Consider the following 57,671-nt stretch of genomic DNA (forward strand, 5'->3'; position numbering starts at 1 on the left):
ACGTATTGACATCTACATCTCCAAAGTAAGCGGTCATCTTGATCTAAAGGGATCAAATCTTTTATATGTTAATCAAGGAAACGACTCCTCTGGAATCCCTCAATTTAAAGAACAAGCCAAAGACTACGGACTAGCATTGGAAGGGTTAGCCTCACAAGCTACCTTTTTTGATTACGATCTTGATGGAGATCTTGATGTTTTTATGTTGAATCACTCCTTATACCCTAACAGCAATTACGGCAAAGGAGCCTTACGAAAACAAAAAGACACCCTTTACGGAGATAAACTATTAGAAAACCAAAATGGACAATTTGTAGATGCTACAGATACTTCCAGAATTTTTCAGAGCAGAATAGGATACGGACTTGGTATCTCTGTTGCAGATGTGAATGATGATGGCTACCCAGATATCTACATAGGCAATGATTTCTTTGAAAACGATTACCTCTACATCAATCAAAAAAACAAAACATTTATTGAAGTAAATTCTACGGAATCTACCTTAGGTCATAGTTCGCATTTTTCTATGGGAAATGCGATTTCAGACATCAATAATGATGGGCTTCCAGATATTATGTCCCTTGACATGTTACCAGAGGATTTACACACCTTAAAAGTCTCTGGAGCCGAATACAACTACCCCATCTTTCAAAACCAACTTCGTAATGGGTATGAACCCCAGTTCATGCAAAATACATTACATCTTAATCTAGGAAATGACACCTATACAGAAACAGCCTTCTTAAGTGGTATCTCTGCTACTGAGTGGTCTTGGTCTCCCCTCGTTGCAGATTTTGATAATGACGGATACAAAGACATCTATATCACCAATGGGATCCAAGGCGCTACCAATGACATGGATTTTGTGAATTTTATTTCTAACGAAAAAATTCAGAAAAAACTCGGAAAAGGAATGAGCTCAGAAGAACTTCTTTTTATTGATGAACTCCCTGAGAAAAAAACAATCAATTACTTTTTTAAAAACACAGGAAACGCTCAATTTAAAGACGTAAGTGACCAATGGCAGGTACCACAAACCTCTTTTAGTAATGGCGCTAGCTATGCAGATCTTGACAATGATGGAGATCTAGACCTTGTCGTTAATAATGTAAATCAAAACGCATTTATTTTAGAGAATACAACCCGTAAAGACTCCTCTGCAACGCATTATTTAAAAATCGACTTTAAAGGAAGTGATCAAAACACACAAGGGATTGGTGCCAAGGTTGCTGTATACACCAAAGAACAACAACAGTTTTTCCAAAATTATACTACGCAAGGATACTTATCAGCAAGTCCTGCAAGTGTATTAGCAGGAATAGGCACGTATCAGCAAGTAGATTCTTTACGTGTGATTTGGCCAGATGGAAAGTATCAAATCCTTAAAAACATAAAAGCAGATCAACAACTAGTGTTAGACTATCAAAATGCTTCAGAGGCCCCCTATGACTTTAAAAAAAACACAGCTACTTCGCTACTATCAGTCGCGCCTACTCCCATTAATTTTGTGCATAAAGACGCTACGTCTATAGAGTTCAGTCGATCACCGCTTATTCCGTATGCAACAACCAATTTAGGACCCTATATCACCACAGGTGATTTGAATAACGACCAAAAGGAAGACATTGTCACCTTAGGAGCCAAAGGACAACCCTCTCAAATTTGGTTGCAAGACGAAGCAGGTGGTTTTCAGGAACGCTCCTTACCAGATGCCAAAGACACAAAAATCAATGAAGATACGCATGCCCTTATTTTTGATGCCAATGGCGATCAACAAAATGATTTACTCATTGTAAGTGGCGGCAACGAATTCAAAAGAGGAAAACCACTAACCCCTAGATTATACATCACCTCACAAGACTCCCTCCAAAGAGACCAAGAGCAGTTTAAAGACCTTTTTATCAATGCCTCAAAAGTAACTGCGGTAGATCTAGACAAGGATGGAGATTTAGATCTGTGTATTACTGCCAATGTCGTTCCGCATCAATTTGGGCTAACACCCACACAATACCTATTCAAAAATGACGGAAAAGGGCATTTTGAAGACATCACAGCAAGTTATGCAAAAGACTTTCAGCAGATCGGAAATGTCTATGATATCAGCTGGCAGGACCTAAATCAAGACGGCTATCCTGATGCGATTGTCGTAGGACACTGGATGCCTATCTCTATTTTTATAAACGATGGCATTTCCCTTAGGCTACAAAAAAACAAAGGCTTACAGAACACCCACGGATGGTGGAACACCCTAAAAGTAGCCGATTTTGATAACGATGGCGACCTAGACATTATCGCAGGGAACTGGGGGCTCAACACTCGATTGCAACCCACACTTGAAGAACCCGTCACTTTATATCGTAACGATTTTGACGACAATAATCAAATCGATCCTATCGTTACCTATTATTACCAAGGCACAGAAACCACCATTGCGACGAAAGATGAACTCGTCAAACAGATCCCTTTGATTAATAAAAGGTTTCTATCCTATAACGCTTTCGCGAAAGCGGAATTAGAAGAACTCCTTGGCAAAAAGAAACTCCAATCATCAGATAAGAAACAAGCCTATCTCTTTGCCTCGACCTATTTTGAAAACAAAGGAAACAACATCTTTGAAGCGCATGAACTGCCCTTTTTAGCACAAGTATCAACAGTTCAGGATATGTTGGTGGAAGATGTGGATGAAGATGGGTTTTTAGATGTCATTTTGGTAGGGAATACCTATGAAATAAGTACCCAATTAGGTAGGCTAGATGGGTCACATGGCGTATTTTTGAAAAACGATACAAAAGGAGGTTTTACAGCACTTTCAAATCAGAATTATGATATTAACGGGGCTTCCCGAAGTATCCGAAAAATTAAAATAAAAGATCAAATTTTTTATGTAGTAGGTCGTAATAACAACACGCCACTATTCTTAAAAAAAGAGAAGTAATCGTATATGCAAATTAAATTCACATACCAAACCATTCTCGGAGCTATCCTCGCTCTATGTATTACAGCGTGTACTTCGACCACCGAAGAGTCCAAGGAAGAGACAACAGCAAAAGAAAACACCCTATTTACCCTCCTTTCTAAGGAAGAGACAGGTATTGACTTTGTCAATTCCATAGAAAATCAAAAAGATTTTAATATTTTCAAGTACCGCAATTTCTACAATGGTGGTGGCGTGGCGATAGGTGATATTAATAATGATGGATTGGCTGATATTTTCCTAACCGCCAACATGGAAAAAAACAAACTCTATCTGAATAAAGGTGACTTTACTTTTGAAGACATTTCTGAAAAAGCAGGGATTGAAGGAAATAAACCCTGGTCTACAGGCGTCACCATGGCAGATGTCAATGCTGATGGTTTATTAGACATCTATGTAAGTAATGCAGGGAATTTTGAAGCCGATAATCACGACAACAATTTATACATCAATAATGGAGACTTAACCTTTACAGAAAAAGCAAAGGAATACAATCTTGCCACCTCTGGATTTTCGACCCATGCTTCTTTCTTTGATTATGATAAGGACGGCGACCTCGATGTATATATTTTGAATAATAGCAATGTACCCGTAAGCAGCTTAGGAAATAAAGGACAACGAGATAAGCGCGCACAAGATTGGGAAAATGTAGATAGTGATTTTAGAGGCGTCGGTGATTTATTAATGCGCAATGACAATGGTGTTTTTACTGATGTCAGTGACGAGGCAGGTATTTATGGCTCTCTGATTGGCTTTGGACTCGGCGTAATGGTGACAGATATCAATCAGGATTTGTATCCAGATATTTACATCTCCAATGACTTTTTTGAACGTGATTACTTATACATTAACAATCAAGATGGAACCTTTACCGAAGAAATAAAAAAATGGACCTCTCACCTATCACTTTCGGCGATGGGGGTTGATATTTCAGATATTAATAATGACGGTCTTCAAGATATTTTTATCACAGATATGCTTCCTGATGGGGAAGAACGGGTGAAATCTGTGATGGAATTTGATGGCTACAATGTCTACAAAAGAAAACAACGCAACGATTTCTATCAGCAGTTTATCCAAAACACTCTACAAATCAATAACGGAAATGGCACCTTCTCTGAAGTCGCATACCACAGTGGTGTAGAAGCCACCGATTGGAGTTGGTCAGGACTCGTATTTGACATGGATAATGATGGCTTCCGTGATATTTATGTCACTAATGGAATCAACCATGACCTTACGGATTTAGATTTTGTTGATTTCTTTGCCAATGAAATTATTCAAAGTAAAGCCACTGGAGAAACGAGAGTATTAGACACGATTATTAACAAAATGCCTGTCAAACCTCTCTCTAATTATGCCTACCAAAATCAAGGCGATATTACCTTTCAAAACAAAGCCAAAGATTGGGGACTCGAAATCTTAAGCATGTCCAATGGTGCTGCTTATGGAGATTTAGATAATGACGGAGATCTAGATCTTGTTGTGAATAATGTGAATATGGGCTCCTTTATTTTCAGAAATAATGCAGAAAAAGAAACGGATCACAACTATATCAAATTAAAATTTAAAGGCGCTGAGAAAAACCCGTTTGCAGTAGGCACGACGGTACGTTTGTATCACTCAGGGCAAACGTATATTCAAGAACTTATTCCTTCGAGAGGATTCCAGTCTTCTATGGAACACCCGATGACGATTGGTTTGGGAGCATCTCAAAAAATAGATTCGTTGCGTGTCATTTGGTCTAATGATAAAACACAGCTTTTTGAAAACGTAACAGTTAATCAAACGCTTTCATTACAAATTACTGATGCAACAGCTACATATAAAGCTCCTGCACCAAAAAAAATAAAAACACTCTTCAACGAAGTCGAAAATAATAACCTCACGGCTCACAAAGAAAATGAGTATAGCGATTTTGATTACGAAGGATTGATCGCTAAAAAGATCTCACAAGAGGGACCATCACTAGCGATTGGAGATGTAAATGGCGATGGTAATGAAGATATCTACATCGGTGGTGCCAAAGGACAAGCGGGCACCCTATACTTCCACAAAGGAAATGGTATTTTATCGCAGGCTCCCAATACAAAAGCTTTTAAAGCTGATGCTAAATATGAAGACTCCGCAGCGGCATTTTTTGATGCCGATGGTGATGGAGACTTAGATCTGATGGTCGGCTCTGGTGGTAATGAAGCGACGGTCAAAGAAGACTATAGCCTTCGGTTGTATTTGAATGATGGCAAGGGCGCTTTCGCGAAAGCAACACAAACCATACCTTCCGCCTACCAAAACATGTCAGTAGTAGCTCCCTATGATTTTGACCAAGATGGCGATATGGACGTATTTGTCGGCTCTCGAAGTGTGATTGCCGTGTACGGAATTGATCCAGAACAGCTATTCCTTGAAAACAGAGGAAACGGCGAATTTACCAATGCCACAGAACGCATTGCCTACCCGCTTAAAGATGCAGGTATGGTTACCGATGCAGTTTGGGCAGACATGGACCAAGATGGTAAAAAAGATCTAGTAGTGACTTCAGAATGGGGCACTACCAAAATCTATAAAAATAATGGCAGACGCCTCACTGCTATGAAAAATAGCCTTGATGACCTGCATGGGTGGTGGAATACCGTAGAAGCTTCCGATCTTGACAATGATGGAGATATTGATCTTGTCCTAGGAAACGAAGGCACCAATATTCATTACAAACCCGAAGAAGGTGCGCCGATGAAAATGTATATCAATGATTTTGATAGTAACGGAACCATAGAACAAATCACCACCTTCCACAAAGACGGAAAAGACTATCCATTGCATCAAAAGAAAGAATTAACAGGACAATTGGTATCGCTTAAAAAGCAAAATATCAAAGCCTCCGACTATGCAAAACGATCGATTGATGAATTATTTCCAAAAGAGGTGATTGACATTTCTATAGTAAAGCAGGTCCAAACATCGGCTTCTGTGATTGCGATTAATGAAGGAAACGGGGTTTTTAAAATACAAGAACTTCCTACACGTGTACAATTATCCTGTGTATGTGGGATCGCATGTACCGACATCAACAACGACGGAAATATTGACCTTGTGATGGGCGGTAATAATTTTGAATTCAAACCTCAATACTCCCAATTAGATGCCAGCAGCGGAAATGTATTACTAGGAGATGGGAAATTAGGATTTACCTGGCAAGACTATAACACCAGCGGTTTTGAAGTACGTGAAGAGATCAAACACCTCTCGACCTTTAAAGACCGTAACGGAAATACCTTCTTGATTGCGGCGATCAATAATGAAAAACCCAAAGTGTATCATGCCGGTAAATAGACCTATCGTATTTCTTGGTGTGCTCTTTCTCCTTTTGGGTTGTTCAGAGAAAGATACCTTATTTAAAAACCCATCGGCAGAAGAGACGGGGCTTACTTTTGAAAATACGCTGACTGAAAGTGATGATTTTAACATCATAGACTACCTCTATTTTTACAATGGTGGCGGACTTGCCATCGGCGACATTAATGGCGATACGCTTTCGGATATTTTCATTTCTGGAAATCAGGTAAAAAACAAACTCTACCTCAACAAAGGGAATCTTACTTTTGAAGATATTAGTGATACCGCAGGGGTTGGCGGGAATAGTACATGGAATACAGGTGCGGTCATGGGGGACGTGAATGGTGACGGACTCCTAGATATTTACGTCTGTGCGGTGGTGGGAATTAATGGTTTTGATGGCCACAACGAATTATACATCAATAATGGCAATGCTACGTTTACAGAAAGTGCTGCTGCCTACGGACTCGATCTCGATACCTACAGCTCTAATGCGGCATTTTTAGATTATGATTTGGATGGTGATTTGGATATCTATATCCTCAATCATGCCGTACACACTCAAGAATCCTATGGGAAGTCTTCCTTACGCTTTAAGCGAAATTATGAAACCGGAGACCGGCTCATGCGAAATGAAGGAGGTACATTTACCGATGTCAGCGAAGAAGCAGGTATTCTAGGGGGCATCAATAGCTACGGATTAGGAATTGCTGTTGCCGATTTTAACCAAGATGGCTGGCCCGATATTTACATCGGCAATGATTTTCACGAAGACGATTATTACTATTTGAATACAGGAGAAGGCAGCTTTCGCGAAAGCTTAAAAGACTACTTTGGACACACCTCACGCTTTTCTATGGGAAGTGATGTTGCTGATATTAATAGCGACGGTTGGCCTGATATGATTTCGTTAGACATGCTTCCCGAAGATGAAAAGGTGTTGAAATCCTCTGAAGGAGATGATAATATCCAAACCCAAAAATTACGTATTGACCGTTTTGGATACCACTACCAGTTTACACGAAATATGCTGTATGTCAACCAAAAAGGATATGATTATCAAGAAACTGCCCTGTTGAGTGGTATCGCCGCAACGGACTGGAGTTGGAGTGCCCTCTTTGCCGATTTTGACCAGGATAGTTCGCAAGATTTATTTATCTCTAACGGGATTCCAAAGCGTCCCAATGACCTCGATTACATCCGGTTTATCTCGAGTGATCAGATTCAAAATACCATAAACAACACCAAACTGATCGACCAAAAAGCATTGGAGCTGATGCCGAAAGGCAATGCGCATAATTACATTTTTAAAGGAAAAGGACAGCTTGCTTTTGAAGATCTTTCTGGTACGTGGATTACAAAAGATACGCTCGTTTCTGGCGCTACAGCCCTCGCCGATTTGGATAATGATGGCGATTTGGATATTGTGACAAACAATATCAATACGACCCCGCAGGTCTATCAAAATACCACCGATGCAACTGCCAACTATCTAAAGATTCAATTTGACTATAAAGACGCTAATAAACTAGGTATAGGCACCAAAGTATTTGCGTATAGTAATGGACACTTACAATACAAAGAACTGTATACGGTACGTGGGTTTCAGGCATCTTCAGAGCCGATCCTTCATTTTGGATTTGGCAACACCCCTACGATTGATTCACTGAAAGTGATTTGGCCTGATCGGACGTCACAAACGCTTACCAATGTTGCGGTAAACCAAACGCTTGTGATTTCGCCGAAAGGCAATACCCCTTTTAACTACGACACGTTACAACCTGTTCGCAAAAAGCTGTTTGAAAAGGTAGATGACAATCTTGGGATTGATTTTACACATACAGAAGACCGTTACATTGATTTTAACCGTCAGAAATTGATTCCGTATCAGGTCTCAGATCGTGGGCCTGCGGTGGCTATTGGAGACATTAATGGTGATCAAAAAGACGATATTTATTTTGGGAGCTCTAAGTATATGCCATCTAAAATTTATCTAGCCGATAGCGCTGGATTTACAGAAGCTCCTTATCTAGACATCACCAAAAAAACAATCACAGAAGATGTGGTTGCCACCCTACAAGATTTTAATCAAGATGGTCGTGCCGATCTTTTTATAGGCACAGGCGGCGCCGATTTTGATAACGAGGCACTCCCACTCAAAGATCTGTATTTTACCGCAAAAGACACTACATTTGTGCAACAGCAACTTCCAGAAAGCTTTCAAAATGCGTCTGTACTTGCCGTGCATGACTATGATACGGATGGAGATTTGGATGTTTTTGTAGGCAATCAAGCCGTGACCAATGACTTTGGACGTCCTTCAGAATCCGTTCTTTTACGCAATGACAACGGGAATTTTACCATAGACACCGCGACGTCTTTTGATAATATTGGCATGATTACCGATGCTGTTTGGAGTGATTTTAATGCAGACGGCGTGAAAGACCTTATTCTTGTGGGGGAATGGATGGCCCCTCAGTTTTATGCCACTATCAATGGAAAACTTAAAAAAGTCACTGTAACCAACGATGATCTCAACGGACTTTGGCAAGCCATACAACCCTATGATATCGATGATGATGGTGATCTGGATTATATCCTTGGCAATTGGGGTGAAAACAGCAAATTTAAAGCGACGCCTAATGCGCCTATGCTAGCCTACTTGGATGATTTTGATGCGAATGGCCAATCGGAAACCATTGTAGCTACTCAAAAGAATGGAGATTATTATCCGCTAATGGGATTGAATGAGTTAGGAAGTCAGATGACGTATCTATTTAAAAAATACACGAGTTATAAAGATTTTAGTGGACAAACGGTAGAAGACATTTTTGGCAAGAAAGCCCTCTCCAAGAGCACCGTATTGAGCGTACATACCTTGAAATCTGGGTATCTTAAAAATGAAGGAGATCGTTTTGTTTTTATGCCTTTCGGCGAAAGCTTACAAACAGCGCCCATCATGGCTTTTACAGCCTACGATTTTGATGGAGATGGCCAAGAAGAGGTACTAGCCGGCGGAAATTACTTTGGCGTAAAGCCTTTTCACGGAAGACTAGATTCTTTCTCTGGGGCATTGCTTAAAAGTGATGGAAGTGTTACATTGGGTCATCTTTTAGGGTTAGATCTCTCACAGAAATCTGTACGACATCTTTCCATCGTATCTCTAGGTACAACTAATTACCTATTGGTTACTTTTAATAATGATAAAGCACAGATATACAAACTACAAAAATAGACGCATGATGACACATACACTGATATCCCGATGTTTTGGAGCGTTACTACTGGTGATTTCCTTTACAGCCTGTGAAGAAAAACCCATGGAGCCTATTGTGATTACCGCTGAAGATTTTCACACCTCGGTCAATAATGTGACCCAAGTGATGATTCATGATATCTTCTCTCCGCCACAAGCAAGCCGAATTTATGCCTACCCAAATGTGGCTGCTTATGAGATTCTGTCAAGTACTAACAACGAATACAACTCGCTAGCGAATCAGCTTACCGACTTTACAGCCATTCCAACACCTACTACCACTGAAAACCTCAACTATGAGCTTGCTGCGCTCGTAGCGCACATAGATTTAAGTAGACGTTTGGTCTTTTCGGAAGATAAAATTACACCTTATAGAGATAGCTTGTACCAACTTTGGAATACAAAAAATCCTACTGAATACACCGTATCTAAAACCTACGGTCTTGCAGTAGCCGATCATGTGGCAGCGTGGATGGATGGCGACATGTACAAAGAAACGCGTACCATGCCTAAGTTTTCTGTGATCACAGACGACCCTTCCAGATGGCAACCTACCCCGCCTTCCTACGGCGATGGTATCGAACCCCATTGGAATAAAATTCGTCCTTTTGTGATTGACTCGGCATCCCAGTTTAAACCCGTGCCACCGCCTGCCTATTCGATGGATGAGAATTCAGATTTTTACAAAGAACTCAAAGAAGTGTATGACATCAGCGAAAGCATCACTGCCAAAGGAGATGACGCCGAAGAAATTGCCATTGCACAGTTTTGGGATTGTAACCCCTATGTTTCTGTGACGCGCGGACATCTCATGTTTGCGACCAAAAAAATCACCCCTGGTGCACACTGGATTGGGATTGCTAAAATTGCGTCTAGAAATGCAGGGCATGACGTAATGCAAACCATGTACACGTACACAAAAACATCCCTTGCGATTGCCGATGCCTTTATAAGCTGTTGGGATGAAAAATACCGTAGTAATTTGGTACGCCCAGAAACGCTGATTAATGAGCATTTTAATGATAACTGGCAGCCTATTTTACAAACCCCTCCTTTTCCAGAATACGTGAGCGGACACTCGGTAGTTTCTGGAGCTGCGGCAGAAGCACTGACGAGTATTTTTGGCGATGGTTTCTCTTTTATAGATGATACCGAATTACCTTTTGGACTTCCTGTACGAAGCTTCTCATCCTTTAGAGATGCCGCGAGTGAAGCAGCGGTGAGTAGACTGTATGGAGGAATTCATTACCGCGCTGCGGTAGATAACGGATTGGTCCAAGGAAAAAATATTGGTCGATTTGTCAATGCTACCCTCAAAATGAAAGTGAATAAAGATCAAGTTTCAAACTAAGACTTCTATGAAAAAGATCGGACGTATTCTTTTCTTGCTTTTTATGGTAGCTGTTCTTTGGTATCTGTTTATAAAGCCTTATGACTATGTGGTCCGTTTTCCCGCAAAAACAACGGTAGGAACGATTAATCAATCCATTAAATCCTGGTATGCGGGTATTGAAGGTACACAACTCATCGATCAATCTAAGTTTGATGAGCTTACCCAGCAGTTTAACTTTGGCGATTCCATTCATACATACACTTGGAAAATAGAAGCAACTACCGACTCGACTTCTCGGGTAAAAGTCTATATAAAAGATGAAGCTCATAGCCTTGCCAATAAGCTGACGATTCCGTTTTCAACTACTGCCATTGAGAAACGCTCTGAAGCAACAGTGAAAGAATTTTATGATGTGCTTAATTTGCATTTAAAGCGGACGAGAGTAACGGTTAACGGGCAAGATAGCACTAGGGCTACCTATGTGGCGTACGTGCCGTTAAAAGGACAACAAGCCGAAAAAGCAAAAGGGATGATGTATAATTATTCCTTATTAACACAAATCATGCTTCAAGGGGATGTAACGCTTAATGGAACGCCCTTTGTAGAAGTCACTAATTGGAATACAAAAACGGATAGTATCTCGTATAATTTCTGTTTTCCTATTATCAAAAGCGATAGTTTACCTGAGCATCCAGAGATTCGATACAAGCAATACCATAGCCAGAAAGCCCTCAAAGCTACCTATAACGGTAATTATATTACTTCAGATCGCGCTTGGTATGCCTTAGAAACCTACGCCAAAAGCCACAATATTCCCATTGACCTCACCCCTGTCGAAGTTTTTTATAACAACCCAAATATGGGGGGTGACGAACTCCAATGGAAGGCGGAAGTTTTTATGCCGATCAAAGAGTAATGAATTACCTCGATACCCCATACGAGGTATCAAATCCCAAAAAAAGAAAAATACGATGCAGGAATTTGGGAGGTTATATCTTTAGAGATAAAAAGAACGCAAAGCAATGTCCCAACTATTTTTAGATCAACAGTATAAAGAGATTGACTATACAGTGAAAGGATTTACTGCGGGAGAATATGACAACTGTACGTTTACGGATTGCTTATTTCCGGCACTTCATCTTTCCAATACCTCTTTTTTAGAATGTACATTTACTGACTGTAATTTTACCAATACCAAGTTTGGTGGGACAACGCTCAATGATGTCGTTTTTAAAGGATGTAAAATGGTCGGTGCAGATCTCAGTGTTTGCAATGATTTTATGTGGTCTATACACCTAGAGGATTGTGTGATGGATCTTGCCAATTGCTACAAACTCAACCTCACCAAAACTCATTTTAAGGACTGTTCGCTCAAAGAAACCGATTTTACAGAAGCCAATTTATCAGAAGCTGTGTTTTCAAATTGTGATCTTACAAATGCCATTTTTGATCAAACCGATCTTCAAAAAGCAGATTTTAGAACCGCTCAAAATTACACCATAGATCTTGATCGCACTAAGGTAAAAGGTGCCCAGTTTTCTAAAGATGAAGTATACGGATTACTGACTAAGTATGGGGTGAAGATTTCTTAAGAATTTTTTTCTTTATACGCTTTCGCGAAAGCGTACGCATCATCTTTACAACTTTTCGTATTCTATTCATATGCTATATGTAACTATACTAATACATGTTTATTAAGTATAAGTAGTAGTATCAAATAAGAATTTTAATGAAAAAGAAAACTACTGGGCAACATTGCAGGATCATAATTACGAGCAGAAATATCATACCAATCCAATCCAAGTTCTTCTCCGTATTCTTTTCCGCCAAAGGCAAACTTCTCCGCCATGGAGTTAGCATTACTCGTAACTACGTCGTTGTACCCTTTTTGTTGCAATCCAAAGGGATAGTAACTAAGGGTGTTTTTTAAGAGCTTTTGACCTTTTTTGAGTAGGCCTTAGATTCTTAAAACATTTATTGCAATGAACATCCTATTTTAAAGGCAATACAATAGCCTATTGTTTCTGAAATCCATATTTTTTATTCAAACAACATACCGAAAAATTATTTCTTTCTTTTAAAAAATATTCTATACAAATCTTTCCAGGAAGAAATATTATCATCTGCACTTATTTTAAGTAGGTCAGCTTCATATTTTAGAATTGCAGGTATAATAGGTATTGATAATTTGAGTTTTGCACTAGTATTCAATTTAAAAAAATCCTCTTCTTTAATTATCTCCTCTTTAATATCAAGCTTATATTCTTTAACTTTTTCAATAACATAACCTACTAGTTGCTCAGCATCTTTTTTAGTTTTTTCATCTTTATTAACCTCATCAACATCTAATGTATCACGAATTTTAAGAATATTCTCATTAACTTCATTATTACTACTTTTTAAATCACTCAACTTTATACTAATATCTGTAAACTTATTTTCTATAGATTCAGAAATATATTTAAGTTGTTGTTCAATTTTCTGTTTGTTAAGAATTCCAGATTCAACTATAAGAATTAAAAAATCTTCCTTAATCTCCGTTATATTCTTTTTAGTGTTTTCTATTTCCTTTTGAAATTTCTCCTTTAATTTATCATCTAATTGATCACTCTTCTTTCTCCTATATCGAGCTAACTCTTTATACTGCTCATTTAGTTGCTGTTCAATTTCAATTCGAAATCTGTTAGGGATGTTGTCGTCACTTGAAGCTACTAAATTCTTATTTCTATAATTATTGCTTTCTTCAATTATTTTATTTAATTGATTTACTTCATTTTTACTTAAATAAAAATCAAATATTTTTTCAATGTCATTAAAATAACTTTTATCGTCTAGTATTAGATCAAGATCTATTTCTTCGAATTCACTAAATAATTCAATATTTTTAAAATAAAAGCAAATTACATGATTTGTAGCATTGTAAGAATTATGCTCATCAAATTGTTCTAATGTCCATAAAGGTTTAGATTCTGTATGAGAAATTCTATCAAATAAATGCTCACCATAAGTATTATGATTAACTTGACTTTTATTACTAAGTTTTTCTAAAGATATATAATCAGGTTCATCTATAGATTCTATTTTACCCCATACTTTAAGAGTGTTTTTATTAGAATGAGTAGGGTAATAGGCCAAATATAATGGCATATCTGGTGTAACGTATTTCCCCACACTTCCTAATTTGATATAAACAGATGTCGTATTAGATTTAAAGTTTTCTCTTAATTTATTGAAAGGGAATTTCTCTTTGTTTGAAATTAACACAAACCCTCCAACATTTTTATATGGGAACCTATTCTGATAATCTCTTTCTTTATTTATCCCAGAAAGTGTATCTATTTCTGATTTTTCAAATACTATATATTTAGAAATAATGTCTTTTGATAAGGGAATATCACAAAAATTAAACAGAAAACAATTTTGATCATTTTGATACCCTAGGCTAATTTCGTCTATTTTGGTAAATGAATTATTTTTTGCATAATATTCTTCTAGCAAAATAGCTTTTCTCTTAAAATTAAATTTTGACTCTATATCTTTTAAATAGTTTTTCCCTGTATAAAATTCTAAGTATTTCTTCTTTTTTAATTTTTTTTTTGGCTCACCAATATCATCTAATTCGTCTAAATATTCTACAATTTCAGCTGATTTTCTTTCTGACCCATTTATGTGATCACATTTTAAATACTTGTTAAGTAACCATTTAGTTAGGCTTTCATTGTCATAGGGATCGAAACCATAAATTGGATTAATAGAACAAATTAAATATACGATATCATCATTTTCTTTATATCTACTGTACTGTTTCCCTGATATTATAAAATTATTATCTAAGAATAATTTTATCAGTTCTCGATCTTTGGTATCCTTATTCACTAATTCAGTTACAAGCTTTGGGAATCCTCTTTGTTGAGCATATCCTTTTATATGTTTGATAATTAAATCTTTAATCTTGTATTCAAAATCGGGATATATTTCATTGTCTGGTTGGTCAAAAACAACCAAGTTTTTAATTTCAAGATATGGTGTAAAGGGATTCTTTTTGACAATTGCAGAAGCGCATAAAACATCTGTTCGATAACGGTGTTCAATATAAAAACCTCCAAAAGCAATTCTTCTAAAATTATTTTCTTTAAGGTCAAAAATTGCCTTTTTGATCCAATCTCTGTGATTAGGATAAAATTTTTCCCAATTCTCTATGTCATTTTGATTATGCTCAAGGATTTTATCAAAATGTTTCTTATCGTAAAGCCTTTTTATATGAGTCATTCGATTAAACTACTATACTAAACGAGTTTTAATTCTTTGAATACTAAAATGGTCATTATTAGAAATTCTGTTTCTAAATTCTAGTTCACATTCAGGAGTATTCTTCATCCTGATAGAACTATGCCATTTATGAAAATAACCTAATTTTGGAGTTTTAACAATTACTGGTTTTTCAATTATTTCAATACAATCAGATTCTCCTTTAATACACTCTTCTAGTTTTTCAAAAGAACTTTCTAGTGTGTCATTTTGTCTGATTTTTAATCTGTATTCTTTATGATCCATTTTTGTGTGTTATTGTTGATTAAAAAAGTTGATCTCAAATTTAACTAAAATTTAATAATTGATAAAGCTTTTACTACTGTTATTTAATTGGATAATAGAATGTTAATTATAAATTAAGAGTTTTTCAAAAAACGTGCCCCCGCTAGCGCTCGTTTGCAACGAGTGCCCACAAACATTTAAGCTAGAAATCCTATAGGATCAATCTCAAGTGCTACATCAGGATCATCTGCTATATTTCTAGCGCTTGAGTATTTCCAGTCCACAGGGTTAATTACAAAACCAGAAACAACAGGATTGTTATGAATATAATCTAATTTTTGTTTGATTACTTTTGGGCTCCATAATTCAATAGGTTTATTATGATGTTGCCAAAATTGATATTTAGCAATATTTCCTTTTTTCTTAGCAGCTTGTTCCATCATCCATAACAACCACTCTTTTCTGCTCTCTTGAGGGTTTTCTTGTATACTGGCAATCATTTTCTTGGCAGTAAACTTCTTAAAATCTCTGAGTAATGCACTAGGATTCTCTTGATCATCTCTAAAGATTAAATGTACATGGCTTGGCATAAAACAATAAGCAAATACTTCCATTCCTTTATGTTCTCTGCAATAATCTATACTATCGGCTAATACTTTAAAATATAATTCCCTCGTAAATACATCTATCCAATATACCGTTGCAAAACTTACAAAGTACGCGCCACTCGTATTATAAAACTTGTATTTCCTACTCATTTCCTAAAAATACAAAAAGCCATACGTATGTCACGTATGGCTTTTTATTCTATTATATGATTTCTTACTCTTGACGGCACCCGTCACAGACGAGCGCTAGCGGGGGAATGAGTCTCTAAATTGAGACTCATTCTTCATTTATAATGCTGATAATCAAATATCAAAATATTCAATATCTCAAAAACACCAGTTTACTACCTCACCTATTTTAAACATCACTACCACTAGGATCATACCTTTTAAACTCAATAATGTGTAGACTTATCATTGTTCGATAGATAGTTATGTAGAGCTTAATTAAAGCTCTTATTTTTTTTGATTTAGAATCTCTTAAATGTGCAATTGTTTTTTTATACTCTTCTAAATAATCAATATAACTTAAATAATCATCTAAGAAAAAATCTTGATGGTCAAAACTTGAGATAAGTAAGATTTTAATTTCAGAAAGAATTAACTTTTGTTCACATACAGAATCAATATTAAAAGAATATAGATTCTGAAAATGTGAAAATTTATTAAAACTAATTTTTTCAAAAATTCTTTCTAATGATAAATAGGCTTCAGACTCTTTAGAAAAAAAGTATATATTTTCCTTATCATTTCCAATACAATACATATAATTCATTATTCATTCGGTTTTGTAAATATAACATTCACTTCATCAATTTCATTAGATAATATATTAACATTTGTAAAACCATTCTCCTTAGCCCATTTTCCAGTAATTGTATTAAATGCAGCTTGTTCTGGTGTCATACTTCCTCCCATCCAATCTACATTATCAATAAAAGATTTTAGATTATCAGACATATTACCATTACTATCATATGTCCATAACCCTTCTACTCCAGTAATATCATCTCCAAAAGTCTTTATCGCATCATCAAACATTTCTGTTCCAATACCTTGTCTTTTTAAGTTGCTCGGAACATTAAAGTCTAGTTGTAAAATACCCTTCTCAGATAATACAGCAGAACCTGTAGTAATATCTTTTGATCCACCTTTTACAGTATAGTTGAGTAAATTACCACTTTTCGTACCTGACCTAAAAAGCTTTAAGCTTGATGATGAACTTTTAGTCCCTGCTCTACTTTCTGGAAGTGCAGCAAGCATTACACTAGTGATAACTCTAAATTGAGCTGTTGGATCCCCATTTCTTGCTTGTTTAAAATCTTGATAGCCCATTAAGTTTACAACCATATCACCAAAATAATTACCTGTGATATTTTTTGTTGGCCGAGAACTTGTTCTACTTGAATAATCTCTAGGACTTCCAACAGGAACATCAGGAGACACCCCGCCATTTAATACCCTACTAAGACCTGCAGCAGCATCTTTAAACCATTGTACTAATCCCTCGCAACATCCTTGAGGGCTCATACCATCAGGATCGGTAAAATAAATAGGGTTATCAAACGCATAATTATACGGAGAATGTCTTCTCATTGCTTCTGCAAGTGGGTCAATATTCATCCATCTTCCTAGTGCAGGATCATAGTTACGCGCAGAAATATCATACCAATCCAGTCCAAGTTCTTGTCCGTATTCCTTTCCACCAAACATAAATCGTTCCGCAACATCATTTTTATTCGATGTAACTACGTCATTGTAACCAGAGTGTTCCAATCCAAAGGGATAGTAATGCTTTTCTGAGATGATTTCACTTGAGGGCTGGATAGTACCATCATCATTACTGTCAGCATAGGTAAGTCGTACATTTCCTAAGTGGTCTGTATAGTTAAACGCATATTGAAAGGCTGCACCACCTAGCGTCGTTGAGGGTTCTACATAACCTTCTGGATGCGAAAACAGCTGCAAACTCTCCACTGTCCCATTATCCTCATAGATATAGCCACCTGCATAGGAGGTGGTTTTAGTGATTCCTTGTGAGTTGTCTACGAGCACTTTTGCGAGTTTGATTCCTGTGGCATCATAAATATACGTAATTGTTCCGTTTTGACCTCCTACTTCATTTATAATGATAGTTGTAGGTAAATTTAAATGATTATATACAATACTTGTAATCTTTTTATTTTGATCTGCTGTCAGATTCCCATTCACATCATAGGTATAATCATCTCCAAATCCTACTCCCTCTTTAAATCCTTGGGGATTACTTGATAGATCATCTACGTTTTGTAGTTGATTGCCTACATAAGTGTACGTTAAGTCATCCATGAGTGAAATCGTAGTGGCTCCTGCTTGGTGATCTCTTTTGAGGGTCATTATGTTCCCGTTTTGATCATAGCTTACACCATAGAGTGAAAACGCATCTTTAGTATTAAAATCGATTCCTTTTCCGCTAGATGCCATAGTAATTCTGTTTAACGCATCATAGGTGTACGCATAACTTCTTTCTTGTGAATCTGTGTTGGCTGTACTCCAAACAGTCTGAGCAATATTTCCATTATACAGAGGCGTTGGAGTCATACCTTGTGTAGTATCAAAACCTTCTGTAGTGTCATAATAGAGTTTAAATGTGAATAAATCAACACTACCTCCAAAGCCAACAGGATTGATATCCGTAAGCCATCCTCTTACATTATAGGCATAATCTACTTTTTGAAGACTTGTCGCTGCAGTAGGAGCATATACGCCAAAATTCCGTATTGTTGCACCTTGATCTCGCATTGAGATGTCTCCTACTAAAGAAGGAAAGGATTGTGTCATCGTATGTGTCGCTACCACCGTCCCATTTTGAATAAAAGAAAGTACATTTCCTTGTCTTTGAATGGCAAAATGATCTTCTGCTCCAAAATTAATATACCCTGTAATATAGGTCGTTACGCCTCCTTCACGTATTCGTACGCGATACCTTCCAGGATTATTCCACGCAAATAAGAAACCATAATCAATTTCGTCAGAAGAAGCTGAATTACTAGAATCGTTAAACCCCACCATATAGCGTTTATTGGCAACCACATTTGTAAAAGATAGTATGCCATCACCATCTATTTTTTTTGTAGTAGATAATCCTGCATTATATAAATCTTTAGGACTTATTTTTGTAATCAGTGTCCCATCATTTGACACACTTACATCCACAATATCTTTGTAAGCATTATCAAATAGTTTTCCGCCTACTCGTTTGGACTCTAATTGCCCTAATTCGTCATAAGTATTACTGGCAATCAGTTGTAATGGTTCTGTATTTATTTGTTGTGCTTGAGTAAGTAATCTATCTTGATGATCATACGTATAATAATCTTTAGTAACCATTGTTTGATGTCCTGTTTTTTGGTGTGTGGTTTTGCTTTCCACCACTTTTCCTGTAAAATCTAATCGTGATTCAGAAGTGTCTTCGGTATCCAAATAGGTATTAACACTTACCCCGTAGATAGGTCGTGCCTTCTCATCATATCCTGTGACGGTCGTAATCCAATCGTCAGTACCTAATACGCGAACTTTAGCTACGGTAGGAAGTCCTTTCGTGTTACTCGTTAATGACTTTCCAAATACTATAGTAGGTAGGGTAATACCAGTATGATCTGCATAACTATCGTAATAATTTACCGTGTGTACTGTAATAGTACTTGTTGGAAATACACCATTTGAGTAATAGATCGTATCATTTCCTATACTTGTGGCGGCTGTTCGTGTTTCATTAAAACTACTTTGATTATTGATGGTTGTTTGTATAGAAGTACTAGAACCCCCTCCCGTTGCTTGATACATGCCTGTATATACCACACGGTTGAGTGCGTCGTATTTTGTAAACAGGTATTGGTTGTTTTCGCGTAAGCGGGCATCTTGTGTTAATACAGGACGGTCTAACACATCATAAAAAATATACTCCCATCCTTTGGCAGGAACTTTCTTTTCAATAAGACGATTACGATAATCGTATTTATATTGATATCCTAACTTATCAAGTATTTCTTGATAGTTACTAACGAGGAGATTATTACTATCAATTATTTGATTACTTGCTTCTGGTGACAGTACAAAAGTTAGATTTCCAAAATCATCATAGATATAATAGGTGTCGTGTGGAATCTCTTGATCATAAGTTCTTTTTAAAACGACTTGTCCTTTCTTATTTGTAAATTCTTCTATGGCATGATCACCACTCTCTACCATCACATACTCCTGAGGAGGATCAAAAGGCCCTGGAGGAGGCCCTACGGCTTCCATGCGTTGTTCAAAATTCTCGTCTTGTATAATGGTTTTTGATAATCTATTTTCTGAATGAACACCTATAAGTTGTAATGATGGTTGGGTTACATCTGTCCCATTAAAGATTACTTCAAAATGTAACACATCATCTCCTTCTTCACCTTGCGTACTTACTGTATTTGTATCGTATACAAAATGAACGGTATGGTCTGCGATGGTGTCTTTTTGAATTTTCCAACTGTTGCCAGGCGCTCCCTGTCGGAGTGGCCTACTAAGCGGGGAATTTTCAAAGAGCGTTTCACTATAAGGGTTCAAAGTATTTTCATACTTAGTGGTATTATAAAAAGTTTCAATACTACTTTTTAGGATTCCTTGATTTGTAAAATCAAGTGGATTTGTAATCTCGGTCGCTGTTGCATAAGGTAAATACTGTTTACTGATACGTCCTAAAGAATCATAGGTAACCATTTGTACGATATTTTGTTTATTTCCACCTGCCTTCACCGAGACCGATTGCTCCGCTCTTCCTAAGCCATCATAGTAGGTGATACTTTCAATTTTCTGTTGTTCATCAACGACTCCTGTTTGGGTAGCGACTTGATAAACTGTTGTCTTTACGTAATTTTCTGTTGTTGTTTGTCCAATAACAAATACTGGAAACATCAACAATACGAATATGATTATTTTTTTCATCTTACTGATTGTATTAGTTATTGATTTTATAATTGTATTCATTTCTAGTTAAGATATTACCTGTTGCATCTTTAACAGATTGAAGTCTATACAAGGTGTCGTATTCGTAGTACATCGTATAGCCACGAGGATCAGTCATAGAAGTGACTCCTATTAATGGATCGTAGGTATAGGAACTTATTTGGGTATGACTAAGTGCAGGATCGTTACGCATAACATCTAATGCTTGTCTTAGCGCTCCTTCATTACCTAGGTATCCAAATGTCCTATCATTGTCTGCCTGTGCAAGACTAACTAGAGAAGTGACATACGAAGACACTTCTGAGTAGGATGCATTTACAATTTTTGCAATGGGATACCTATTATCATATCCCCAGATATACGTGACTTCATTAACTCTATCCAAAACAGAGGGGGTTCCACCACCTGTAGAGACATCCAATTGATAAGATGCTTTGATAAGTCCACTGGTGTAATATTCAAAGAAAATACGCTCTTCATTGGGGTTTGAAGATGACAATCCTGTCGCTGGATCTATAAGATTATTGGTAATCTCAATGGAAGCAGGATAAAATCCATTACCGGCAACGATATAGTTGCTTTTTCTAGTATTCACTGCATTATCAACTGTAGTGGTCACGATGATAGGCATTTGAACTTGGTTACGTGCCTGCATTTGCAAATACACACTTTCTGTAAGCTCTGATGAGTAGATATACTCTTGTTCTATCTGTTCATCTGCATCAAAGGTTGTTGTTTTCTTTCTTACAAGGTGCCCGATACTGTTATCATATTCATAATCTACCGTGGTTTGTAATTGCTTATTATCTGATGGGGTGTCAAAAAATTGTGTTGACACTTGTTGTATCATCCCACCTACAGCTCCCTGAGCAAAAGAGGTTCTCATCTCAAAAGAAGGGATGTAAGAGGTAATATGTTGATTCCAATCTTCTAAAGGCGGAGCTGGATATGTATAAGCACATTCAGCATTAACATTGCCTGTTTCACTAATCCCTCCTGTATTATCTATTTCAACACCTGTATCACCTGAACTATACTGTCCGAAATTCTTCTGTTGAAAATCATAAGTAAAACCATTTACATAAGATTTTGTCACTAAGATATTCGCTTGCTTTTCTGGCTTATTAATCACATAGATTCCAAAACTCCCAAAATACGTGTATGCAGATGCATTATCAGCTAATTCACTTGAGATTTGTTGTAAAGTGTTTCCAGAAGTGTCATAGACTTTGGTATTTACTTCTTGTCCAACGGCTAGTGAAGGTCTATAGGAACTTACATTAGGAGCCACTCCTGAAGAATAGAGTCCAGTATGTTGATCAATATAAAAATCATGTTGTATATAGCCTTCATTATCTTCTTGAGTTGTTCCTTTTTTAAAAATCTCATAAACACGGGAGTAAGCAACATGGGGCTGACTACCTCCACTAGATACTCCTGTTACAAAAATAGAAGTAGCATCTACAAGCATACAATCTTCTCCAATACTTAACCCATTGGTTATAGTATAAAATTGAGGTTTGAAGATGATATTTCCGGAAGATTTACCTGAGGAAGTTTTTTCTACTCTGTAGAGATACTCTTTCTCTGTTGCCAGTTCTGAGGTATCAGTATAATCTTTAATCGTTTTAATACGGATCCCTGCTCTTTGTACATCTGCTAGTTCTTGTTCGTCATCTAGAATAGTTTCAACTCGGCTTACTCGTGCTAATTGTGTAATATTATCATTAGGATTGACTAACAGCATTTGATAGCAGCCAGGTGTCAAATAAACGTTCATCTCTTTGTTACTATCAAGCTGCGTTATATGAAGATCATTATTAAAAACAAGAGCTACATTATCAATTAATAAGTTACCAGTGCCTAAGTCAATAATTTCATCAATATCGAGTATGGGTTGTGGTCCACAACTCGTAGCGTTTGAGGCTTTAAAAATAGTAGCGATCATGCCTAATCCTGTGGGCACATTTCCTCCATTATTATTGGTCTCTACATATTTTACCGTGTAATTTCCTGCTTCTTGAATATCAAAACTTGTGTTGCTGGAATTAGGTTTTCCTGTAGCTCCATATTCATCAGCACACCACCCTATTGAATTTCCACCACTGCAATCACAAAAGGCTCCAGGATCAGTACAGGATACATTCTCATCAAGATTCCCTACAAGCGTTTGAATTCCATATATTTGATTCTGAGTATTCTCATTAATATCTGCGATTTCTGCAGGAGTAGTATGAGGCTCGTACTCAAAATCAGTATATCCTCCTGTGGGATAGTAAATTCTAGAAAGTGTTCCCTTGATCGCATCACTAAAACTAACAGAACGATCAGCCCCGTTAAACGTATGTTGGCCTACCGTTACTTCTGGAAATAATACAGTATTTGATCCTTGCCCATTATAATACCCCATATAGTCTTGACCTTTACTAACTACAGAAGGTACTTGATCAGGAGAAAAATACTCAAAACGGTATTTTTGATAGAGATCGCCTGTGTTTGATGTAATATCAATACCATTGAGTTTTAATCGGATATCTGAAGCTTGTTGTCCATTTGGTGATTGACTGTCATTAATGCCAAAATAAGACGTAAGAAAATTATACGTTTTATAATCCTGTGTAGCACCGTCCTTGATGGTAATCGCATCAATGGCATCAGATGCACCTATATCATAACGATTTTGATACGTAATGGACACAATCTCTTTTCCATTATGGAGAATCGTATCTAATCGCTGTTGTTCTATTCTGATATAAGGAACAGATGTTGTTACATACGGAGGGGCAGGAACCGTATTAGGTGTATTATCATTTATGGTATAGGTATACGAAGAGAATCCAGAAACACTAAAATTCTGTGTCCAAAAAGGCAGCTTAGTATAATTAAACGTGTATGTATCTCTTCTGTTAGCAGATTCTATTTTGGTCAAAACCCAAGAAGAATTATATATTTTAGTAACCGCAAAATTTTGATTCATATCGTCTCCATCATAATCTGTTACTTCTGCTTTATCAAAATAATACTTTGTACCATCTGCACCCGTTATTGTCCATTTAGTGATACTACGCATTCCATTTGCTGCGGCAGGACTTGTTGTAAAATCAACTATAATATTAGGATTGTTGAGTGCGTAGGCTTGCCGTGTGGCAACATCAAAAGCGATATAATCATTAATGCCAATCGCGTTTAAGCTAAAGAAATCTGGTTGTGTTTCGTCTTCATTGATACTAATACGATTCATAAAGTCAAAATACTGCACTACAGAATCACGAGAAGCAAACCAAGTACTTTCATCACGATATGCTAGCATTTTATCTCGCACACTATCATTCCAAAAACTTTTGTAGGGAGTGATTCCTGATTGAATATAATCATCTGGATTCCCATTAGTGATACGAGAAATACGTCCTCCAATGGCTAGATTCCAACCTAATCCAGCACTCGTTGCGAGTTGCTCTACTTTAATACCTGAAGCATCATAGCTTAGACTTACAGGAAGATTAAGTTCTCTTCCCTGATGCGTGTAGATAGGAATTCCAATTTCAGGAGACCCCGCATACATATTAACCGGTGTGTTTCCGTATTGTGTAAAGGCTTCTGCCTCTGGAGAATTAGGTATGGGTACAGATCGTACTAATTCTGATTCATAATCAAATGATTCTTGTTGCCCATTTGATACTTGAGCATAGGATGTGACAGAGGTCAAAATTAACAGCTGTATACACATAATACCTACGCGCTTAAAAAAAATTGTTTTTCTTCTCATAATAGAATTTAGTTATTAGCGCACATCAGTACATACCTAGATATATCCATACCATGGACACATCAAGTACTAACAGATGTACCTGTTTTTTTCAATAAATAAATGGGAGTGTTTTGCTAGCTATTTTCTTCCAACACATACACTTGATCAGGTGTACAGGGCAAAAATAGCGCAATAGCATAGAGATACCTCATAAATAGCCCAAAGACGACTGAAGCTACTGATTCTTAATAAATATGAAGATGAAAAAGAATAGTATAACGCATAAAAAAAGCCCTCTACAAAGGGCTTTTTTTATGCGTATACGTAGTAAATAAAATCTAATTGTTAATTTTCAAATGATCTAATTACCAGAGATTATTTTACATAATTATATGCTCTAATTAGTACCAGCCAAAGACGATTACTAGCGATTACACTTACTATCGTCGCTTCTTCTTTTTTGTAAAATAATACCCAACACTTACTTGAAATACCTGATTGGTAAGATCATCAGTCCCTCCAAGGGGTAATGCACCATCTGGGGTTGTAATTAAAGTCGAAAGTCCTTGATAGAAAGTAAGCTCCATAAAAAAAGGATCGATATCATATCCTATACCCACACTAACTCCATAATCAAAGGAACTGTCTAAATTTCCCGCATCTACATCACCTTTATCAATACTGAGTAGATACCCGATTTGAGGCCCTGCAAGAAAGTAGGGCTGAGAAAAAAACTTGAATTGTAGAGGAACATTAAGATAGGTAAGCTTATAGTCTAAAGCAAAAGAACCAAAAGTAGTCCCTACCTGACTATCCTCGCGATCTCCTTGTTGCGAAAATGCAACCTTAGGACGAAATGCTATTTTTTCTGAAAGTTCCCATTCATAAAGAGCACCTAAGTGTATCCCTAGAGGAGGGTTGACTGTTATATTTGACAAAACCCCATCACTCAATCCAGTGAGACTGGCACCTCCATAAGCTCCAAAACGATTTTGTGATTGTAACTGGCAACTAAGAGTAAATAGTACTGCAAAAATTGTAATCCTAAAAAATATTTTCATATTTATATATCTATATTCTATAATAGTTTAAAAAGTTACACCATCACCATCACACCTTCCCGCAGCACAACCGTTTCCCCACTCACCAAAATCGTCAAATCATTCCCTTGATCTATGCTAAAATGCGTCCCCTCTTGGGTTACTTCAACCGTGATAATTTGCCCTCGGTAGTTGATGTTAAACGAATAGCTTTGCCACGCATCAGGAATTTGAGGTTCAAAGGATAATTTCCCATCACGCATTCGCATACCTCCAAAACCTTCCACCACACTCATCCACGTACCTGCCATACTGGTAATGTGCAAGCCTTCTTCGACCTCTTTGTTATAATCGTCTAGATCCAAACGAGACGTACGTAAATAAAAGGTATATGCCTGTTCCATACGCCCTAACTTTGCGGCTTGGATGGCATGTACACAAGGTGACAACGAACTCTCATGCACCGTGAACGGTTCATAAAAATCAAAATGCTTCTCAAGCTGTGTATTGGTAAAATGCTCTTCAAAAAAGTAAAACCCTTGCAAGGTATCTGCCTGCTTGATGTAGGGCGAACGTAAAATACGATCCCACGACCATTTTTGGTTAATCGGGCGCTCAGACATCGGTAAATCGGCGACAGAGATGAGTTCTTTGTCCAAGAAGCCGTCTTGCTGTAAAAACACCTCGTGCTTCTCTGAATACGGGTAATAGACCTTGCTCGCTACGTCTTTCCATTCGGCGATTTCGGCATCGGTAAGTCCGGTTTTCTTTATGATTCGTTTGTAGTCTTTGCTATGTTCTTTTTTGACGTCGTGCGCTTTCGCGAAAGCGTACTCCAAACACCACGCCGCTAGATAATTGGTAAACCAATTGTTATTGACATTATTCTCATATTCGTTAGGCCCCGTTACGCCTAGCATCACATACTTTTCTTTGTCTGAAGACCACGTAAAACGTTGCTTCCAAAAACGCGCCACACCTATAATTACTTCCAATCCCATTTCTGGAATGTAGGAGGTATCGCCCGTAAAACGCTCATAATTATGAATCGCATAGACCATCGAGCCATTGCGGTGAATTTCCTCAAAGGTAATCTCCCACTCGTTATGGCACTCCTCCCCATTCATGGTCACCATAGGATACAACGCAGCACCGTTTGTAAAGCCTAATTTGGCGGCATTTTCGATCGCTTTATCCAAGTGTTTGTAACGGTATGTCAATAAATTACGCGCCACACTTTGATCTTTGGTCGCCATGTAAAACGGAATACAATACGCCTCGGTATCCCAATACGTAGATCCGCCATATTTCTCTCCCGTAAATCCTTTAGGACCAATATTAAGACGCGCATCTTTACCAGAATACGTCTGATTCAACTGAAAAATATTAAACCGAATCCCTTGCTGTGCTTTGACATCGCCTTCTATGGTGATATCTGCCATCGCCCACACCGCTGCCCAATCTTCTTTTTGCAGTGCGAGTAAGGCTTCAAAACCTAACCTTTCGGCTTTTTCAAGGACGGTATTGGCCGCTTCGAGCAAATCTTCTTTATCGTGATTCAAATCACTTACATAGCCGCCTAATTTATGAATCTCTAAGGTCTCCCCTGCTTTTACATCGGTTTCGTAACGATGACCGATATAGGTAATGGTTTCTTGTTTGTTGCCCACGTTCCCTTGATAGGAAGATGCAGAAGTCCGCTTTCGCGAAAGCTGAATACGTCTCCCCTCCACATACAATTCAGTACTCATCATTGTGCAGACGTGAAACTGGGTCTTCATGGTATGCGCCAAAATAAACGCACGATGGTCTTGATCTGAGACCGAAAGGGTATTCCAAAACTGATCGTCCCAATTGGAGTCTTCATTGGTAATCGCACTATCTAAATACGGCTCATAGCTGATGGTGGCGTCTTCTTCTAGGGGTTTTACTTCATATTTAATCGCTCCGATCTCATCCATCGCCAAACTCAGAAAACGCGTCGATTTTACCGCGACTTTACTCCCATTTATAAGGGTAGCTTCAAAACTACGGTAGAGAACGCCCTCTTTCATATTGAGTACTCTTCTAAAATTCCGAACCTCTTTACAGGTATGTAAATTGAGAGATTGGCCGTTGACTTTGACTTTGATTCCAATCCAACTAGGGGCATTGAGTACTTTAGCAAAGTATTCTGGATAGCCATTTTTCCACCAACCCACACGGGTTTTGTCTGGATAATAGACCCCGCCTATATAACTTCCTTGAAAAGTGGCACCGCTATACTTTTCTTCAAAATTGGCACGTTGCCCCATGGTACCGTTCCCAATACTCATCAAACTCTCTGAGGATTTTACCTGCTCAGGGTTCCAGTTTTCTTCTATAATCGACCAAGGGTCTGGGATAATATATTCTAAGTGCATATTGTATATTTTGAATCAAGAATCAGGATCGTTCGCTTCGCTCACTTCTAGAGACAAGACTTTTAAATGCTTGTACTATGCTTTGATTCTTGAAAGTCGTTAGACATTGGTATTTATTTTTGGATCAGTGTATCTAAAAAGTCATTAGACATCTCTGTAAAATCTGAAAACACATGGTCTGCCTCGTGCAATACGGCGGCATCTCCAATCCCAATACTTGTCATTCCTGCGGTATTGGCGGCTTGAATCCCTGCAATAGAATCTTCAAAAACGATACAATGTTTCGCAGCTGCGCCTAAAGCCTGTGCGCCCTTGACAAATACTTCTGGATCGGGTTTTGCTGTCGTGACATCATTCCCATCGACGATGGCATGAAATTTATCAAGCAATGCGACCCGCTCCAAAATAGGGCGTGCATTTTTACTCGCACTTCCAAGAGCAATACCTTGCTGTTTTTCTATCAAATACGCCAATACCCGAGGGACATCTGGTAAGATCTCACTTTGATCCATTTTTTGGATGTAACTCAAATATTCAACATTCTTCTGCACCAACCAAGCATCTTTTTCTTCTTGGGTAGCTTTATAGTTGGCCATCTCCAACAAAATCTCTAGAGATCGCACCCGACTCACGCCTTTAAATTGCTCGTTCTGTGCTGTGGTAAAATCAAAGTCAATACCCTTAGCAAGATTTCGCCAAGCGAGATAATGAAACTTTGCGGTGTCTACAATCACCCCGTCTAAATCAAATATAAATGCTTTCTTCATATTGGTTTGTATCTGGACACAAAGCTACTTATTATTTCTATTTTCTCTTTCAAAATCATCATAATAAAACCTATTAAAGACTTTATAAAAACAGCGATTACGTGACCATTTATCCCATAACATGCATAATTTGATGAATACATAATCATATCTTCTATGATTGTACCTTGTTAATTATATTCTTTGAACAAAAAAACGAGTAGATATATCCACTCGTTTTTTTAAATTATGTATTCGGTAATTCTTACTATCCTGCAATTTCAGCAAGTTCATCTGCAGAAGTAGTACGCTTACAATCTCCTGGACAAGAAGTACAGTATCCATTTTCAGGCACACATTGTGTAGCCGATCCTGAACATGCTTCTGTCGAACAAGAAACGCCTCTAGATTGTAACTTTCCATCTTTATCTTTTCCTAGTAAAGTAGTGGTTACAAAATCTCCACTCCAAGCTCTCAAATAGATCTTACCATCTATTTCTAAAACTTTAGATTCTTCATATTGAATGAGTACTCCTGTTTCTTCAGTTACAGTTGTCTCTAGTTCAGATAAAATAGCTGTTCTTGTTGCAGTTTCAAGCGTCAAATCTGCTTGTATGGTTGCATCTTCAGAATCTGCTGTACTACATGAAGTAATAACAACTGCTAATAGGATAAATAACAATTTTACATTTTTCATAATAAAAAATTTAAATGATTAATAAAATACTGATTTTCAGCATCCTAAAACTACTTCTAGATTTTATTAAAAAAGGAAATTTTTATAAACGCTTACCCTTCTAGTTGTATTCTTGTACACATTCAAACTTCTATTTTATCTTCTTAGTACTCTCACGCTCAATCAAACTCGTATCTATATACGCCGTGGTATATTCTTCTACCTCCTCTTCTGGACGTTCTAATTTATTAATTAGCAACTCGGCTGCTTTACGGCCCATTAATTCTCCATGCTGACTCACGGTAGTTAAGCTAGGAATAAAATGCTGGGACAACTCTCCATCACTAAAACTTACAATAGACACATCATTAGGGATGTTCTTTCCTATGGCTGTGAGATGTTTTGCAGCCGTAACTGCAAACAATTCATTGACCGTAAAAACCCCATCTATATCTTTGTCTTTAAGGAAGTTTTTGATTTTTGCTGAGCAATCATCACCGCAATGATCAATGGTATCTAGTTTAAGGATAAAATCTTTTTCTACTTTAACACCATACGATTCTAAAGCTTCTATATATCCTTTGGTCCGTAGCTTTCCTATGGTCACATAATCTTTTGTCGTGATAATCGCAATTTTACGACAACCTGTTTTAAGGAGATGCATGACACCCATTTTGGCCCCTTCCCGATCATCTATCATTACTTTATCACATGGGATTTCATCTACAATCCGATCAAACATGACCACTGGCATTCCCTGATCGATGGCCTCCGTCAAGTGTCTAAAATCATCTTTATGCAAGGTTTCTTTGGCAAGAGACACAATAAAACCATCGGTACTCCCATTGGCTAGAAGCTCCATATTAAGGACTTCCTTATCAAAATCATTATTAGAAAGGGTAATAATCACATTGTAATTATGCTCGCGTGCCATTTGCTCAATCCCACGAATCACTGTGGTGAAAAAATGATGCACAATTTGAGGAATAATAATCCCAATGGTCCGAGTCTTCCTGTTTTTGAGGCTTAACGCGATGTTATTGGGCTTATAGTTGTAAAGCTTGGCAAACGCCTTGATTTTTTGGCGTGTGTCTTCACTTATTTCGGCGCTATCTCGCAATGCTTTGGATACAGTCGATATCGACACGTCCAATTCTTTTGCGATGAGTTTAAGGGTCAGTTTTCGTTTCATAAGCTATGTCATGTAAAAATAAGAGTATCTCTACGGGTTTACAATTTAGGCAAATCCTTTTTGCTACGAAAACGATGTAATCTTAATAAGTAATTTTGTTAGTATATTTAACCCTAGGCTAAACAAATAAAAATCCATGCGAATCCTCTCAATTTTCCTTCTATTTATAGTTTTTTTTAGTTGTAAAAAAGAAAAATCATCCGTTGTAGAAAGTGAAATTGTAGTAGAAAATAACGGGACACGCTTTCGCGAAAGCTACCGCCCACAATACCACTTTACCCCTCCAGAAAAATGGATGAATGATCCTAACGGACTGCTATTTTACAACGACACCTACCATTTATTTTATCAATACTACCCAGATGATATTGTCTGGGGACCGATGCATTGGGGACATGCGACCAGCAAAGATTTAGTCGCTTGGAAGCATCAACCGGTGGCGTTATACCCCGATAAATTAGGCTATATCTTTTCTGGAAGTGCGGTTATGGATCTAGAAAATACCTCAGGACTCGGCACCAAAGAAAATCCGCCGATGGTGGCTATTTTTACCTACCACCTCATGGAAGGCGAAACCGCAGGACGTAACGATTTCCAAACACAAGGAATTGCCTACAGCCTCGATGAAGGACAAACCTGGACGAAGTATAAAGACAATCCTGTGATTGCAAATCCAACTGGCATTCGTGATTTTAGAGATCCCAAAGTGATGTGGCATGCGCCTTCTCAACAATGGATTCTCACCCTTGTTGCAGGAGATCATGCAAAGTTTTATAGCTCTAAAAATTTAACCTCATGGGAATACCTTAGTGATTTTGGCAAAGATATCGGCGCTCACGGTGGCGTTTGGGAATGTCCCGATTTGTTTGAGTTAACGGTCGAAGGTTCTGACGAAAAAAGATGGGTATTACTCATCAGTATCAATCCTGGGGCGCCCAACGGAGGATCGGGGACACAATATTTTGTGGGTGATTTTGATGGCACTACCTTTACCACCGCACAAAAAGATATCAAATGGATCGATTATGGTACCGATAATTATGCCGGCGTGACCTATAACGGCTTACCCGATTCCGAAAGAACATTTATCGGATGGATGAGCAACTGGAACTATGCACGCGATACCCCAACGGAGAATTGGCGCAGTGCGATGACGCTTTCGCGAAAGCTTACCCTTCATAAAAACAATGACTATTACCTGAAGAATTATCCCGTCGCTGCCATCAATGACTATAGCTATGGGAGCAATACCTACAAAAAAATCACTAACAACTACTCCCTCACCAGTGCGAATTTTAATGAAATGCGCATTGATTTTGAAATCGAAGGGGCATTACACGATTTTGAACTGAAGTTTTCAAACATCCCAAATGACCAACTATCACTGGGATATGACATGGAAAAAGATGTTTTTTATGTAGACCGTAGAAGATCTGGAAAAGTAAACTTTGAGCCTCGATTTGCCAAAAAAGTACATGAAGCACCTGCCATTACTGACGGGAACGATAAAACCACCTTTAGTATTTTTATGGATGCTTCGTCTATCGAATTTTTTGTGGATCAAGGAGCGACAGCCATCACCGATCAAATCTTTCCCAATGAACCGTATACCGTAATGACGTTTACGAGTAAAAAGCATGAACTGAAAAATGTGAAGGTTTCAAAAGTGAAACGGATATGGGAGTAATAAATATTATACGATATTAACCTTTAAAAGATTTCCGCCTAGAAAATAATATTAAAAACGTGTTTGAAAATAACAATATCATACTAACCTAAAACTAGATACCCACCCCTGTCTGCCGACAGGCAGGTTCGTGGGTATGAAAAGCATATGAAAGAAACTACAAAATGGAGTATTACGGTTGCCCTTGCAGGGTTTCTGTTTGGGTTTGACACCGTTGTCATTAGTGGAGCGAATCAACCTATCAAAGATATCTGGGAACTTTCTCCCCTATTTCACGGCACCTTTATCATGAGTATGGCACTTTGGGGAACTGTGGCGGGTTCTTTATTTGGCGGAATTCCCACCAAAATCATTGGACGTAAAAAAACCTTGTTTTGGATAGGTGTGCTGTTTTTTGTGTCTGCACTAGGAAGTGCCATCGCCCCCGATCCGTACTCATTTTCCTTCTTTCGTTTTATAGGGGGTGTGGGTGTCGGTATTTCATCCGTAGCAGCGCCTATTTATATTTCTGAAATCTCTACAGGGGCCAATCGTGGGAAACTCGGCGGTCTCTATCAATTCTGTCTCGTCTTTGGGATTTTGATCGCCTTTGTCTCTAATTACTTTCTGAAAGGATTTGACGGCGCCAATGACTGGCGATGGATGCTAGGCGTAGAGGCTATTCCTGCATTGATATACACCCTGATGGTACTGAAAGTTCCCAATAGCCCAAGATGGTTGGTCTTACAGAAAAAAGATGATCAGGGAGCACTAGACGTACTCAACAAAATATACACACCAGAAGAAGCCACAGCACAATTAACAGAAATAAAAGCCGATCTGAAACAACCTAAAAGTAGTGACAAACTCTTCCAGAAAAAATACAATCGCGTACTTTGGTTAGGGTTTCTAATTGCCTTTTTCAATCAGCTTTCAGGAATCAATTTTGTATTGTACTATGCCCCCGAAATATTAGAACAAGCTGGATTAGGAGGTTCTGAGTCTTTATTTAACTCGATTGCGATTGGGATTGTGAATTTAGTCTTTACCATTATAGGCGTTCGATTATTGGATAAATTAGGGCGTAGACAACTCATTATCATTGGCTCTGTTGGCTATATTGTTAGTCTCATTATGGTGGGTATTTGTTTCCAACAAGACCTAGGACCGACTGCTATCTTATTCTTTATTTGCTTGTTTATTGCCTCTCATGCCATTGGGCAAGGCGCGGTGATTTGGGTCTTTATCTCAGAAATATTCCCGAATCGTGTGCGCGCCTATGGACAGTCCTGGGGAACGAGTACCCACTGGGTATTTGCCGCTGTGATTACTCTCATTACACCTTTCTTCCTAGATAAAGATCAAGGGGTTTTAAAAGATGCGGTTTGGTATATTTATTATTTCTTTGCAGGAATGATGGTCCTACAATTGATTTGGGCCTACACCAAAATGCCAGAAACCAAAGGAGTTTCACTAGAAGAATTAGAAAAAGAACTCATACCAGAAGATGCCTAAAATACCACATATTGTATGTTACGGAGAGATCCTTTGGGATCTCTTACCCACCGGAGAACAACTAGGCGGCGCACCGCTGAATGTAGCATTGCGGTTGCATTCGTTTGGTGCACAAACAAGTATTATCAGTGCGATTGGGAAAGATGCGTACGGACGATCTACTATGCAGGCTTTAAATGACAAAGCCTTTCCTACGACCTACATCCAAAAAACAAAATTCCCTACCGGAAAAGTAGATGTAACGCTTGACGACACTGGAAGTGCTCGCTACACCATCAAAGAAAATGCGGCTTGGGATCATATAAAAGCGACTCCTGAAGCGATAGAGGAAGTCAAAAAAGCCGATGCCTTTGTTTTTGGAAGCCTCGCTTTGCGCGAAACCTATAATCAAGAGCAATTTGAGCTGTTGGTCGCTGAGGCGAAATATACCGTATTTGACCTCAACCTAAGAGATCCGCATTACGATATTGATATTGTTGGCGCCCTCATGGAAATTGCCGATTGTATCAAACTCAATGACGAAGAATTAGAACTCATCGTCATCTTACTAGGTGTGGAGAAAGAAAGTTTGGAAGAGGAGTTAAAAGCGGTTGCGAAAGCAACCAATACCGATACCATCTGTGTGACCCTAGGTCCTGAAGGAGCGATGCTATTTCACAAAGGAAAAATTTACACCCAAGTAGGGTTCCCTACCAAAGTCGTAGATACCGTAGGCGCTGGAGATTCGTTCCTAGCCGCCCTCATCTTCGGATTACTAACCGATCAAACCCCCGAGGACACCCTCGAAGTCGCTGTCGCCATCGGAAGCCTCGTCGCCGGAAAAGCAGGCGCCAATGCGGTGGTAACCAATGATGAGATTGATGATTTGTTGGATAGCTATTAGCTTGTAGCGCTTAGCTGTTAGATAAATCAAATGTCTCCCTGAGTACTTCGATAAACTCAGCATGACACCTGTCGAAGGGCTTAAAATAACACACCCCTTAATCCCCTCTTATTAGAGTGGAAACTGTTATAAGATACAAGTGCGAGTCTTCCCTCCTAGAAAGGAGGGCTAGGGAGGTGTAAAAAATAGCTGTAGTCCTTAGCTCTTGGTTTATGGTCAGTAGACGGTAATTTCGATACCATTTTCGCGAAAAGCGAAAAACTACTCCATCACCTTGTATTCTGGTTACATTTAAGTTCAATGCAACGCTATTTTCGCGAAAAGCGAAAAACCACTCCATCACCTTGCTTTTTAGTTTCAGTTTCAGAACGCTCACTGTTATGCGATTTCCTACCACATCAAGCTCATTTTCGGTTTCGATTTCGATTTCGATTTCAAAATAGAGTAACACGCTATTTTAGAGTACCCGGCTATTTTCCGTAACAGTTCCTTCTCCCTTTGGGAGAAGGCTAGTGCCTGTACTGAACTCGTTTCAGTAATGAGGGAAAATACCCTATATTAGACACTCAATGCTGCAAAAACAATCATATTGAGTACAAAAAAAATAGGATTTTGGTCGAGTACCTCATTGGTGGTAGGAAATATGATTGGGTCTGGGGTATTTCTGTTACCCGCGTCTTTAGCTGCTTATGGTGCGATTAGTATTGTGGGGTGGATTTGTTCTTCTTTGGGTGCGATTGCACTGGCCATTATTTTTGGAAATTTAGGAAAACTAGCGCCTCACACAACAGGTGGGCCGTATGCCTACACCCGATTAGGATTGGGACGGTTGCCTGCCTATCTAGTCGCTTGGGGCTATTGGATTTCTATTTGGTGTACCAATGCCGCTATTGCCGTGGCCTTAGTAGGATACTTGGAAGTGTTCTTTCCTGTTCTCGGACAAAATCAGTTGCTAGCTGTTGTGACAGGACTAGGGTTTATTTGGTTATTTACCTGGATAAATTCCAAACCTATCAAAACAGTCGCCTTTGTACAGCTGGTCACCACCATTCTTAAGATTGTACCCATTCTCCTCATTGCTTTTATTGGGATTGCGTATATAAAACTAGATCATTTTACCCCCTTTAACCTCAGTGGAGAGACGAGCTTTTCTGCCATCACAGCGACCACAACACTAACACTCTTCGCCTTTTTAGGTATGGAAACAGCCACCGTACCAAGTGCATCTATAAAAGATGCCGCAAGTACGATAAAAAAAGCCACTGTGTTTGGTACGTTAATTACCATCATCGTGTATATTATGAGTTCTGTGGCGATTATGGGCATCGTTCCTCCAGAGGTGCTGGTGACTTCAAACGCTCCTTTTGCAGATGCAGCGGCACTGTTTTGGGGAGAAGCTGCCAAATATATTGTCGCCGCTGGTGCTGTAATTGCCACTTTGGGCGCTTTGAATGGGTGGATTTTAATACAAGGCCAAATCCCAATGGCTGCGGCTCAAGATCAGTTATTTCCAAAAATATTTGCAAAAGTAAACCAAAACAGATCGCCTATTATCGGGATTGTAGTGTCAAGTATTTTAGCTTCTATTCTCATGGGATTAAATTACACCAAAAGCCTTGTTGACGCTTTTACGTTTATGATGAAGCTGTCTACCCTTTCAGTACTGACGCCCTATATATTATCTACCCTAAGTTTATTGATTTTGGTCAAAAGAAAAGAAGGATTCATTCCTTTACCTAAAATGATCTTATCCGTGCTAAGCATCCTATTTTGTACGTGGGTGATCATTGGTTGTGGTGCTGAAACCGTCCTTTGGGGATTGGTGTTATTAGTCATCGGAATTCCTTTTTATGCGTATCTAACCAAAAAAAGTTCTTAAATTTAGAGATATGGAACAGTTTTACATTCACCCAGACATCACAAAAGCGGAAACCTTACCTGCTTCTTTTTATCGGAGTCAAGTCGTTTTTGATGCCATAAAAGAACGGGTTTTTGAAAAAACCTGGCAATGGATTGGCGATGCAACAACCTGTATTCCATTAACAGAAAGTGTGTATCCTTTTGTCTTATTGGACAACTATCTCACAGAACCTATGATGGTGGTGAGAGACAAAGAAAATACCATTAGCTGCCTGAGTAATGTGTGTACGCATCGAGGTAATATTGTGGTACATCATCCTGGAAAAGCAAAAAACTTCACCTGTATGTATCACGGCAGACGCTTCGCATTGGACGGGAGTTTTAAATCCATGCCTGAGTTTGAAGAAGCGCAGGATTTCCCAAGACCCTGTGATAGTTTACACACATTTGAATTACGAGAATGGGGCTCACATCTCTTTGTGGGACTCGACCCCGCTTTTGATTTCTCTGAAGTTATTCAAGTCATGAAAGAACGGGTTGGCTTTTTACCGTTGAATGAATTTAAGTTGGACGCATCGCTGAATAAAGACTATATCGTGAATTGCCATTGGGCATTGTACTGTGATAATTATTTGGAAGGATTTCATATTCCGTTTGTACATGAAGATTTGAATGCTGCACTGGACTACGGCCAATACAAAACAGAAATCTACGAGCATGTAAATCTACAAATTGGTTATACTGACGGCGGCGAGGAAGTGTTTACGCTTCCCGAAGGGCATCCCGACCAAGGAAAACACGTGGCGGCTTATTACTATTGGGTATTCCCCAATATGATGTTCAATTTTTATCCTTGGGGATTATCTATCAATATTGTAAAACCCTTTAGTCTCAATAAAACAAAAGTGTCTTTTATCACGTATGTGTATGATGAAACAAAACTAGGTGTGGGCGCAGGCGCAGTATTAGATAAAGTAGAACGTGAAGATGAATTTGTGGTAGAAGGGGTTCACAAAGGACTGCAATCTAAATTTTACAAAGCCGGAAGATTCTCCCCCACGCGTGAAAAAGGCGTGCATCATTTTCATGGGTTACTGGCGAAATACCTGAATGATTAAAGGAAATCTAAACGTTTTTCTGAATGCTTATGATACTAAGTACGTTTTCGCGAACCTGCCTGGCCGGTAGGCAGGAGCGTATACACAGGCTTTAAAATATATTCAACTATGAAATACCCAAAACATCTTCAACCCCCACACAACATTGATTTTGTGCATGGGATAAATATTGCGTGGATGGATTTTGGAAAGGATGTGGGATTGCATCCCATTACTCAAAAAGAATACCATCCTGATTGGGAAACCCTGAATAAAATCATGGAGCTGACTGCGCTAAACGGTGGGAATGTCATCCGGTGGTGGTATCATACGGATGGGTCTACAAATCCAAGGTTTGATGAAGACAAAAAAGTAGTATCAAATCCAGATTTCTTTCATCAAGATGTGTTAAAAATCTTAGATCTAGCCGCTTCAAAAGATCTGAAAGTGCAGATTTGTTTATGGTCTTTTGATATGCTTAAAACCAAAGAAGGGGTGGATGCCAAGGCGAATAAAAAGCTGTTAACCGAGGTCATTCATTATACTTCGTATATAGAAAATGCATTGCTCCCGCTTGTTAATTATATAGGCGCGCATCCCGGACTGTTTGCCTGGGAAATTTTTAACGAACCTGAAGGCATGACCCTTGAATATGCGAGTCATTGGGAGGGTTTTGCTGAGCGTGTCACGATGGAAGATATTCAACGATTTATTAATAGAACGGCAGCGTATATTCGCAACGCACAACCCAATGTTAAGATCACCAGTGGTGCTTTGGGGTTTCTTTCTTCAGTTAACGATCCCAAAAACGGGTATCAAAATCGATATTCAGATCAGGTGTTGGAAGATATAGGCGGAGAGATTAGTGGATATTTAGATTTTTATAATATCCATTACTACACGTGGGCAAAGGAAGAAGGTTCGCCGTTTCATAATCCGTATGACCCAAAAAAATTAGATAAACGCGCCGTTATTGCCGAGTATTATCCAGATCCCATCTTTGAAGTGCCGACAGAAAATCTTGCCAAAAAACTCAAAGAACACGGTTGGCATGGCTCGCTCGTTTGGTCTTGGACAGATAAGTCGTGGGAGTTGATAGAAGCGGTGTTGAGAGGTGGGAATAATGGGGATGTGGTGTAGTTTTTTATATTCCTGCAATAAAAAACCCATCGTTTCTGATGCCATTTTCGTTGTACGGGCAGAGAGACTCCTCTCGACTACGCTCAGGATAAACTTCTCGTCTCCTTACCTATTATATTTCTATAATAAAGGGTATTAACCTCAGGGCAAGCTTTGGACCCTGAAAATCGACCCAAGGATCGAACTATTAAACCATAGATCCCGCTGAAAAGCGGGATTAGTTCAACTAACTATTTTTGAATGCGTCTTTCAGACTTTACAAAACAGCGTTTCACTAATACAAAAACCCCATCGTTTCTGATGAGGTTTCCTTTGTACACCTGAAGAGACAGAGTTCGAACTTTTTGAATGAAGATATTAATGCAATTATATGAAAATCTATACATTATATCTGAATATGATCTTGCAATTTTTCTTATGATCACAACTGAAAGAAACTGAATCTACTGAAAACCGAAGTTTACTAATTTGTTTGATCTGAATTTAAAGATTACAATTGTACTTTCTTCTTATAATAATATTATCTTCCTTTACTTGAAGGTTTCTGAAGAGCTAGCAACTATTGTAATCTTTTTGTTGGAGCCCGAAGGGATAGTAACTAACACTAATTTTTAAGGGCTTTTGAGTTTTTTTAGAGTACTCCAGACTTAATGTTGGTTCCTGATCGATATGTAATTTTAAACAGCCCAATTTCTAATTCTTGATTATCAAGATTACTCATCAGAAAGTAATTTAATTATTGCTATTCCTAATAATCCTCCTACTACCCAATTCAAAGCATTGTTTGTTTTCTTTTCTTTTTGGTTTTCAATCATTTCCTTAAGAAATGTTAGACTTTGCTCTGGATTTTGCCTATTAAATAGAATTACAAAATTTTCTTTAATAAAATCAGGATTTATAGGAACACTATCTTCTATTAAAAAAACTGCTGTGTTATTATTATGTTGAGCTATTTCCCATTCTTTCATTACCCACTTAGAATGAATACCGTTATGAGATGCAATACCAATAAATAAATCAGACTGCGAAATTTGTTCTTTAGTTTGTAGTATGATATTTTGCCCTACGGAAGTATTATTTTCATAGCTAGTATTAATATAGAAGTTATTCTTTGATAAGTGTTCTATAACTAAAGACAGGATATATAGCTCACTGTCATTCATTGAATAGGATATAAATGCTGTCTTTTTCATTGTGAAAGGATGTTTTTTAAATCTACACTATTTGCTTTTTGACTTTTGTAATCAAAAAACCTAGGAAAGTAATGCTCATGTAACATAGTAGTCTTATATAACTTTTGCCGAAAAACACTTCCATTCCATATTTCATATTCAAAATTTCTCCTACAGTTATTTCTTAATTTCTCAAATGTTTCAGTTATTCCTGAGCTTACAGAGTTTTTACATATCATAAGATAGCCATCTGCATTATATTCTTCAATCAACGTAGGAATATTAATCTTATCTAAATCACTCTTATGGAGTGATTCCCAAAATTTACATTGGACTACCCATTTCCGCTCAAATGGAACAATTGAATCATTGATTCTAAACTTTAGCAATATATCTCTTCCTCCATCAGGCCCCTTACCTGTTGGTTCTACAACTACTTCCGTTAAATTATTATCTTCTAATACTTGAGTTTCACGAAAATATTCAGCAACAAGATCTTCAAAATCTTCCCAACCAGCTATTTCAATAAAATTTATTCTGTCCATCTGCGATAAAAGTATTAGAATAATTTAATTAGTTGAAAGCGCATTCATCTAACCTCTATTTAATTTTCCAAAGGTATCAAAGCTTATAAATTTTGATTTAAATAAATCTCTTGGTATTTTCTTTTGTAGTAATAAATAAAAGCTTTCTTCGTGTGATGAAACAATTAACTGCCTATTCAAATTCACAATAATACTTCTAAATAAATCGATAAATGAAAGTATATTAATACTATCCATTGATTGAATAGGGTCATCTATAAAAATACATCTAACTGTCTTACCATTTTCTGTTTTTCTAACCTTTAATGCTCTTGCAAGAAAAATACTTAAGCTTAAAACATTCACTTGGGCAGTACTAAAATAGAGTGATGGAATAGATTTATTTCCATTTTTATCAATAATATAAATTTGTAATCTTGGTCTTTTATCTGTGAAATTACAGTCAAACTCAACCTGATTATAATCAGGATGAGGATCAATTTTTTGATAAAGTTTATTTATTAATTTAGTATGAAAAAAACTATCTATAGTCTTTTTTAAAAAAGATTCTAAATTTTCTTTTTCATCTATTAACATTAATGAAATTTTGGAAAAGGTTTGAATTTTTCTATTTATTTTAATTAAATCTTTTTTGGTGTTCTCTGATACCAAAAAATTATATGTATTATCTTTTAGTGCCTCAACTAACTTATAATTCTTATAAACCTCTTGTTTAAATGCCAAATCTTTTTTCTCTTTTTTTATCAATTCTTCGAATTTCTTTTGAATTGTAGAGCTTGACACCCCTTTTAATTTTATTTCAAATTCTGTTAAAATAAATTGCTCAAAGTTTTGAATTTCTTTTTCGTATGATAATTTTGACTTCTTAACTAGATTTAATTCTTGTGATAATTCTTCCTTAGAGAGTTCATTATTAATCAAGTTTTTATTTTTTGTATTGATATCCTTTTCATATTGTTCTATTTCTAATTTTAAATCAAAAATTATTTTTTTATTTTTTTGAATTTCATTTTCAATGAAAGATATTTCAGTACTGTTTGTTTTAAGAATGTCATTAAAATATTTCAACGTTTTAGTATAAATATTTTTATTTCGACTCTTATTTATTTTTTTGTTTAGCAGAGTAATACTATTTAGTAATTTCTCATTTATAGCAATTAATTCTTTAATATCTAATTTTACTTTTTCAAGTTGAATATCTTTCTTTTTTATTTCACTTTGAATGACATCAATTTCATTTTTTATAAAACTTTCAAATTCATCAACGCTTTTGTTTCTAAAAAATAATAACAATGTATTTTCTTCCTCAGAAAGTATTGAAAGTTTTTGTTTGTGCTTTGATAAAGTTTTGTTTAATTTTTCAAGCTCTATAGTTTTTTTAGATTTTCTATCTTCAACATCATCTATCTTTTCTTTAATAAAAAAGTCAACAGATTTTAACTTCTCAAGAATTTCTCCTTTGTTAAGACTTATCTTGGATTTAATTAAAGATTTTTCCTTAAGACTGTTCATTAGTAATTCATCAAGTAGTTTATTGCCGGATATTCTATCCAAAAGCTCTTGAAAAGAGTTGTATTCATTAGAACATAAAATACAAGTTGAACTTTTGTTTTTGGTGGTTAGTTCTAAACCTTTGGAAATAAAAATGTTTAATTCATCATTAAGTTTCTCTTGTTCTTTTATTTTCTCGTCAACTTTAAATAAATCTTTTTCTAAAGTTTTAATAAACCTTTGTCTAAATAGAACTTCTTTAAAAAGGTTTTCATATTGTTTAAATAAATCATAATCTAATAAAATCTCAATATCACTGTTTAATTTATCTTTGTAATAAATGAATTCTTTTCTTTGAGAATCTAGTTGTTCATCTGACTTCGCTACTTTTTCTATTTCTTCATTAGTTTTTTTTATATCATTAATAATTTTTCTTTTTGATTCAGTAACATCTAATAACTTTATACTATTATTAGGTAATTCCTCTATTATTTCTTTTTGAAATTTTAATTCTTGTTTTAATTTAGATATATCTACTCCCAAGTTATTTTCACTCTCTAAGACCTTGTCCAGTGATTTTTTATTCTTACTTAACTGAGAATTTAAGTCGATACTTTCTTCATTAAGCATTTGAATTTCTTTATCGACTTCTAAAAATTTAGGAAAATCTATTTTATGTTTTAAATGATTATTATTTACGTTGACCATACGATCTACCTCTTTAGTACGATCTTCGATAAGTTTTTTTAAAGTTTGTACTTCATTCAAGTGACTTAGCACCTTATTTAACTCCTCTATCTTATCAGATAACTCTTCATTTTTTTTAATAAGGGTTTGATATTCTGAAACACCTAATATATTGCTTTCAGATTCTGAACCATTAAATGATTTATTAATCATTTTTATAGATTCCTCTAATGATATGATTTCCATTTCTAAACTCAAGATTCGAGAACTGACCTTTTGAGTTAATACATCAAACTCATTTTTTGAAAAATTATCTTTCTTAATTAAAATCAAATCTTCTTTGCTTTTAATCAAATTGGAAATAATTTGATTTATTTCTTCAAGTATCCTTTGATCGCCTTCAAAATCTAACTTTAGTTGAATTTCTTCAATTTCGTTCTTCTGTACAATAAAAGCCTTTAATTTTTCAGAAGCATTATCTTTTAATTTGATTATGTTTTTTAATGCATGATTATATTTTTCTAAAGAAGATATATTTTCAATAAACTTATTATATCTATCCTCAGCCTTATCTTCTTTTATAAAGGTATCTATAAGATCTTGAGATAAAATGACATCTTTGAAGTAGACTTCAGATGCTTTTTTACTAAAATCATAAACTTTCGATGAAGTAAGCTTTCTTGAAAAGGACTTTATATTTGTTTCGATATTAACAGACCCTAAGATATCTTTTCGGTTGTTATGCTGAAGAAAAAAAGGATTATCTTTATTAGCCTTTCTATTTTCAATTCCTAGTTTTTCATATTCTTTATTATTTCTATGAAATCTCTCTATCTGTCCTGTAATACACCATTCTACGGCATCATAAAAAGAAGTTTTACCGTATCCATTTGGTGCATAAATTGACACAAAATCGGCAATATCATCATTAGGAATGGTGAAATCAAAGGTAGAATTGATAGAATCATTATATGCTCTAAAAGCTGATATCTCTACTTTTTTAATTCTCATTTTCAATCATTTCAAATTGCAATAAAATTTCATCTTGTAATTCTGTTTTTCTATTTAAAGAATCGTCTTTTGGAATTAGTTTCCAAAACTTAGCATTAATGGGTTCATATTCATCATCTATATTCTCTGTGGTATTAATAACTGTTTCAATCAAATCATCATGTGTAATATGCTTAACTATAAAATCATTAGCTACTTCATCGGTAATCTGTTCTGTAAAATTATCTTCAATTATTTTCCTGCTTGAAAATTTATTGTTTTCAATTTTACTTCTTAACTCTTTTGTTACTGTTTCAGTACATACATAAATTATATACAGATTCCATTTTTCAAAATCACTAAACTCTTCATCATTGGATTGATATACAACAGAAATTGCACTAGAAACTTTTTCCCATTTACTATTTAAAGTTTCTGTGTCTGATAGAAAAAATAACACTTTTATTTTCCAAGTATCACTATTCACATATAAACTCAAAGATGTATCATATATTTCTTTTAATTCACTACGGATCTCAGATCTAAAAAAATTCATATATCTTCTTTTTTAATTCTTCAATCATTTCTTTTATTTGGAAATTGCTAAATCCATCTAGGGTTTTCTCATTCTGTATGATACAATCAATTTCAAATGCTTTTATGTGAATAATTTCTTCTATCTTATTTAATTCACTAACCTTATCAATTGTCAATTCATTAATCATAGGATTTGCTATATCTTCTATATACCCTTTTTGTATTCGCTTCCTACCAGAGGGAGGTTTTTTAGTAGAAACCACTACAGTTCCATTTTTTTCTAAATGTTTTAAATCAGATCTTAAAATTTCGGGTAAAATCTCTATCCATGACCCATCAGTTCCAGAATGAATTAGTCTTTTTTTATTGAAAAAATGTTCGACTTCTTGAAGGTCAATTTTCTTTTCTAACAATACACATAAAACAATAAGGTACTCAAACCAGGAAATCCATATTTCTTTAGTTAAAAGTATAGATTCGTTTTCACTGTTAGCCAGTAGAGATTTTCTAATTTTAGAAGTATAGAGTTCATTTGGACAAACACCAATTAACTTCACCTGTTCAGTTATTACATTATTGATTTTTGACTTAAAATTTTGACTAAGTGCTTCTTCTAATTTCAAAATTTCCTTTCTTAAAAAATCAAAACTTTGCATATAATAAGGTAAAAAAGGAGTCAATTCATTTTTGTTGTCTTCATAGTTTACTATCTCATCAAAATATTTCATGGGCACAAATCCTATTTGACCTGCTGGCAATTGGGTACTTATCATTCGGCTTTGAATACCCAGTATTGAAATTCTAGAGCCTGATATTTTTAAGAATGGTCCTCCTGACATTCCTTCTATATTATTTTTATTAAAGCCTTGAAAAACTTGAGCAATATGAGAATAATCGCTGGGTGCTATAAACCTCTCTATTGCATGAGAAGTATATTCGTCTATTACTGATTGATTATTACCTCTTCTTATATTTGGAAAGCCACATAATTCATAATCAATTTTTCCATCTATCTCATAATCTGAAAATATTGCATCAAAACCTTCTATATACCCAATTTTTAGAATAGCTATATCCGCTTCATTGTGCGGAAAATAATTTATATTTCTTTGAAATATAAAATCAATTGGTTTTTTTGTCCAATTATTCCCATTAAAAATTATTTGAGATATATTAATTTTATCTCCTTCATTTTTTGAATAACTTCCTGGTCTTCCATTTTGATTTATTCTATTACCTTCAAAAAGGTGTTTAGCAGTCAATATATATGTATATTCTTTACTTATCATCGATTGAAATAGACATCCACTTCCATCTTCAACAATAACATTATATGATTTCATTGTTTCAGAATCCATTAATAAATAGAGTATTCGTTAATGATTTTTGCTTTAAAACTTTTGAAATCAGAGAAGTCTCTTTCTGAAAAAATATTATCTCTTACACTTTCATAATTAAAATAAAAGGTAGCTTCGGGATTAATATTGATAATTCGAGATAATGTCCTCTTGTGTGGATGATTATGTACAGTACTATCAGTACTAATCACATAATGGTTGGACTTTATAATCTTAAATAAATCTTTGTTATTATTAGCTTTACTACCATGATGAGATACTTGAAAAAGTTCAACTTTTAAGGGTTTTTTGTAAGTATAACCAAGCTTTTTAATAGATTTCACTATTTCTTTTGGATGAGAATCAGCTAAAAATAACAAGTTTTTTTTCTTATACTCAATCAACATAGCTATAGAGCTGCCATTTTTAACGCTAGAATCTTGCGAAAATGTAAACCCCTCTTTAGATTCTTCATTAATAAAATCTTTAAGATTAGTTTTCCAGTCTTTTTTTCTGCCTGAAGTATAAATATTATCCTGATTCCTTTTCTTATATTCTTTTAAAAGTTTTTTTAATTGTTTGATAGTTGGAGTTAAAATATTGATTTTCAGACCAAACTTTTCAATATAATCAGCCTTTTTAATAATTCTTCTTTCCCAAATATCTTTTTTTTCTAGATATTTTTCAAACTCAAGTGCTTCCGTAACTCCAGTTACCAAGCTTTTATTTTCTTTTAATTGAATTCTTAAATCTCTATTTTCAGGTTCTTTTAGATATTCTGCTATTAATTTACCAGAATTAAACCAAATATTACCTATCATCTCATTTACAGATTGATCATCTTCAAACCATCTTAATAATCCATTTATATGATCATTATCAATATGAGACAGCACTAATAAATCAATTTTCTCTTTTCTATTTCTTATTTTTTCTATTTCGATTTTTAATTGACCATAAGAACCGTTTGATGAAGAGTAGTAAGTGCCATCCATGCCTCCATCAATTAAAATATTTCTAGGCTTATTTTCATTATCATTAAAAGATAATAAAATCGAATCTCCTTGATGGGCTTTTAAAAATTTTACTATCATATAATTATTATGATATTAAATAAGTGAGCATAAAAATAATTTTATAGAAAATCGTATTATCAAATAATTATTAAAGAGAAATCAATAAAATTAGAGAGAAATTTTCTAATAATTTTACGGTTTCCCATATACAAATAATCTTCAATCAAAACAGAAACTTGTCTTAGAGGGAAACAAATAATTTAAGGAAATACTAAGATACAGTAATTAATTGATAGAATGCAAATTACAAATTATTTCTTATAGATTTCCAAAATTATCTTGGAAAAGAAAATATAGAAGTATCATGCATTATTAAAATATTAAAATTCACCTTCACTAACCCAATCAAAATCAAAATCTAATCTATCCAAAGAAGTAAATATTTCTTTGATCATTTTCCTTCTTGAAGGGAAATCTTGAATAGTAGAAGTATTATATGATTCGTTAATACTATATACAAATACTTCAAAAACAACTAAATAAGCATTCGGCTTCATTTGAAAAATTGAATTATAATTACTTAAAACAACTTCTAAAGCTTTTTCAATATTTCTAAATACAGCTGCAAACTCATAAATTTGCTTTTTTACAATTTTAGTTTTCTGGATACGAGTTAGATTAAGACAACTTTCAAAGTCTTCTTTTGCTTTATACAATTTAGCAAGCTTAGTAGGTAATTTGTTAAAATCTAAAAGATCGATAATTTCATTGCTAAGACTATTATCAAATTTACCACAAAATGGAGATTTCTCCATTTGCTCAAATTCACAAGCAACAAAATACTCCATAAAAGATTTATGAATAAAAAAATAATGTCCATCATCAGTTCTTGAAAGGAAAGAACAAGTACGTATATCGTGACTAAAATGATCCATTTCTTCAAAAGTTTTCAATTTAAAATAATCAGATACAGACTCATCCAATTGAGTATAATGAATAGACATTACTCCAGATATATACATTTGCATTGCTAGATAACGAACGAAAGTAGATTTATGGTGAGCATGAATCAATATACGAAATGCGCCTTTATCTTCTTCTCTTCGCACCCACTTGTTGGTATAAATTTCATAAATGTCACGTACAGTAACTTCTTGTTTTTTAAGCTTTTTCAATTCTTCCCCGCTATCTGCCATCATAGCTGTAATAACAGGTCTTCTTGCCAAATCCATGAGATTAGGTTTGCTTACAATAAGGTTAAAGATGTTTTCAAAGTCTTTAGGTGAGGTTTTCTTAAGTAAAAGCTCTACCTGTTCTTCATCTAAAAGCTGTAAACAATTTATCTCATAATTTGTAATAAATCCTTTTTTAATTCGAGGATCTATCCGACGCATAATCTTAAGATTGTCTTTTAATTCTTTATAGTCATTGAAATAAGATGGTCTTCCAGTTAGTATAACTTTAGAATTTTGATTTACCAATTCTGAAATTTCATTAAAACAACGTCTTCGATCTGCTTTTGTAACCCTTGTCAACATTTCATCAAAAGCATCTAAAAGTAATACAAACCTTCCCTCTTCATTTAATTTTTTAAATGTACGAGATGAAAGACTATTTACTTCCACGTTATTCTGCAAAAATAAACGAATAAGACTTTGAATATCTGGTGCCTTATTATAGTCCTTAAGAGTTATATATAGAGGAATTCGAAAAGTAGGATCGTCATTATTATTAAGTTTTTCTTCTGCAAGTATCCTCATCAATCTTCTAATCATTGTTGTTTTTCCTGCACCATAATCCCCTACAAGTACTAGTACTTGTGAACTAGAATAATTAATATGTCGTTTTAATCCTGTTAATGCAATTTCTTCAGTTAGAAATCTAAGTTCCTTAATCTCATCAGGATTCCTTTCCAAGTGAGTAAGAACATTTTTCAACTCATCTTCTTTAGTCCAAGTTGTTTCTTTTTTTTGAATCAAAGATTCCATTTTACCTATTTCAATTCCTAAACCCTCAAAAATATATCCCCAAAATGTTGAAACAAGAGAAGGTATTTTGATCTTATCTAATTTGATCGAATTACTTTTAAGTTTATATTTAGCTAATATTTCACGTTTTAAGTGTTTTCTAGCGCTAGACTTTCTATATAATGAAAGTCTTGAATCACCTCCATAATTCTGCCATATATCTAACAAAGATTTAATAATAGGTTCAGGAGACCAGCTTATCATATTTAATTTCTCTTTTGGGATTAGTTCAAATAATGAATGTAAGATTTCATCGTTAGAATCCTTTGAGACTATTCTAACTACATCTAATAAGCAATTAATAAGTTTATCTGTATGCTTTTTATTAGCTTCCTTTTCAGAAAAAAAATAACCTTTCATTGTTTTAACAAAAACCACAGGGTCTAAAATAGGAGTATTGGGGTTATCAACATTAAAATGTAAAAACGGCAAGTTGTCTTTTTCATTTAAATAAGATTTAGGCACTACTAAGTAAGATAATTCTGCTTTCTTAGTAGTTATAATATCTCCAGGTAAACTATCTAACAGTGTTTGATCGAGTGAAGTAGTGTTAATTAATTTTAAATCGATGAATCGGTCACCTTCACCATGTTTGTCATAATCTTCAATAAAACCCTTTAAATATATATTAACATCTAATAAATTTTGTATTAATTCATCATATGTCAACAAGAATACATAATTTTTTGCTTGTTCATTTATTGCGGCACGAGCATCTGCCGTAAAACCTGTATTGGTTACTAAATAGCCTTGATCAATTTCCCCTGTCATTCTATAATTACCGACTTTATTTACAAAATTTTGAACTTCGATAATTGTTACTTTGTTTTTTGGTTTTTCGTGATATTTACATTCTGCTAATATGTTAGATTTATTTCGTTTCTTAGATTTAGCCACTACATCGCACTGCCCAGCTTCTATTTTAGTATTATGAATAACTTCATCATAACCAAATAATTCAAATAGTTTTGCTACTTCTTTTTCAAATATTAGCCACTTTGGGGTTTTGTCTTTTTCAGAAGATTTTTTATTCATATTTTGAAATCAATACCTATTTAAGCTTATTGTAAGCGCCAGTAGAGTCGAAAGTTAAAATAAATTAATAGAAATCAGCAAAATAGAAAGTTTTTTTAACAATCCTGTCCTAAATAAATATTAGGCACATTAAATCGAACCGTTTTACTGGTCTGATTGACTGTTTTACTACTTTTTCAAAAAAGAACCCCTTGTATATATTTGCTTGGTGGAGGTTGTTCTTTTGCAAACGGATCATCGAGCCATTTGTGTAAATCAACTTTCACAAACAAGTTTAGTCTTATAAAAGCAACTAGATTAGATAAGTACCAACCGTGTTTTGCTTGTGTTTTCAGCGCCTTTAGTATCAGTATTGTTATCAGTGCAGTCCATATCTGTATCATCACAGCATTATGACTAGTGCCTATAAAAGATTTGATGTGTAGCTGTTGTTTTATGTCTCTAAAAAATATTTCAACCTCCCATCTAGCCTTATAGAGCTCCGTTATGGTGTTTGCTGTCCAAGACATCTGATTTGTGATAACTTCTATGGTCTGCTGATTTTTTCATCCCACAGTGCTACCCTGCGTAGTCTTCTTGGGTATTTCTCTTTTGTTTTAGTACCTGTAAGTTCAATAATTTCATCTTTTAGGACGTGTTGGTGGCTTTGCTCTGGAAGCTCTAGTTCTTTTACGGTCTTAAATTTTATATTGTTCTTGTGCCTAACAACAAAATAAACTTGGTTGCTGTCCCAAACATTTAAAAGTGAAAAATCATTATAAAATCTATCAGCAACAATAACACTTGCTTTGAGCAATGGTATATCGTAAGCTCCTTTATTGTCTGCGGTCTTGCCATCAGTTATATTTACATAGGCAGGTAAATGTCCATCATAATCAAGCAGGGTATGGATTTTTACCGCTCCTTTTTTGGTCTTATATTTTGCCCAATCAAATAGGCTCAAACAAAGGCTTATGGTAGTGGCATCCAATAAGAATATTTTTGATTTTATCTTGAAATTTGTACGTTTAAAATGTGCTTGCTGTCCTAAACCTTTAAGTAAAACATAATAGTAATCCCTGAAAAGTTCCCAACTCTTGTTTTTATTCTGGTAGCTTAATGTAGATTTTGAAGGTGCCCTGAGCATCCCTAGATGATTCAGGTTGCCAGTTGCTGAGCGTAACCCATTACTTATGTCCCTTAAAGATTGACTGTTGGCAAATTGGCAAAAGAGCATCGAAACCAAGTGAGACCAGCTATCAAATCCTTTTTGATGCTTATCGCTCTGGCGTAGCTTAACTAAGCTTTTGAATTTTGATGAGTTTAACTTTGAGATTATTTGAGAGAACAATGTTATATTTATCATTGGAGAAAGGTGTTTTTTGTGTTGCACCACAAAGGTAACTTTGAGGAACAAATTTCCCTTTCTCTTTTTTAAACATTTAGGACGCTATTGATTTTTAAACACCTTTCTTTTTAGGTTGGTGTTTTTTATTATAAGGTTTATTTACTCCACAACTTTTCAAGTTCATTGGCATGATAGTCTAAATCTTCAATAGCAATGATGTGTTGTTTTTCTTTATCAAAAATTTCTTTGGTAACAACTCCCTCTTTTGAATTGTAGTAATTTATATCCATAAAGAAAGTATATCATTTTACATTATGATGAAAAAATATCGTTATTCAAGTATGAATTCATGTTCCTCTTCAAATTCTCCTTTAGTTTCAAAACTACCTTTTGAATTATAATAACTTTCACTCATAATTCAAATATATCATATTGAATAATACATTATAATTTTAAGATATAAGACATCTGATTACTACACCTCTAAATTTGCGATATTAAAATATTTACCTGCTATTGGGTATTAATGTATTAATAAAATAGTTTATATTGCTCAAAATAAGAGTTTTATGAAAACGTTTTGCATTATTACTTTTTTAGCTTTTTCTACATTATCCTTTTCTCAAAAACGAGGACAGGTAGTTGCTCTTGTTCCACAGAATTTTACTATTGAATCAAATAGTAAAGCTTCCGAATATGGTAAAGCACTATGCTTAGAAATTCAGCATAGAATGCCTGAATATGATGATTCCTATTCAGTAGATATGTTAGAGCAGGTCGAAATTAATATTGAAAATATGAAGTCTATGTCACTTGGAGAAGCAGAGTCTAAAGGACTTGTTTATTTAAAACATAACGGATGGCTAGGATATTCCTTTCAGAGGGGTGAAAACCTTCCAATTAATATTGCTGTAGAAATTAATATGCGTGGAAGTTTGTATGATAATGTAATTGCTCCTAAGAATACTGATTATGACAAAAGTATCCTACCTGCTGATTTTAAAGACAATGATATTCTCTCGAAGCTACAAGATGCTCAAGAAGATATTTGGTTTAACCAAGTAAAAAGAGATCTTTTTGATAATAAATCATCGCTTGTATCCGACGGCTCTATGACAATTGAAAGTTCTCCTAATGAGTTTATAAACAATTTAAAAAAAGTATTAGAAGATGATGATATCTGCAAACCTTCTAAGGTTGAATTGTGTGTTGATCAAAGAGATGTCCCTGTTATGTCTATAACTTTTGAATGTGAACTCATTGATATTACATTAAGTACCCAAGGGGATATTACCGTAGGTAGGTCAATAGAAAATAAATATATCTCATTGAATCACGATAAAACGGTCAATGTATATGATTTATTTAAGGAGGATATTGGACTCAACGATAATACACAAAAGGAGTTGTGTACTTTTGATAAAGTATGTTTTTCTTTGGATAAATATGGACTCACCACCAATATGCCTAATTGTTCAATAACCAAATTGGCTTTAGGAGAAGTAATAATATCTGACGAATCCACTGGTAATAGTGTTTCATTATCGTTTAAATGAAAATTAGATTATACTCTATATGATAATGACTAAGCCAATCTAAAAAGTAGTCTTACTGAGATAGATTTTCTCTTAGCGAGAATTTAGTTCATTTTTCAAGTCTCACCTTATTAGCATTGAATTTTAAATCACAGAATAAATACCCAATATTGGGTATTTATTCTGTTGGATTAGTATTTAATTTTAATAACTAATTAATTTACATATATTTATAATAAAATATCAACTAACCTATGGTGAAAAAAATACTATGTGTATCATTAATTCTAATAAGTTTAGGTAATGGAATTGCTCAGAGCATAGACCAAAATCAACTTGTAGAAATAACTTATGACTACAATAAGAATCAACTTACTGGCAAAATGCCTTTTGATGATTATTTTAAGATCATTTACAAAGGAATTGAAGCTAAAAATATAGATAAGGTCTATTTATTTGAAGTAGTATATAAAGAAGACCATTTGAGGGTTAGAACAAAACGTAAACCGAGGAATGGTGATGGAATACCTGATGTAGCAGAAAGGTTTCAAAATTTAGTAATTGAAAAAAATAATGATGATGATAAGTCTAGTTATAGCATAGTAGCTCCTTTAGACCCAGAAAGGGCTTATGTAATAGGAATATTTAAAAAAAATTCAGAAAGTAATGTCTTAATGTTAACTAAGTTTTTTGAATTGATAGTCAATGAACCATATAACACATCAGTTCAGAAACAGTTTTTTCAAGACAGTATATTACCTTTAGAGGATAATCTAGATAAACTTACCATTCCCATTGGGGTATATCCTAGAGATTTTGATAAGTTTATAGGTAGAATTAGACCAGTTCAAAACTTTTATTCAAACACAGCAAATAAGCCTAATTTGAATCAAATAATCCTAAAAAGAACAATTACAGGTACATTAATAAGTACCATTGCTACTGCATTAAAGTCTAAAGGTGTTGGGGCGAAAATTTTCAATGAGATCATTCCAATGTTTCTGAACAATGAATTATCGAAAATTGAAACATTATCCTATGGATACGATATATCTCCTAATACTGATAGTAAAATCAATAAATATGATTATCATAAAAGAATTAAAAAATTAGAACAAAACTTAAAGAGTTTAAAGAGTTTAAAGAAAGAAATAGAAGCGTTGCAACTTTTACAAAATGATAATAGTGTTAAATTATTTTACAAAGATTTTATAGTTAGTTCTATTGAAATTTTGAAAGCTAATATTAAAGAACTAAAGTTCTTTAACAGACAATTAAAAAAACTTATCAATCAAAACTTACCAGAAATTATTTTGATTGATGCAACAACACTCGGAAATGATTTGAAAACATCAAATGCTAGTTCTTTAGTTCCTGATGTGGGATTGATTAATGCCGTAGGTCATAATAGTGATGGTAACTTAAAATATATTGCAAGACCATATTTAGGATTGAACTGGCATTTTTCAGGAATAAATAGAAGCCAATATTTACGACAAATACATAACAGAAAATTTAGGCATCGATGGTCTTTAGCTCTCGGAATTACATTAGGAAATATTGATACCCAAGACTATGAAGACCTTTTTAATAATATAAGCCCTACCGTTGGGATGAATTTTAGATGGACTAGACAAATTAGAACTGGTGCCGGTGTACTTTTTGTTCGTGAAAAAAATCAAAATCCAATTGTAAATGATACAAAGGTTGCTCTGGCTCCGTATATCAGCATATCATTTGATTTAGGCTTATTAAGTGAAGCATCAAAATTAACGAAATTAATAGGATTCTAACATGAAAAAAATTCTTATATATATCTTATTTGGTGGACTCATCAGCTGTACCTCAGAAATTGATTTTGGAGATTTATTATCTATTAGAGATAGTCGTGACTTTATTACTGCTGATAACGCAGATACCGTAACTTTTGTTTTGGAATTTAATGAAGATGCCGAAGTTGAACTCATTAATGCTAAGGCAACCGTTATAAATGGTGCTTTTCAAGAAAATAATGAGGATGAATTAGATATAAATCCGATCAAGGATATTAACGGAAAGATAGGGGCTACTGTAGTGTTACAGAGTACCACAGTAGTAAGTGATGTTAAGGTTGAGTTTAATATCAATGAATTTATTACTCCTTTCATAATAACAGCTATTCCCTCCGAACCTGCAAGTATTAGCCTACAGGCATCTGCTTTTAACGTAGATAATAATTTTGATAGTGAAATTACTCTTACTGGTAATTTGAAAAATGAACTTGGTAATAAAGTTTCTAACGGATTTTCAGTACGTTTTGAAGATACTTTTGAAAATGGCACTTTAGTTGGGGGTTCATATCGAGAATCATCATTAGTTTCTAGTAATGGTCTGATTTCTACAATCTATAGTCCTGGACCCGTAACTGCTAATCAATATATTAATCTTGAGGTTATAGTTTTAGATGAAAATAGTAATGATACAGATATTACAGAAACAATTCAAATATTTATAACAACAGAATAATCCTTTTAAAATGAGTCAACAAACAGATAACCTTAACATAGCCATTCAAGAATTTTTATCCTCAATTGGGGCTACAAATCTAAAACCAACTAAAATTATTTTTGAAGAAAAATCTTCAGAAAGCATAATTCCTATGCGGACAAATTGTTGGGAATGGGATCCTGCCGTACAAGAATTAGTTTGGGTGTGCAATTAATTTTTCTATCTTAAGGAATACCTGATGTTGAAATTTAATCAAAGACATTACGGATAGTTATTGTATTACTTGAGATACTTTAATAACAATCAATGAACTTTAAAAAAGAGTTAAGACAGTCTAAAAAACTGCCTTAACTCTAACATATTCTATTTCAGTCGTGTTCAAACATTGGAACACATTTGTAGCGTTTCTAGCGATTAGTGCCCGGTGGAAGAAATATACCGATGCCCTGACATATATTGTACTTCTCGTATGTTGTGAAGCTTTAACCAATGCGTAATCACCAATGCTCATATCTGATGTGCGTTGTTAATATTGAGGTTAATTCTACGTAGTTTTTTAAAGAGCTGGCAAGCAACCGTAAAACGATCCGAGTTTTGCGGTATAAAAGCCTCTGTGTGGTACTTTATAGCATTCTAGAGGGTTTCCATATCCGCTTGTATATACTGGGCTAAGGAAAGCACCTGTGGCGATTTGATTTCTAGCTTGCGATAGTTGGTTTTACGAGTACTTGGTGATACATAATTGTAAAATGATCGTAGAGATAGCACTGTTCTGTAAAATAAGTGGTGTTCTAATGAAATGAAGATTATTTTCCTCTTTTAATAAGTGAAAAATGCCCTAAGAATACTTGACCATTACCTCTTTCATATCGATACCAATAAGCATTGGATGGCATTATCCCTCCATTGTAAGCTCCGTCCCAACCTATACTTCCCGCACGTAAAGTAGTTAGTAATTTACCATAACGATCAAAAATATAAGTAGTGCCACCAGATTCTCTATTAAAATTTACAATATTCCAAGTATCATGATAACCATCATCATTAGGAGTGAAAAATTTAGGAGCATATAATAAATAAGCTATTTCAAAGGTAGTTCCACAACCGTTCTTATCTCTTGCTTGAACTATATATTCTGGTTGTATAGAAAGATTAGTAAACAAATTGCTGTCTTGCCATGTAAAGCCATCAACTGAATATTCATAATCTCCTAATCCTTCTACTAAGATTTCAATACTATTATCATTCTGTGTAAAATCAGCTACGATGACTTCGGTAATTGTTGCAATACCTGATTGTATAACTTGAAAGTTATGAACCTCTTCACAAATAAAATCTCCATATAAATTTGATACAGTTACAGAATAGTTTCCAGAAGAATCTATATTAATACTTTGAGAAGTTTCTCCCGTTGACCAATTATAAGAATCATAAGAGTTAGATATTGAGAGGGTTATTGAGTCATTATCACAGATATAGTATGTAGATTCAAGATCAATTTCTGGTTGCTCTCTCATGTTTATATCAAATGAAGTTGTGGTGAAACAATCTGGTGAAATTGTACTTTCTACTCTTGCATATATTTGAATACTAACAGTATTCAAAGTGAAATTATTTTCTAAAATATTTACATTATTATCCGCATCTAATTGTGAGAAATAGTAGTGTATATTGGTATTTTCCTGACCGTTTATGATTAAACTACTATAATCCGAAAGAATGATCTCCTCTTCTCCATCATTTTCAATATCACAAATATCAACATCTTCTATATCATGAGCAATAGGTAGGCGATATATTCCAATCTCAAAACTAGTCACATCAAAACAATCTGGATTTTGATTATTTTCAATTCTTGCGTGTATTTCTTGAGGATTGCTAGTATTTATATAACTATTTGGTAATTGATTAACTCCATTTTGAGCATCATCAGAAGACGCATAATAAAGAACATCAAAAATATTATCAGACTGTTCTCCTAAAATTTCAGTATCGTATAAAGGAAGTATAAAAGCAGCTTCTTGATTATTACTAACATCGTCGCACACATAATGATCCATTATAGAAAACGCTTCTGGTTGATCATTTACAATGAAAGAAAGAGTAGTTTCATCAAAACATGTTTCGCTTAATTGATTCTCCACACGTACTACTATATCTTGCGTAGTTGTAGTAAATGGATTTGGTAGTGGACTTGATAAAATAGTTCCATCCAATGTGAAATAGGTAACAATCATTCCCGTCTGTCCATTTAGGACAGTAAGTTCAATATCACTAGTATCAAAATCGAATGCTCCATCATCATTATCATCACAAACCTGTTGCACAGGAATTGCATTTGCTGCAGCAGCAGCTTCTACTTGAAAAGATATAATTGTTTCATCCATACACCCCCCATCTGGATCTTGTGAATTTTGGTTAGTTACAGTCGCGGTGATATTTTGAGTTGCTGTTAAAAATGGATTTGGTAATGGGTTTGATAAGATATTTCCTAACTGATCTG

At 35.3% G+C, this 57,671-nt stretch carries 37 protein-coding genes and 1 pseudogene (2 of these 38 cut by a window edge); 16 read left to right on the top strand and 22 right to left on the bottom strand.

The window, feature by feature from the left end; translation table 11 throughout:
- The 6 genes from ACFO3O_RS09025 to ACFO3O_RS09050 form a co-directional block, all read left to right on the top strand.
- Window positions 1-2,935, top strand: partial view of a VCBS repeat-containing protein gene (locus ACFO3O_RS09025; RefSeq protein ID WP_379978272.1) — the 3' portion only. Its footprint begins 365 nt before the window's first position; the window shows 2,935 of its 3,300 coding nt (coding positions 366-3,300); the start codon falls outside the window, past its left edge; it ends in the stop codon at window positions 2,933-2,935.
- A gap of 6 nt (window positions 2,936-2,941) precedes the next feature.
- Complete coding sequence (locus tag ACFO3O_RS09030) at window positions 2,942-6,304, top strand: VCBS repeat-containing protein (RefSeq protein ID WP_379978273.1); 3,363 nt, start codon at window positions 2,942-2,944, stop codon at window positions 6,302-6,304.
- A complete protein-coding gene (locus ACFO3O_RS09035) occupies window positions 6,291-9,542 on the top strand; it encodes a VCBS repeat-containing protein (protein WP_379978274.1) in 3,252 nt (1,083 codons plus the stop codon). Before ACFO3O_RS09030 ends, ACFO3O_RS09035 begins: the two co-directional genes overlap by 14 nt.
- 4 nt (window positions 9,543-9,546) lie before the next feature.
- Window positions 9,547-10,914, top strand: a complete 1,368-nt coding sequence (locus tag ACFO3O_RS09040; protein ID WP_379978275.1) for a vanadium-dependent haloperoxidase — start codon at window positions 9,547-9,549, stop codon at window positions 10,912-10,914.
- 7 nt (window positions 10,915-10,921) lie between these two features.
- Complete coding sequence (locus tag ACFO3O_RS09045; protein ID WP_379978276.1) at window positions 10,922-11,812, top strand: GyrI-like domain-containing protein; 891 nt, start codon at window positions 10,922-10,924, stop codon at window positions 11,810-11,812.
- A 106-nt stretch (window positions 11,813-11,918) separates the two neighbouring features.
- Window positions 11,919-12,488 (top strand): pentapeptide repeat-containing protein, encoded by a 570-nt coding sequence (locus ACFO3O_RS09050; RefSeq protein ID WP_379978277.1) that lies wholly within the window; start codon window positions 11,919-11,921, stop codon window positions 12,486-12,488.
- A 134-nt stretch (window positions 12,489-12,622) separates the two neighbouring features.
- Here ACFO3O_RS09050 and ACFO3O_RS09055 read toward each other — a convergent pair whose 3' ends face one another.
- The 12 genes from ACFO3O_RS09055 to ACFO3O_RS09110 form a co-directional block, all read right to left on the bottom strand.
- Complete coding sequence (locus ACFO3O_RS09055; RefSeq protein WP_379978278.1) at window positions 12,623-12,793, bottom strand: hypothetical protein; 171 nt, start codon at window positions 12,791-12,793, stop codon at window positions 12,623-12,625.
- A gap of 167 nt (window positions 12,794-12,960) precedes the next feature.
- Window positions 12,961-15,165: a hypothetical protein gene (locus ACFO3O_RS09060; protein ID WP_379978279.1), complete on the bottom strand. Its 2,205-nt coding sequence runs from the start codon at window positions 15,163-15,165 to the stop codon at window positions 12,961-12,963.
- 12 nt (window positions 15,166-15,177) lie between these two features.
- On the bottom strand, window positions 15,178-15,450 hold the full coding sequence (locus ACFO3O_RS09065) for a hypothetical protein (protein ID WP_379978280.1): 273 nt from the start codon (window positions 15,448-15,450) through the stop codon (window positions 15,178-15,180).
- Between the two features lie 176 nt (window positions 15,451-15,626).
- The gene (locus tag ACFO3O_RS09070; protein ID WP_379978281.1) at window positions 15,627-16,187 is read right to left on the bottom strand and encodes an REP-associated tyrosine transposase; all 561 of its coding nucleotides are present in this window, start codon (window positions 16,185-16,187) and stop codon (window positions 15,627-15,629) included.
- A 208-nt stretch (window positions 16,188-16,395) separates the two neighbouring features.
- Window positions 16,396-16,812: a hypothetical protein gene (locus ACFO3O_RS09075; RefSeq protein ID WP_379978282.1), complete on the bottom strand. Its 417-nt coding sequence runs from the start codon at window positions 16,810-16,812 to the stop codon at window positions 16,396-16,398.
- The gene (locus ACFO3O_RS09080) at window positions 16,812-20,996 is read right to left on the bottom strand and encodes a DUF6443 domain-containing protein (protein ID WP_379978283.1); all 4,185 of its coding nucleotides are present in this window, start codon (window positions 20,994-20,996) and stop codon (window positions 16,812-16,814) included. Before ACFO3O_RS09080 ends, ACFO3O_RS09075 begins: the two co-directional genes overlap by 1 nt.
- Before the next feature lie 13 nt (window positions 20,997-21,009).
- On the bottom strand, window positions 21,010-24,783 hold the full coding sequence (locus ACFO3O_RS09085; protein WP_379978284.1) for an RHS repeat domain-containing protein: 3,774 nt from the start codon (window positions 24,781-24,783) through the stop codon (window positions 21,010-21,012).
- A 422-nt stretch (window positions 24,784-25,205) separates the two neighbouring features.
- Complete coding sequence (locus ACFO3O_RS09090) at window positions 25,206-25,826, bottom strand: porin family protein (RefSeq protein WP_379978285.1); 621 nt, start codon at window positions 25,824-25,826, stop codon at window positions 25,206-25,208.
- A gap of 35 nt (window positions 25,827-25,861) precedes the next feature.
- Window positions 25,862-28,207 (bottom strand): glycoside hydrolase family 65 protein, encoded by a 2,346-nt coding sequence (locus tag ACFO3O_RS09095; RefSeq protein ID WP_379978286.1) that lies wholly within the window; start codon window positions 28,205-28,207, stop codon window positions 25,862-25,864.
- Between the two features lie 113 nt (window positions 28,208-28,320).
- Entirely contained in the window at window positions 28,321-28,974 is a 654-nt protein-coding gene (gene pgmB / locus ACFO3O_RS09100) for a beta-phosphoglucomutase (RefSeq protein WP_379978287.1), read from the bottom strand.
- A gap of 247 nt (window positions 28,975-29,221) precedes the next feature.
- Window positions 29,222-29,650, bottom strand: a complete 429-nt coding sequence (locus tag ACFO3O_RS09105) for a hypothetical protein (protein ID WP_379978288.1) — start codon at window positions 29,648-29,650, stop codon at window positions 29,222-29,224.
- Between the two features lie 130 nt (window positions 29,651-29,780).
- Window positions 29,781-30,821: a LacI family DNA-binding transcriptional regulator gene (locus tag ACFO3O_RS09110; RefSeq protein WP_379978289.1), complete on the bottom strand. Its 1,041-nt coding sequence runs from the start codon at window positions 30,819-30,821 to the stop codon at window positions 29,781-29,783.
- A gap of 136 nt (window positions 30,822-30,957) precedes the next feature.
- On the opposite strand from ACFO3O_RS09110, the gene ACFO3O_RS09115 reads away from it, so the two are divergent.
- From ACFO3O_RS09115 to ACFO3O_RS09140, 6 genes are all read left to right on the top strand, one after another.
- A complete protein-coding gene (locus ACFO3O_RS09115; protein WP_379978290.1) occupies window positions 30,958-32,508 on the top strand; it encodes a glycoside hydrolase family 32 protein in 1,551 nt (516 codons plus the stop codon).
- 147 nt (window positions 32,509-32,655) lie between these two features.
- Window positions 32,656-34,002, top strand: coding sequence for a sugar porter family MFS transporter (locus tag ACFO3O_RS09120; protein WP_379978291.1), 1,347 nt, complete (start codon window positions 32,656-32,658; stop codon window positions 34,000-34,002).
- On the top strand, window positions 33,995-34,885 hold the full coding sequence (locus tag ACFO3O_RS09125; protein WP_379978292.1) for a carbohydrate kinase family protein: 891 nt from the start codon (window positions 33,995-33,997) through the stop codon (window positions 34,883-34,885). The genes ACFO3O_RS09120 and ACFO3O_RS09125 overlap by 8 nt, the downstream gene beginning before the upstream one ends.
- A 589-nt stretch (window positions 34,886-35,474) precedes the next feature.
- Window positions 35,475-36,764, top strand: coding sequence for an amino acid permease (locus ACFO3O_RS09130; protein ID WP_379978293.1), 1,290 nt, complete (start codon window positions 35,475-35,477; stop codon window positions 36,762-36,764).
- A 10-nt stretch (window positions 36,765-36,774) separates the two neighbouring features.
- Window positions 36,775-37,863, top strand: coding sequence for an aromatic ring-hydroxylating oxygenase subunit alpha (locus tag ACFO3O_RS09135; RefSeq protein WP_379978294.1), 1,089 nt, complete (start codon window positions 36,775-36,777; stop codon window positions 37,861-37,863).
- Between the two features lie 108 nt (window positions 37,864-37,971).
- Window positions 37,972-38,982 carry a glycoside hydrolase 5 family protein gene (locus ACFO3O_RS09140; RefSeq protein ID WP_379978295.1) on the top strand — a complete coding sequence of 337 codons (1,011 nt, stop codon included), beginning with the start codon at window positions 37,972-37,974 and terminating at the stop codon, window positions 38,980-38,982.
- A gap of 713 nt (window positions 38,983-39,695) precedes the next feature.
- Here the strand turns inward: ACFO3O_RS09140 and ACFO3O_RS09145 are convergent.
- The 9 genes and pseudogenes from ACFO3O_RS09145 to ACFO3O_RS09185 all read right to left on the bottom strand — a co-directional run bounded on the left by ACFO3O_RS09145 (window position 39,696) and on the right by ACFO3O_RS09185 (window position 51,436).
- Window positions 39,696-40,175, bottom strand: coding sequence for a TIR domain-containing protein (locus ACFO3O_RS09145; RefSeq protein ID WP_379978296.1), 480 nt, complete (start codon window positions 40,173-40,175; stop codon window positions 39,696-39,698).
- Window positions 40,172-40,699, bottom strand: coding sequence for a restriction endonuclease (locus ACFO3O_RS09150; RefSeq protein WP_379978297.1), 528 nt, complete (start codon window positions 40,697-40,699; stop codon window positions 40,172-40,174). Before ACFO3O_RS09150 ends, ACFO3O_RS09145 begins: the two co-directional genes overlap by 4 nt.
- 48 nt (window positions 40,700-40,747) lie before the next feature.
- Complete coding sequence (locus tag ACFO3O_RS09155) at window positions 40,748-43,888, bottom strand: AAA family ATPase (RefSeq protein WP_379978298.1); 3,141 nt, start codon at window positions 43,886-43,888, stop codon at window positions 40,748-40,750.
- A complete protein-coding gene (locus ACFO3O_RS09160; RefSeq protein ID WP_379978299.1) occupies window positions 43,878-44,423 on the bottom strand; it encodes an ABC-three component system middle component 1 in 546 nt (181 codons plus the stop codon). Before ACFO3O_RS09160 ends, ACFO3O_RS09155 begins: the two co-directional genes overlap by 11 nt.
- A complete protein-coding gene (locus ACFO3O_RS09165) occupies window positions 44,410-45,762 on the bottom strand; it encodes an ABC-three component system protein (protein ID WP_379978300.1) in 1,353 nt (450 codons plus the stop codon). Before ACFO3O_RS09165 ends, ACFO3O_RS09160 begins: the two co-directional genes overlap by 14 nt.
- The gene (locus ACFO3O_RS09170; protein WP_379978301.1) at window positions 45,762-46,835 is read right to left on the bottom strand and encodes a ComEC/Rec2 family competence protein; all 1,074 of its coding nucleotides are present in this window, start codon (window positions 46,833-46,835) and stop codon (window positions 45,762-45,764) included. Before ACFO3O_RS09170 ends, ACFO3O_RS09165 begins: the two co-directional genes overlap by 1 nt.
- Window positions 46,836-47,137: 302 nt before the next feature.
- Window positions 47,138-49,819, bottom strand: coding sequence for an NACHT domain-containing protein (locus ACFO3O_RS09175; protein ID WP_379978302.1), 2,682 nt, complete (start codon window positions 49,817-49,819; stop codon window positions 47,138-47,140).
- 176 nt (window positions 49,820-49,995) lie between these two features.
- Window positions 49,996-51,164 (bottom strand): annotated as a pseudogene (locus ACFO3O_RS09180) (IS4 family transposase).
- Window positions 51,165-51,301: 137 nt separating this feature from the next.
- Window positions 51,302-51,436, bottom strand: a complete 135-nt coding sequence (locus ACFO3O_RS09185) for a hypothetical protein (RefSeq protein ID WP_379978303.1) — start codon at window positions 51,434-51,436, stop codon at window positions 51,302-51,304.
- A gap of 279 nt (window positions 51,437-51,715) precedes the next feature.
- Between ACFO3O_RS09185 and ACFO3O_RS09190 the strand changes: the two genes are divergently transcribed.
- From ACFO3O_RS09190 to ACFO3O_RS09205, 4 genes are all read left to right on the top strand, one after another.
- A complete protein-coding gene (locus ACFO3O_RS09190; RefSeq protein WP_379978304.1) occupies window positions 51,716-52,702 on the top strand; it encodes a hypothetical protein in 987 nt (328 codons plus the stop codon).
- Between the two features lie 233 nt (window positions 52,703-52,935).
- On the top strand, window positions 52,936-54,474 hold the full coding sequence (locus ACFO3O_RS09195) for a hypothetical protein (RefSeq protein ID WP_379978305.1): 1,539 nt from the start codon (window positions 52,936-52,938) through the stop codon (window positions 54,472-54,474).
- 1 nt (window position 54,475) lies between these two features.
- Window positions 54,476-55,186, top strand: coding sequence for a hypothetical protein (locus ACFO3O_RS09200; RefSeq protein WP_379978306.1), 711 nt, complete (start codon window positions 54,476-54,478; stop codon window positions 55,184-55,186).
- 10 nt (window positions 55,187-55,196) lie between these two features.
- Complete coding sequence (locus ACFO3O_RS09205) at window positions 55,197-55,382, top strand: hypothetical protein (protein WP_379978307.1); 186 nt, start codon at window positions 55,197-55,199, stop codon at window positions 55,380-55,382.
- Window positions 55,383-55,974: 592 nt separating this feature from the next.
- Here the strand turns inward: ACFO3O_RS09205 and ACFO3O_RS09210 are convergent.
- Window positions 55,975-57,671, bottom strand: the final stretch of a protein-coding gene (locus ACFO3O_RS09210; RefSeq protein WP_379978308.1) for a T9SS type B sorting domain-containing protein. Its footprint extends 2,638 nt past the window's final position; the window shows 1,697 of its 4,335 coding nt (coding positions 2,639-4,335); its start codon lies beyond the right edge, outside the window; the stop codon is at window positions 55,975-55,977.

Origin of the sequence: Dokdonia ponticola, assembly GCF_042653865.1 — a bacterium.
GTDB classification, from domain to species: Bacteria; Bacteroidota; Bacteroidia; order Flavobacteriales; family Flavobacteriaceae; genus Dokdonia; species Dokdonia ponticola.

What these genes read in the sequence shown, in the direction of transcription:
- ACFO3O_RS09030 (WP_379978273.1), top strand. Translation starts at nt 2,942, where the DNA reads ATGCAAATTAAATTCACATACCAAACCATTCTCGGAGCTATCCTCGCT.
- ACFO3O_RS09035 (WP_379978274.1), top strand. Translation starts at nt 6,291, where the DNA reads ATGCCGGTAAATAGACCTATCGTATTTCTTGGTGTGCTCTTTCTCCTT.
- ACFO3O_RS09040 (WP_379978275.1), top strand. Translation starts at nt 9,547, where the DNA reads ATGATGACACATACACTGATATCCCGATGTTTTGGAGCGTTACTACTG.
- ACFO3O_RS09045 (WP_379978276.1), top strand. Translation starts at nt 10,922, where the DNA reads ATGAAAAAGATCGGACGTATTCTTTTCTTGCTTTTTATGGTAGCTGTT.
- ACFO3O_RS09050 (WP_379978277.1), top strand. Translation starts at nt 11,919, where the DNA reads ATGTCCCAACTATTTTTAGATCAACAGTATAAAGAGATTGACTATACA.
- ACFO3O_RS09060 (WP_379978279.1), bottom strand. Translation starts at nt 15,165, where the DNA reads ATGACTCATATAAAAAGGCTTTACGATAAGAAACATTTTGATAAAATC.
- ACFO3O_RS09065 (WP_379978280.1), bottom strand. Translation starts at nt 15,450, where the DNA reads ATGGATCATAAAGAATACAGATTAAAAATCAGACAAAATGACACACTA.
- ACFO3O_RS09070 (WP_379978281.1), bottom strand. Translation starts at nt 16,187, where the DNA reads ATGAGTAGGAAATACAAGTTTTATAATACGAGTGGCGCGTACTTTGTA.
- ACFO3O_RS09075 (WP_379978282.1), bottom strand. Translation starts at nt 16,812, where the DNA reads ATGAATTATATGTATTGTATTGGAAATGATAAGGAAAATATATACTTT.
- ACFO3O_RS09080 (WP_379978283.1), bottom strand. Translation starts at nt 20,996, where the DNA reads ATGAAAAAAATAATCATATTCGTATTGTTGATGTTTCCAGTATTTGTT.
- ACFO3O_RS09085 (WP_379978284.1), bottom strand. Translation starts at nt 24,783, where the DNA reads ATGAGAAGAAAAACAATTTTTTTTAAGCGCGTAGGTATTATGTGTATA.
- ACFO3O_RS09090 (WP_379978285.1), bottom strand. Translation starts at nt 25,826, where the DNA reads ATGAAAATATTTTTTAGGATTACAATTTTTGCAGTACTATTTACTCTT.
- ACFO3O_RS09095 (WP_379978286.1), bottom strand. Translation starts at nt 28,207, where the DNA reads ATGCACTTAGAATATATTATCCCAGACCCTTGGTCGATTATAGAAGAA.
- pgmB (WP_379978287.1), bottom strand. Translation starts at nt 28,974, where the DNA reads ATGAAGAAAGCATTTATATTTGATTTAGACGGGGTGATTGTAGACACC.
- ACFO3O_RS09105 (WP_379978288.1), bottom strand. Translation starts at nt 29,650, where the DNA reads ATGAAAAATGTAAAATTGTTATTTATCCTATTAGCAGTTGTTATTACT.
- ACFO3O_RS09110 (WP_379978289.1), bottom strand. Translation starts at nt 30,821, where the DNA reads ATGAAACGAAAACTGACCCTTAAACTCATCGCAAAAGAATTGGACGTG.
- ACFO3O_RS09115 (WP_379978290.1), top strand. Translation starts at nt 30,958, where the DNA reads ATGCGAATCCTCTCAATTTTCCTTCTATTTATAGTTTTTTTTAGTTGT.
- ACFO3O_RS09120 (WP_379978291.1), top strand. Translation starts at nt 32,656, where the DNA reads ATGAAAGAAACTACAAAATGGAGTATTACGGTTGCCCTTGCAGGGTTT.
- ACFO3O_RS09125 (WP_379978292.1), top strand. Translation starts at nt 33,995, where the DNA reads ATGCCTAAAATACCACATATTGTATGTTACGGAGAGATCCTTTGGGAT.
- ACFO3O_RS09135 (WP_379978294.1), top strand. Translation starts at nt 36,775, where the DNA reads ATGGAACAGTTTTACATTCACCCAGACATCACAAAAGCGGAAACCTTA.
- ACFO3O_RS09140 (WP_379978295.1), top strand. Translation starts at nt 37,972, where the DNA reads ATGAAATACCCAAAACATCTTCAACCCCCACACAACATTGATTTTGTG.
- ACFO3O_RS09145 (WP_379978296.1), bottom strand. Translation starts at nt 40,175, where the DNA reads ATGAAAAAGACAGCATTTATATCCTATTCAATGAATGACAGTGAGCTA.
- ACFO3O_RS09150 (WP_379978297.1), bottom strand. Translation starts at nt 40,699, where the DNA reads ATGGACAGAATAAATTTTATTGAAATAGCTGGTTGGGAAGATTTTGAA.
- ACFO3O_RS09155 (WP_379978298.1), bottom strand. Translation starts at nt 43,888, where the DNA reads ATGAGAATTAAAAAAGTAGAGATATCAGCTTTTAGAGCATATAATGAT.
- ACFO3O_RS09160 (WP_379978299.1), bottom strand. Translation starts at nt 44,423, where the DNA reads ATGAATTTTTTTAGATCTGAGATCCGTAGTGAATTAAAAGAAATATAT.
- ACFO3O_RS09165 (WP_379978300.1), bottom strand. Translation starts at nt 45,762, where the DNA reads ATGGATTCTGAAACAATGAAATCATATAATGTTATTGTTGAAGATGGA.
- ACFO3O_RS09170 (WP_379978301.1), bottom strand. Translation starts at nt 46,835, where the DNA reads ATGATAGTAAAATTTTTAAAAGCCCATCAAGGAGATTCGATTTTATTA.
- ACFO3O_RS09175 (WP_379978302.1), bottom strand. Translation starts at nt 49,819, where the DNA reads ATGAATAAAAAATCTTCTGAAAAAGACAAAACCCCAAAGTGGCTAATA.
- ACFO3O_RS09185 (WP_379978303.1), bottom strand. Translation starts at nt 51,436, where the DNA reads ATGGATATAAATTACTACAATTCAAAAGAGGGAGTTGTTACCAAAGAA.
- ACFO3O_RS09190 (WP_379978304.1), top strand. Translation starts at nt 51,716, where the DNA reads ATGAAAACGTTTTGCATTATTACTTTTTTAGCTTTTTCTACATTATCC.
- ACFO3O_RS09195 (WP_379978305.1), top strand. Translation starts at nt 52,936, where the DNA reads ATGGTGAAAAAAATACTATGTGTATCATTAATTCTAATAAGTTTAGGT.
- ACFO3O_RS09200 (WP_379978306.1), top strand. Translation starts at nt 54,476, where the DNA reads ATGAAAAAAATTCTTATATATATCTTATTTGGTGGACTCATCAGCTGT.
- ACFO3O_RS09205 (WP_379978307.1), top strand. Translation starts at nt 55,197, where the DNA reads ATGAGTCAACAAACAGATAACCTTAACATAGCCATTCAAGAATTTTTA.